The sequence below is a fragment of the Pseudidiomarina planktonica genome (genome assembly GCF_900177775.1).
In the GTDB taxonomy this organism is placed as follows: Bacteria; Pseudomonadota; Gammaproteobacteria; order Enterobacterales; family Alteromonadaceae; genus Pseudidiomarina; species Pseudidiomarina planktonica.
This window is the reverse complement of record NZ_FXWH01000004.1, coordinates 54,102-111,772: the sequence shown is the minus strand read 5'-3', so window position 1 is coordinate 111,772 and position 57,671 is coordinate 54,102. Positions and strand designations below refer to the sequence as shown.

Sequence of the window (57,671 nt, the reverse complement as noted above, 5' to 3'; positions counted from 1 at the left end):
ATCAGTGGCTTTATCAGGCAGTGACGGCCGATAGTGCTAACTATCAGGCGATTCGCACTAGATTGTCAGCTATGGCAGAACTAATGCCGGCGCGAGTAGTCGAGAGAGCCAGACGCCCTCTCGGCTAATAGACCCCGCTAATGAGAGACTCAGGATAACCGGTCGCGGAAGTCCTGATACTCAAACTTACGAATCAAATCAAAGTCGCCGCTTTCACGAAGAATGCCAATTGACGGATGTTCAACACCGTTAAAGAAGCTGGTTTTAACCATCGTATAATGCATCATATCTTCGAAAATAATGCGGCTACCGGGCTTTAGCGGCTCGGCAAAACTGTACAAACCAATCACATCGCCTGCCAGACACGAATTCCCACCTAACTTATAGGTATGCGCAAGCACTCCAGGTTCGCGGGCATCAGTAATCATCGGGCGGTATGGCATTTCCAGAACATCGGGCATGTGCGCGGTGGCAGAAATATCCAGAATCGCGATTTGCCCTTCGTTTTCAACAATATCCACAACTTCGGCTATTAATGGGCCGGTTTGCCACGCAACTGCTGAACCGGGTTCCAAAATCACCTGCAACTTGTAAGTTTCCTGCAGACGTTTTAGTAACCCAATTAAGTGATCAACATCGTATCCGGCACGGGTCATCAAATGTCCGCCACCTAAGTTTAACCACTTCATGTTATGCAGGTAGTCACCGAACTTAGCTTCAACAGCCTCTAAGGTGCGTTCTAAGGCATAAGAATCACATTCGCACAGGTTATGTACGTGCAAGCCTTCAATGCCCTCAAGCGCTTCTGCAGAGAGCTCACTAACTCGTACACCAAGGCGTGAACCTGGGGCACTAGGATCGTAGAGTTCAGTTTCCGCTTCCTGATGCTCAGGATTAATCCGCAAGCCCGGCGATACGCCGGCAGCAAGGGTTTTGTCACGGTAGGTATGCCACTGGTTCAGGCTGTTAAACGAAATATGATTCACTAAGGGTAATAGCGTATCAATTTCGTGAGACTTATAACCTGGTGCATAGGCATGCACTTCGCGACCAAACTCCTCAGCAGCAAGGCGTGCTTCCCACACTGAGCTGGCTGTACAACCCACCAGATACTGACGTATCAGCGGAAAAGTACTCCACATGGAGAAGCCTTTTAACGCCAGAATAATTTGCGCACCACTTTGCTGCTGAACGTGCTGCATCAGCTCAAGATTGCGTTTCAATAACGCCTCGTCACATAAGTAACAAGGCGAAGGAATGGTCGAATTTAGGTAAGGGTTGCTCATTGGCATTAACGCTTAAACGGCGATTCGCATTCAACTACCTGCCATGGCAGACCGTATTTATTCAGGCGCTCCATGAACTCGTCCGGGTCAAACTGTTCCATGTTCCATACGCCTGGCTTCATCCAGTGATTTTGCAGCATCATAGACGCAGCAATCATGGCTGGTACACCGGTAGTATAGGAAACAGCCTGAGCACCAACTTCATCGTTACACACCGCATGATCGCAGTTGTTGTAGATAAAGATAGTTTTCTCTTGGCCATCTTTAATACCGGTAACATAGGTACCAATACAAGTCATGCCGGTATAGCCTTCAGCTAATGATTCCGGCGCTGGCAATACGGCTTTCAAGAATTCCAGTGGCACAATTTTCTGGCCGTTAAACTCAATTGGCTGAATTGACGTCATGCCCACGTTTTCAAGTACGCGCAAATGCGTCAGGTACTGGTCGCCAAAGGTCATCCAGAAACGCGCACGCTTCAGTGTCGGGAAGTGCTTAACCAAAGATTCAAGCTCTTCATGGAACAGCAGGTATGACGGGCGTACGCCTACGTTCGGATAGTCTAAGTCTTCGCGTACACTGATAGGATCGGTTTCAATCCACTGGCCGTTTTCCCAATACTTACCGCGTTGAGTAATTTCGCGAATATTGATTTCAGGATTGAAGTTAGTTGCAAACGCCTGACCATGATCGCCACCGTTACAATCAACAATATCCAAATAGTGAATTTCATCAAAATAATGCTTGGCTGCGTAGGCAGTGAACACGTTGGTTACGCCCGGATCGAAGCCTGCGCCCAACAGCGCCATTAAGCCTTTCTCTTTAAACTTGTCCTGATACGCCCATTGCCAGGAGTACTCGAACTTAGCTTCATCTTTTGGCTCGTAGTTGGCAGTGTCCAAATAATGCACGTTGGTTTCTAAACAGGCGTCCATAATTGGCAAGTCCTGATATGGCAGTGCCACATTGATAACCAATGCTGGTTTCACTTCGCGGATCAGCTTGGCTACTTCATCAGCATTATCAGCATCAACTTTGTAAACGCCAACAACGCGGTCTTTGCCTGCTTCTTGTTGAAGCTTCTCGCACTTAGAAACGGTACGACTGGCCAGGTGAATTTCAGAGAAATATTCTGGCAACATCGCGCATTTTTTTACAACAACTCCGGCAACACCGCCGGCACCAATTATTAGTACTCGAGACATGAATGATGAACCCTTTCGTTATCAGCTATTCTGAAGAAATTGTGAAGCAAAAACGATAGCACAGTTTGCAAGTTTTCGCATGTACAAGTGTGGTTTAGAGTTGCTTTTGTAAGAGCCCGCGCAGCGTTTCAGAAAGTTCGGCCTGGCTGCGCAAGCCTGCTTGTTTGGCAACCTCAGCCAGTGCTATAGGCTGTTGCAATGACTGCTGCAAAGGTAATGGTAGTCGGCCGGTTACCTGCGCCCATAAAATTATCGAAAACTGGATGTCGGGCAAAGTCACTGAGCCGTCTATAAATGCGGCAAGCTGACGTTCAAGCAACAGTAACAGATCAGTGCTGATGGTTGCTGTCAGTGCACCCTGGTGACGCCACTGGCGTTCGGCTTGGGCCAGTTCCGCTGCGGTGTTTAACAGGGTAAGTTCGCCAGCAAAAGGTTGTACTGGTTTAAGCATGGTAACTGCTGCATAACCACTGGCCATATTTAGCTTCTGCGATTGTCGTACCAGTTGATAACCGGCTTTCTGCCAGAATTCCAGCAGCCCTGTGGTGCCGCCGAACGAGGTACCAAGTGCTAAACAACCGGCTTGTTCAGCAATCCGTTCGCATTCGTTTAGCAAGCTTGTGGCAATACCACGCTGGCGTATGTGCTCTGGCACAACTATGCGTACCACCCGGAGCCATTTGTGCGCTAACACTTCTGCGAGTTGGAAATGGTAAGCCAGGGTTTGCGGTAATAAGTTCCCGGGGGGGCGACGTTGCCCGCTAACAATAGGTTGATGCAGTTCCGCGGGCAAAGGCCCCTCAGTTGCCAACCAGACTACCCCAACACACTTCTGCTCATGCACTGCCAGCAGCAGCTGTTGGTCAGTATCATCCAGCAATAAACGCAAATCATTAGGGCTACTTTGATAATGGGCTTCCATTAACAACGCAAAGCAGTCGGTTAGTTGTTGCTCGTCAAGCTCGCTGGCATGGCAGTGCTGCAGGCTTAAATTCTCTGTGGTTACTGATGGTTTAGCTGGCGGTTGCGAGTTCATAAGCAAGGCATTAGCCAGCCATTGTTCTGCTGGATCTCCGGGTGCCCAGCGCATGGGTTCGGTTAAGCTAAGACTCTTACCAGCCATGGTTTGAGTAACTTCCCGCTGCAAGCGAATCGCGAAACCACGGCCGCTGCCCTCGTACCCATCCACCGTGGTGGTCATTATCCAAACGTTAAACTTAGCCAGTAATTGTTTGAGAATATGCTGCGGTATTGCGCCGGCTTCATCAATAACGAGTAATTCATTGGCATGATTCAGGTTGTCTCTTAGCAACCGATCCCAGGCCACAAATGTCAGTTGGTTTGACTGGGTGCCGGCGTGCTCAAGCAAAGTTGCCGCAGCACGACGACGGGGCGCAGTTACCACTACTTTTAGGTCAGTACTTACCCCGGTATTCTGTTGCAGTAATTTGCGAATAGCCAAACCTGCGGCGGTACTTTTTCCGCGTCCGCGATCGGCAATCAGTAGATTCGGTGATTCGATATTTTTGATTAAGGCATCTATAACGGTGCTTTGCTGTTCGCTTGGTTTATCCGGGTGCCGGCGAGCCGGGTATTGGGCTACGGCGGCCAGCATAGTTTCCAACTGGCGATGGATATTATCAGTTGGAGTTAAGTGCTGTACTGTGGCGAATTTTTCCACCCAGCCGGTTAAACGTTGCGAGCTGGGGCTTGCAGCAGGCAGTATTACATGCAGGCAACCGCCACCGGTAACTGTGCCATGCAAAGCGGCCAGGGCGTCGTAATTCAATCCGGCGGAAAGGTCCAGAATCACTTCCTGATAGCTCTCGCCCAGGTAATCCCGATATCTGGTTACCTCAGCACTATCAGCACTATCAGCACCGCCTAAGCGTAAGCAGGGCGAAAGGTTACCGCTAAAATCGGCAAGGGCGGTTTGCCACCATTGCGGCGGGCCGTCCCATAAAAAAACGGCGCGTAAGTGCGCCGTCTTTAGTTTCTCAATCAGCTGTAGAAACACTTCGTTAGCCATATCAGATAAGCGATATCGCAAAGAACTTATTGAGTACGGTATTAATAAATACCAATGCCAGAATCAATGGGATAAAGGTACCTATGGCAAAGCTGACGTACTTTTCAAGGAACGATGTTGCGTAATTCGGATTACCTTCGCTTAGTTCAGCAGTAAGTTTGTCGCGTTTCCAGCGAGCCCGCACAAACAAACAGATCAGCAAACCGTTCAATGGCAAAATAGTGTCGTAGAACACGTCATAAATAACATCAAAAACAGATTTATCCATTCCCGCATAAACTACAAACTTAGAGAATAACGGAATAAGTCCGAATGACGTTGCCGCAACAATAGTCAGGATGGTGACTACGATACCCATGAAGAACAACGCGCGTTTGCGGCTGATATTGCGCTTTTCAATAATGGCAGCGGTAGGTACTTCAATAATAGATACCAGCGAAGTTATTGCTGCTACGAACATTAATAAGAAGAAAATGCTGGCAGCAATACTAGCTCCGATATAACCAACCGAGGCCTGCAAGGCTAAGAAGATTTTCGGGAAGAACGAGAAAATCATGCTTACCGATGAGTCGCTAAGAGTTTCCGGGTTAGTATCTGGATAGATAGCGAAAATGGCCGGTAAGGTCATTAAGCCTGCAGTAAAAGCAACGGCTGTATCGGTTAAAGCAACCAATTTACCTGAGGTCACGATGTCGTCACTACGGCGGAAATAGGAGCCGTAGGTAATTAAAATACCCATACCTAGCGACAGTGAGAAAAATGCTTGAGAGAGCGCACCATTAACGACGGTGCTGTCTATTTGCGTGAAATCCGGCACTAAATAGAACTGAACACCAGTGCTCGCGTTATCCAGCGTTAGTACGAAAATCACTAACATAATGAGCATAATAAACAGCGCAGGCATGAGTATTTTCGAAGCGCGTTCAATGCCAGAGCGCACACCGCCAACCAATATCAGGTTTACAATGACGGTAACGGCAGCCAGATAAAATACGAAACTGTAATTATTAACGAACTTACCGAAGTAGTCGTCAGCAGCAATAGCGCTCAGATTTCCGGAAACTGACTGGAACAGATAGCCGAATATCCATACCGTAATCACCATGTAAAAAATGGCAATCATGAACGGCGTTAAAGTAGCCAGGAAGCCTGCGATTTTCCAACGTTTGGTGCCGCCACCCAGAGCATCATAGGAGCCGTACGGGCTGCGCTGGGCGCGTCGGCCCAGGCCCATTTCTGCCAGCATCACGGGCAGGCAAATGAAAAGTACGAACGCGGCGTAAATAAGTAAGAACGCACCACCACCATTTTTGGTAGCAGCAACTGGAAAACCTACTAAATTACCTATGCCAACGGCTGAACCCGCGGCTGCTAATATAAATCCGAGCTTTGAGCTGAACTGCTCACGTTGTGTGCTCATAAATTCCCTAGCCTGTTTTAATTATTATCGTGGTTTTATATGAATTGCGTTGGCTGCATAACGCATGGCGCAAAGTTGGCCAATCGTAGCGCAAGCCGCGATTGGCAGCAAGCTGACCAGCGCGATTCTGAGGGGTTAACTATCGTAGGATTAAGGAAATTCATCGCTTTTGCGCCCACGACCCTAACCGCAGGCAAAAAAAAGGCCGGTCTGAGGGAACCGGCCAAAGTCATTACTAGTTACAGCAGCTTAATAAAGCATACTGTACAAAACTCTACGATAACGTGCCGCCAGCGGATCACCTGCCGGGAGTGCATTCAACATATCCAGCGCCTGCTTGCGGGCACCGTCAAAGTTTAAATCCTGCTTCAATACAATGAAGGTATGCTCCAGTGCTTCCTCACTACGATGCGCTTGCTGCAGAGCCAATGCGTACTGTAACCGTAACTGGTGGTCCTGTTCGGCCGCTTCCAGACGGTCGGCAAGTGCCCGCAGTTCTGGTGAGTCGGCTGCCTGCTCGGCAAGTTCGAGCTTGGCTACCACATGTTGGTAATAACCGTCCTGATCAACCAGTTTAATGGTGTTCAGTAGCTCCTTACCTTGATCAATGCGCCCCAAACTAGTGGCGGCATCGGCCAGCATCAAACGCACGCGGGCGTCATCCGGGTTCAAATCGTAAGCCTGCTTAGCCAGGGTATAGGCTTGCTCGTAATTTTCGGCCTGTAGTTCTTGCTCAACTTGTTTCACCAAGTCATCGGTTGCACTTGGCAGGTGTTCTTCAAAGCGACTACGGATTTGTGATTCGGCTTCCACCCCGGCAAAGCCGTCAACTGGCTGGCCGTCTTTAAACAAGGCTACCGTAGGTAAACTTTGCACGCCAAATTGCATGGCTAATTGCTGTTGTTGTTCACAGTTAATTTTGGCCAGTATTAATTGCTCAGGATAGTCTGCGGCAATTTTTTCCAGCACTGGGTTTAGCTGTTCGCAGGGTTCATAGCCTGCAGCCCAGAAGTAAACGGCGATTAACTTTTCGCGTGACCCTTCAATAATAACTTGCTGAAAATTATCGGGCGTTATGTCGACAATATTTGTTTTATTCACACGTAGCCTCGTGATGCTGGTTAAATAACGTTATTACCAGTAATGGGGGGTAACTGCAGGGCTTTCAAGGCAACTTGGCTAGCTGGTGCTATTTGCTACCACCAGTTAGCCAGCGCATGAGCTTGTCTTTAAAGCCAGTGTAAGGTGGGTAGCGAAAGTCAGGATCCGGCCAACTGCTGCGCTTCATTACCGCTTTCATATGACTGAAGGTGGTGAAACCAAAATAGCCGTGATAACGACCCATGCCGCTATTTCCAACGCCACCGAAAGGCAGGTTGTGGTTAAGCATAAACATTAAGGTGTCGTTAAAGCATTGGCTACCGGCAGCTACTTGTTCCAGTTGTTCAATAGCTTTATCGCTGGTGGTGAAACCATACAGCGCCAAAGGTTTTGGTCTGGCCTGAATCAGGTCGATGCCTTCGGCCAGGTTGCGAATTTTAACTATGGGCAAAATGGGACCGAAAATCTCTTCCTGCATAACGGCTGATTCGTTACTGCAATCGGTGAGCAGGGTGGGGGCAAAAAAGCGTCTGGCAGCATCTCGCTGCCCGCCGTACGCAACTTTGCCATCACTTAAGTAGCCTTCCAAACGCTGCCAATGCTGTGCGTTAATGATTTTGCCAAAATCCGGGTTATCAGCTACCTGGTCACCATAAAGTTCCGCTATAGCCGACTGCAAAGCCTCAACGAACTTTTCGTACACGGCATCTTCAACCAACAAATAATCTGGTGCTATGCAGGTTTGCCCGGCATTTAACCACTTGCCCCAGGCGACACGTTTGGCGGCAACTTTAATATCGGCATCAGCTAATACCACTGCCGGACTTTTACCGCCAAGCTCAAGTGTCACTGGGGTCAGGAATTCGCTGGCCGCGCGCATCACAATTTTACCGACGCGGCTGCCACCGGTATAAAAAATATGATCGAAACGTTGCTCCAACAGCTTTGAAGCTACTTCGGCGTCGCCGGTGACGATACGCACACAGCTGCCGGATAAATAATCCGGGATTAGCTTTTCCAGCAATGCGGCGGTAGCAGGGGCTAGTTCCGAGGGTTTAATGACAGCGCAGTTACCAGCGGCAATAGCTGCTACTAGCGGGCTGAGCAATAATTGCAGTGGATAATTCCAAGCCCCCAGAATAAGCACAACACCCAGCGGCTCTGGCCTTATTTCACTGCGACCGGGCCACGCCAACAACGGCTGTTTAACGCGTTGCGGCTTACTCCAGCGCGATAAATTCTTTAACGTATGGCGAATGTCCCGGTGTAAAAAACCAAGTTCGGTAGACCAACTTTCTGCAGCAGGCTTGCCTAAATCCTGTTGCAGCGCGTTCATGAGCTCGGTTTCATGATCGCGTAACAACTGTTGCAGTAGCCCCAGTTGCTCGCGGCGCCAAGCCAGCGGTTTGGTAATACCGCTGGCGAAAGCGTTGCGTAAATTACTCAGGTCGGCCATTAAGCGAGTCCGCCAAGTACCACAGTTTTAGCTTCCATGTATTCTTCCAGACCATATTTTGAGCCTTCACGACCTACGCCTGACTGTTTCACTCCGCCAAAGGCGTTGTACGCATGTGAAATAGCACCGGCATTAATACCTACCATGCCGCACTGAAGTTGTTCGCTAACACGGAAGATACGAGCTACGTCACCAGCGCAGAAGTAAGCGGCTAAACCAAAGTCGGTATCATTCGCCATAGCTACGCCTTCTTCTTCGTCAGCGAAAGTGCTGATAGCCACTACCGGACCAAAAATTTCTTCCTGAACCACGTCCATTTTCGGGGTGACATCACGCAATATGGTGGCCGCGAAGTACAAGTCACCTAAATCGGTTAATTGTTTACCGCCGGTAACAAGTTTGGCACCGTCACTTTGCGCGGTGGTTACTAAACGTTGAACTTTGGTAATGGCATCCTGATCAATCAGGGGACCAAAATCTACGTCTTCAGCATCACCAGGACCAACTTTCAGTCGTTCTACTGCTGGTTTGAGCTTATTAATAAATTCATCAACAACACTTTCCTGAACAATTACCCGGTTGGCGCTAACGCAGGTTTGACCGGCATTGCGGAATTTGCAGGCAATAAGTTGTTCAACAGCCAAATCAAGATCGGCGTCGTCAAACACCAGGAAAGGGGCGTTACCACCAAGCTCCATGGAGACTTTTTTCACGGTGTCAGCACATTGCTTGGTTAAGATTTTGCCAACTTCAGTAGAGCCGGTGAAGGTGAATTTACGTATGAACGGATGGGTGGTCAGTACTTTACCAACATTTTTCGAGTCGGTGCTCGGCACTATATTTAACACACCGTCAGGGATACCAACTTCACTGGCTAACTGCGCAATGGCCAACGCTGATAACGGGGTAAGTTGCGGTGGCTTCACTACCATAGTGCAACCCGCTGCAAGTGCAGGTGCAACCTTGCGGGTAATCATTGCATTGGGGAAGTTCCAGGGCGTGATAGCGGCACAAACACCAATAGGTTGTTTGATAATCCAGCTGCGTTTATCCGCCGCGGTCATTGGCAGTACATCGCCATACACGCGTTCAGCTTCGCCCGCGAACCAGTCAATAAAGCTGGCGCCATATTCAACTTCACCGGCAGCTTCAGCAATAGGTTTGCCTTGCTCGGCACTCATGAGTTCGGCTAATGCTTGTTTATTACTTAAAATGGCCTGATACCATTTGCGCAGTAAATCACCACGTTCACGTGGCGTTTTCGCCCGCCAGGACGGCAGCGCCTGATGCGCGGCTTCAACCGCGCGTTCTGCAATTGTCTCGTCTGCGTCTGCAACTTCAGTAATGGTTTCACCAGTGGCCGGATTGGTTACGCTAAAGCGTGAATCCGTTGGAATCCAGTGACCGTCAATATATATGTCTGATTTCATTAGCGATGTCATGCTATGTGTAGCCATCGTTATCCTCCATTTGAAAATGTGGACACCAAAAATGCGCTTCGCTGTTCTGAAAACATTATTGATTATCTATAGTTAGTATTCCATTTTGGCTGTATCAGTTCAATTTCGTTCAAAAACTCTTAAAAATCAAAATAAAGTGGTCGATTTTTAACCGTTCGCTTGACCTTAGCATAACTTTTACGTATAGTTCGCCGCTTCAAGGTCACGACCGCCAAAGATGGGAGCGGTTCCCCCTTGATTTTCGTGGGGTAGCAGCGCCTTTTCCGGTCGTCTGAACATAGGCTAATATTGGCAGTAAAGCCAGTTCCAACCTGAGCGTTCGAAGATTTCTGTTGCTGGGCGTTTACCCCCTATTTAACGCCGTTACGTTGTCTGTAATTTGTTCGTAGTTCCGTTTGCCAGCTTATCGAAAGCGCAAACACACACGACAACAACGCGTAACAGAAATAAAGTGAGCATATTATGTCTGAAGTATCTTCAAGCATATCCTTTGCGGATATGGCTTTGCCTGCGGCTATCTTAAAGCGCCTGGAAACTCTTAATTTTACCCAACCGACTCCTATCCAGATTCAGGCTGTGCCTGCATTGCTGGAAGGCAAGAACGTGCTGGGTGAAGCACAAACTGGTACTGGTAAAACTGCAGCCTTTGGTTTGCCGGGCCTGTCTGTACTGGACGCTAAATTGCGCCAGACGCAAATGTTAGTGGTAGCACCAACGCGTGAACTTGCTATTCAGGTATCAGCAGCTATTACTGACTTCGCCAAAGATATGCGCGGCGTAGAAGTAGCTACTGTATACGGTGGCGCGGCATTCGCACCACAAATTAAAGCATTGCGTGGCGGTGCTCAGGTAGTAGTTGGTACTCCTGGCCGCTTGTTAGACTTGCTGAAAAAAGGTGTGTTGCAGTTAAGTGCATTACGCTTAGCTGTATTAGATGAAGCCGATGAAATGTTAAATATGGGCTTTATTGAAGACATCGAAACCATTATGGCTGCTGTTCCGCCAACTTCTCAACGTGCATTGTTTTCTGCCACCATGCCTGCGCCAATCCGCAAGTTAGCGAAAACTTTCTTAGTTGATCAAAACAACAACCAACCACTTAACATTCAAATTGAAGCGATTAAGCGTGAAAACGCAACTATCACTCAAAAAGCGTGGCAAGTGAGTGGTTTGAACAAACTGACTGCACTTACCCGTCTGTTGGAAACTATGGAATACCAGCGCGTGCTGATATTCGTACGTACCCGTCAGGACACTATGACACTGGCAGAGCAACTGCAGGGTCATGGCTTCAAAGCATCGCCGTTAAGTGGTGATTTGAATCAGGTACAACGTGAGCAAACGGTAAATCAATTACGCAGTGGTCACGTTGAAATTCTGGTAGCAACCGACGTTGTTGCCCGTGGTTTGGATGTTCCTGAAATCACTCACGTGGTGAACTACGATTTACCGGGTGACACTGAATCTTACGTACACCGCATTGGCCGTACTGGTCGTGCTGGCCGTGCTGGTGAAGCTATTTTGTTCTTCCGTCCGCGTGAACGTCATTTGTTACGTCACTACGAGCGGTTAACTAACGGTACTATCCAGTTCTTTGAAGTTCCAAACGCCAAAGAATTGAGTGCGCACCGTCAGCAAAAACTGCAGGAAACTCTGGCTAAGTCAGTTATTGAACAAGATTTGTCAGGCCTGGAAAAGTTAGCTGAACAAATGTGTGCAGCGAGTGATTTAACTCCACTGCAAATTGCAGCGGCATTATTGGCAGAACACAACAAGCAACGTCCACTGTATGTGAAAGACGACCCAGCACCGCGTCCAGAGCGTCAGGAACGTTCTGCACGTAACAGCCGTGACAGTCGTGATGAGCGCCCACAGCGCGCAGTGCGTAAAGACCGTGCACCACGTGGCGCCGACATTGAATTTGATACTTATAAAATTCAGGTTGGTCGTGACCATGGCGCTCGTCCACAGGACATCGTTGGCGCTATTGCGAACGAAGCCGACATGGACAGCCGTTTTATTGGCCAAATCCAGTTATTTGAAGGTCATAGCTTGGTTGAATTGCCAAAAGGCATGCCAACTGGCGTGATGAAAATACTGCAACGTGCGCGTGTACGTCAGCAGCAAATGGGACTGGAACGAGTTGATGCCAGCATTACTCGTAAGCCTCGCGGTGATCGCTCTGAACGTACTGACCGTGGCCGTCCGCCACGTTTCCAGGCTGCTAAAGGCGGCGAACGCGGCGCACCACGCGGTGATGCGAAGCGCAGCCGTCGTCCGCAGTAACTGATTAGTTAGCGGCTGGTTGCTCAACCATGAGCAACTGGCTGCTATCAATTCCCCACTCATTGGCTTGCGCAATTGCTAAATCCACAATGTCTTGTGGCACCTGCGGCGAACGAGCTAACAGCCAAAAGTAATCCGCACTATCACTGGTTACCATGGCATAACGATAGTTATCGCCCAACCAAGTCACGTAATACCCCCCATAGAACGGCCAGAAAAAAGTAACTTTATACATTCCAGCTCCAGCCTCTAAAGGCACGGCGCGTCCTATTGCTGTCTGCCATTCCTGATCTTCGACATGATAACCACGGTTGGTTACTTCCAGCGACCCGTCACCATTTAAGCGGTATTCAGCTGTGACCCGCTGTAAGCCTTCTTCGAACGAGTGGGGCATGCGCATAATCTCATACCAGGTGCCGCCGTATTTTTGCACATCAAAGTTCTCAACTGGTTGGGCAATTGGCGTGGGCTCGTGGGTGCAGCCGCTGATAAAAACAAAACTCAGGAAAGTGGTAACCAGAATAGCCCGCATAGCGATGTCCTTGTCGTTACAGTGATTCAATATGAATTAAATGTTGTTGTGCCTGCGCTAAAATAGCTTTTTTGTCGTCCGGGTCGCGCTTGCCCCATAGGCTAATAATCATGCGCATACGATGGTTATCTTGCAAGCGTTGCTGCTGTTTATCTATAAAACGCCAGTACAAACTGTTAAAAGGGCAGGCCTGCTCGCCAGTGGTTTGGTTTACATCGTAGTGGCAGGACGCGCAGTAATTGCTCATTTTATGAATGTAGCGGCCACTGGAAATATAAGGTTTAGAACCAACAATACCGCCGTCTGCATACTGACTCATGCCGCGCGTATTAGGTAGTTCCACCCATTCAATAGCATCTATGTATACACCCAGATACCAGTCGTCTACCTGATCCGGGTCAATCTCGGTAAGTAAGGCAAAGTTGCCGGTAATCATTAAGCGCTGAATATGATGGGCGTAGGCATAGTCCAGCGATTGTTGAATGCTCTGTTGCATACAGGACATTTTGGTTTCACCACTCCAGTAATAGGCTGGCAATGGGCGGTCGAATTCAAAATAATTCAGACTTTTATATTCCGGCATATGATGCCAGTAAATGGCTCGTACAAATTCACGCCAACCAATAATCTGGCGCACAAAGCCTTCTATTTGTGCCAGCGTTATTTTGTCCTGGTTGCTCTGCCAGAAAGCTAACGCTTTATTCACTACTTCCAGCGGACTGAGCATTTTGGTATTCAGTGAAAACGACAGTCTGGAGTGGTAAATAGACCATTCGTTGGTAGCCATGGCGTCCTGATAACGACCAAAGTCTTCTAAGCAATTAGTGACAAAAAAGTCCAGCAGTTGACGTGATTGCTTGCGGTTGACCGGCCACAGGAATTTTTCTGCATCGGCATTACCAAAGCTAGCTACATCAGCAGTATGCAGCATTGTTTCAATACCGCTTAAGTCGTTAGTGAATAATTTGGGAGCAGGCGTTTGATGATCTTTGGGTAACTTATTACGATTATCATGATCGTAGTTCCATTTCCCTCCGGTGGGTTTTTTGCCATCCATTAAGATATGGTATTCACGTCTTATCTGGCGGTAAAAGGTTTCCATTAAGTAGGTTTTTTTGTTGGGGAAGTAACGCTTCAATGCGTCTCGGGCAGTGAGGAAGTGCTCGCTATCAAACCATTCAAGCTCAAGGTTCTCACGACCGGCCCAGCTGCGCAGTTGGTGATCAAGCCGATATTCGTCGGGTTGTTGCAGGTCAACTTTGTTGCTGTTAATTACGCCCAACACCTGCTGCAGATTGTTGAGCAGACTTTGCTGATTGTCGCTGTGATCTAAGCTTAGGTATAAAACTTTATGACCAGCGTCAGCGAGTGCGGTTGCGAAGCCGCGCATAGCACCAAAAAAGCCAAGTAACTTTTGTTGATGATGTTTCACATAATCAGTTTCCTGCCGCATTTCCATCATTAGGTATAAATTCTGGTCGTTGCGTTCACTAAACCAGCTATGGCTGGCATTTAACTGATCACCCAGAATGAGTCTGAGCCGCTGAAAATTATGTTGCTTAACGTCAGCACAACTAACGAGACAGTTATCTAAGTTAATCGCCAGACTGGTGCTCATGTGACTTCGTCAAGCTCTTGATCTGGTTTTGCGTAGCTCAGGCGGGCCAGGCGATCAGTGGTGTGATACCCATCTAAACCGGTGATAGCAACTGTACCTAGTTGTTCTATATCAATATAACCATCGCTTTGAACGGCAGGCTCGGACACCTGAACCCACTGTACTTCGCCAATGACTAGCATAGTGCCATTTTTTTTAATCGGTAGTACTTCGCTAAGGTGCATGCCTATTTGCAGGCGACTTTCAGCCACTGCTGGAGCGGCAAAGTCGGCAACGTATTCAGGGGTGAACCCGCATGCATCGAATTCGGATTGCGTGCGGGAGTAGCGCGCTGAAGTTTGATGCGCAGCTTTATAGTGCTCGCGGGAAACATGATTAATGGTATAGCACTGCATGGCGTGAATATTTTCGAGCGTATGCCGCGAAGTCTCGTGCGGACGCATAACCATGCCAAGCAAGGCCGGATTAGAACCAAGATGAATGACCGAACTTACAATCGCCAGATTGGTTTGCCCTAAGGGATCGGCAGTGCCGATCATGTTGGCACTTTTAAAACCAGATAAACTATTTACAAAACGGGCGCGTTGTCGTTTTTCGAATGCTTCCAGCGTACTTTTTGAATAAAGCTTCATAGGATATTTTTCGCCTTTAGTAATGATGTTAACACTACGTAAAATCAATAACTTCAGATTGCTCAAACATAGCTAAAACCATGAAAATTTGGCATTATGCGCTACATTAAACATAGGTTTCTTTAGGGCAGTTAAATTATGCAACCAGTAAACGTTATATGTATTAAATGGGGCAACAAATATGGCTCCGATTATGTAAACAAATTGCACTCAATGGTGACTCGACATCTGTCGCGTCCTTTTCGCTTCGTTTGTTTCACCGATGATGCCACCGGTATTGATAGCAAGGTTGAAGTAAAAGACATTCCAATGACCGGCTTCAAGGATTTTGATGAACGTAAACCTTGGACATTCGGCCACGGCTGGCTGAAGCTAACCTGCTTTGCCCAACCTTTGTATGATTTGGAAGGGCCAACGCTATTTCTGGATTTAGACATTGTTATTGTTGATAGCCTGGACGAATTCTTCGAACCAGAAGCTGAGTTTATGGTGATTAAAGAGTGGGATAAATCCGATGCCACTGGTAACACTTCAGTGTTTCGATTTGAAGTGGGTGCCCACGTTGATGCGTTAGAGTATTTGAAAAAAGATCCTGTGGCGGCGCGCAAGCCAGTGCGCAACGAGCAAGAATTTATCACTCAGTTTGTGGATCGCCAGGGTAAGTTGAAGTATTGGCCGGCACAGTGGTGCCGCAGTTTTAAGCGTCACTGTATTCGACCTTTCCCGTTCAGCTGGTTTCAGCAGCCACGTATTCCTGAGGGTGCCAAAGTCGTAATTTTCCACGGTAAACCGCATCCGGATGATGCCGTTGAAGGGCGCAGTGGTAAGTGGTACCGCAAAGTATTACCAACTAGCTGGGTAAAAGAATATTGGCAGTAAGCGGATGACTTTTTCATATCGGCTAGTGATGCCGTTGCTGCTGCCACTGATTTTTGCGTATTTGTGGTGGCGGGGGCGGCGCGCTCCTGAATATCGCCTGCGCTGGCGCGAACGGCTGGCGCGCCAGAACATACCAGCGCAGTGGCGTGACGGCATTGTTATTCATTGCGTGTCGGTTGGCGAAACTGTTGCGGCGCGCAACTTGATCACCAAACTAGCCGAGAGTTACCCGCAACTGCCTTTGGTCATTACATCAATGACTCCAACTGGCTCTGATATTTTGCAGAATATGTTCGCCAAGTCTGACTTTGCGAACCGTATTCACCATTGTTATTTACCTTTTGATACCACTGCCGCAATGCGCCGGTTTTTTACCAAGTTGGCGCCACGCTTAGTCGTGATTCTGGAAACCGAGTTATGGCCGACGATGTTGGCACAAAGCGAGCAACGTAATATTCCGGTGTTACTCATGAATGCGCGGCTGTCGGAGCGCTCGGCGCGAAGTTATCAGCGTTTTGCCTGGTTGCTCGGCTCAGTTTGGCAGCAACTTACTTACGTATGTGCGCAAACACCGGAAACCGCTAGCCGGATGCAGCAACTTGGGGTGCCAGCTGATCGAATTGAAGTCAGTGGTAATCTGAAGTTTGATTTAGCGCTCTCAGCAGCGCTAAAGCAAAGTGCAGCCGACTGGCGTGAACAGCAACAACGACCTGTGTTAGTGGCTGGCAGTACGCATGCGGGTGAGGATGAAATAGTGCTGGCTGCTTTCGCACAAGTACTAACTCAGAACCCCACCGCGCTACTTATTTTGGTACCAAGGCATCCCGAGCGGTTCGATAAAGTACAAAGTCTTATCGATAGCGGCGGGTTCAACTCAGTTCGGCGCAGTCAGTGCACTGCAGTCACCGCAGATACCCAGGTGATACTTGGCGATACTATGGGTGAGTTGCTGTTTTGGTACGCGGTTGCAGACGTTGCTTTTGTGGGGGGCAGCCTGATTGAGCGGGGCGGTCATAACCCACTGGAAGCAGTAGCTGCCGATGCTGTGGTTTGCAGTGGTCCGCATGTATTTAACTTTGAAGCTATTTATGAACGATTAAACCAGTGTAACGCGCTGCTTTGGGCTAACGACCAGCACGAGTTGGCCCAGCACTGGCAGAGCTTGTTACAGCAACCTGACCGATGTCAGGTGCTGCAAACGGCAGCTCGTAACGCGTTCACGAATGATACCGGGGCAACCCAGCGCATGTTTGCCGTGGCACAACAGCAGTTAGCCACGCAAACTCAAACCTCGGGCAGGACCTTAGCTATGATGAAAACAGAAAAAATTGGTACTAGTGAGATTTGGTATGACCCGGAATTAGTGGCTGAGGCATCAGAAGCTATTTTTAGTGCTGACTACTGGCAGCAGCAGCAACAAGTTTCGGGCAAAGCCAGTGGCAGAAGTACGGCCTGGTTTATTGATAGTGGTGAAAATAAATGGTTGTTACGGCATTACTACCGGGGCGGCTTAGTGGGCAAATTTAACCGCGACCGCTTTGCTCGCGAACCGGTAGCAAAAACCCGGGCTATGGCAGAATTCAGTTTGTTGTTGAAATTACGCGAATTAGAACTGCCGGTACCAAAGCCGGTTGCCGCTCGCTATGAACGTGCACCTGTGTGGGGCTACCGCGCCGACATTCTGGTAGAAGTTATTCCTAATGCGCAGGACTTATTTCATATTCTTAGTGAACGCGCCATTCTGACTGAAACCTGGGCGGAAGTAGGTGCGGCAATAAAGCGGTTACATAATGCTGGCGTGTATCACTCGGATTTAAACTGCCACAACCTGATGTTAGATGCTGACAATAAAGTGTGGATAGTAGATTTTGACAAGTGTGGGTTTAAGGAAGCGGCAGACTGGCAACAAGCTAATTTGGATAGGCTACGCCGTTCACTGCGCAAGGAACGCGAAAAAGCACGTGAGCACGGCACCAGTTTCCACTGGCATGAATCTGCCTGGCAGGCGTTGCTTGATGGCTATGCCGGATAATTAATTAGGCACTAAGATATAAAAAAGCCGGGCTATTTAGCCCGGCTTTTTAGTGTATTAGCAATGCTGCTTATTCGCGGATTTGGCCAGTGCCAGTTACCACGTATTTCTCGGTAGTCAGAGATTGTAAGCCCATTGGGCCATAGGCATGCAGTTTACTGGTTGAGATACCAATTTCTGCACCTAAGCCTAACTGACCGCCATCAGAGAAGCGTGACGAAGTGTTCGCCATAGTTACAGCTGAATCGATTTCACGAATGAAACGTTCAACGGTTTCCTGATTCTCTGAAATAATCACTTCAGTATGGCCGCTGCCAAAGTCCTGAATGTGCTCTACCGCGCCGTCATAGTCAGCTACAGTACGCACCGCTATTTCGAGCGCCAGGTACTCTTCACCGAAGGCGTCATCAGCAATTGCCTCGGCACCGTCAAAGAACTGAATGCTTTGCTTACAGGCGTGCACTTTCACGTTCTTTTCTGCCAGCGCTTTGGCAGCTTTAGGTAAGAACTCTTTGGCAATGTCTGAATGCACTAACAGCGCTTCTAAGGCGTTACATACCCCAGTACGTTGAGTTTTACCGTTCAGCAGAATGTTTAGTGCTTTTTCTTGATCCGCGTCTTTGTCCACATACAGGTGGCATACACCTTTATAATGCTGAATAACAGGGATTTTGCTGTTATCGCTAACAAAGTGAATCAGGCCTTCGCCGCCACGTGGAATAACCAAATCAATGTAATCATCTTGCTTCAGCAATTCCATCATGAGTTCGCGATCCGGGCTTGGTACCACGGTAATCACGTCTTCTGGTAAGTTGCTTTCACGCAACGCCTGATGCAATGCTTTGGCAATAGCTTTACTGGTATCAATGGCTTCACGGCCACAACGTAAAATTACCGCGTTGCCTGATTTGAAGCATAATGAGCCAGCATCGGCTGTAACATTAGGACGTGCTTCGTAAATCATGCAGATAACCCCAAGCGGGATACGCATTTTTTCTACTTTAATACCGTTCGGACGTTCAGTGAACGGGTAGCGCTCGCCAACCGGGTCGTCCAGTTTAATAATTTCTTCAATAGCAGTGGCCATACCTTCAACGCGTTCGCTATCTAACTGCAAACGGTCCATCATGGCGTCGCTAAGGCCTTTTTCCTTGCCTTGCTGCAGGTCTTTCTTATTTACTGCCAGAATATCTTGTTCTGAAGCGCGAATGGCATCAGCCATTTTTTGTAAAACGGCATTTTTTTCGGCTGTTGTCAGTTTTGCAACAGCGCGGGCTGCTACGGCAGCGCGTTTAGAAATTTCAGTTGCTACGGAGTCACTCATACGTATTCTTCCTCCAATATCATTAAATCGTTACTAGGTATAACTTCGGTAATAGGGCTGTAGCCATATTGCTCGGCAATTTCAGAAGTCTCATGACCCTTAATGTGTATCAGCTCATGCGAGCTGTACTGGCAGATGCCTTTTGCTATTGCATCCGCACTATCAGCGCTTCTTACCAGAACCGCATCACCGCGGTTGAAGTCACCTTGTACATCAACAATTCCTGCAGCAGTAAGTGCTGCACCGTGTTTAGTCAGTTGCTCCACGGTTTCTTCATCCACTAATACTTCACCTTGTGAAATTAGGGTGTGGCGCAACCAGTGTTTCTTATTACTCATTGGATCTTGCTGGCGCTTAAATAAAGTGCCTGGGTTATTGCCGTTTAGCAGCTCTTCGAAAGTAGCTCCTACACGACCGTTTACTATATAGGTGTCGATGCCATGCGACGTTGCTTTCTCAGCCGCTTCAATTTTAGTGCGCATGCCACCGGTGGCAATCTTGTTAGTAGTGCCGCCCGCTAGCGAGTAAATTTTCTCATCAATAACGTCAACTACCGGAATCTTCTTCGCGTCAGGTTTAATGCGCGGGTCTGCGTCAAACAAGCCGTCAATATCTGAACAAATAAACAGCGCGTCAGCGTCAACCAGCGTCGCAACCATAGCCGATAAATTATCGTTATCGCCTACTTTCATTTCGTCTGTTGCTAACGCATCGTTCTCGTTAACAATTGGCAGTACGTCGTGCTCTAACAATGTATGCAGGGTGTTTTTAACACTGACGTAACGGGCGCGATCGCGTAAATCGCCGTGAGTCATCAATACTTGCGCACAGGGGAAATCAAAAAAGCGGGACCAATTAGCCATCATGTCGGTTTGTCCAACTGCGGCCATTGCTTTTTTTACCACCACCGGAATTTTTTCCTGGTTACAAGCTATATGCTTTCTACCAGCTGCTGCGCTGCCTGAGGAAACAAGTACAATTTCTTTGCCTTGTTCATGGCATTCAATAATGAAGCGAGCAATTGCGAGCAAATACTTGGTACTGGTACCAGTTTCATCGGGCGCTATAAGTGCGCTTCCTACTTTTAATACAGCACGATGCCAAGTCGGCATATTCATGGTTAAAGGTTTCCTTTGATTTGTGGCAAAGAGGCTTAAAAAGTAGTTCGTAGTCTAACAGAATCTACGGCTATTCTCTAGGCTGCATGTATAACTCTAGAGCATGATCGCTATTTTACTAGGGTATGTAGTTCGCAAAAGTTCCGATCATGTTTACTTTAATGTACAAGCAGAGAAAAAAAAGCCCTTTACCATAAAGGGCTTCGGATACTTTATTTGGATGGAGGAGTATAACCCTCAATTTCAACGTCTTTTCCTTCAAAAAGGAATGCTTTCATCTGTTCTTCCAGAAAAGTTCTGGCTTCAGGTTGCATCATATTCAGGCGTTTTTCATTAATTAGCATGGTTTGCTTCTGTTGCCACAGGCCCCAGGCCTCTTTGGATATGTTTTCATAAATACGAGTACCCAGCTCACCTGGATACAATTGGAAGTCCAAACCTTCCGCTTCTTTTTTCAAGTACTGGCAGTAAACCGTACGGCTCATAATGCGTGTGCCTCAATAATTAAAAGTATCAACTGTTTTCATTCTACCTGCCAGGGCGGCGAAAGCAACTTAGGTGCGGGTTATTGCAGAGCATCTATAGTAGCTTCCAGATAACTGCGGATCGGCGCGGGCAGCCCAACAGCGGCAAGTTCAGATACCGCAACGTAGCTCCCGTGCAGTTCTTCGTTAACACCTAGCATGCTCAATAGCTGTTGCTCATTAGTTGTAGCACTCGGCTGGTAAACGTGGGCATTAAGTTTGTAATGGCTGAATACATGTTTAAAGGTGCCGTGCTCTTGTAGTACCTGTTTATCCACTTGCGGGCTACTTAGCTCGGGTAAGCACCACAGTTGAGACCAAATACCCTGCTTGGGGCGCCGTACAAGATAAATCTTATCTTCTTTCATCAACCACAGGAAAAAGCCGGATTTGGTTGGTGTGCTCTTACGTACTTTTGGCGTGGGCAATTCGTGAATAAGGTCTTGCTGAAAGGCCACGCAGTCGCTTGCCAGTGGGCACTGTTTGCACAAGGGTGAACGCGGCTTACATATAGTCGCCCCAAGATCCAATAAGCCCTGGGCGTAACTACGATTATTCGTGGCCGGAGTAAGTTGTTCAGCCAATTGCCATACTTGTTTGGTTACGGGCGTGCTGGCTAACTGACCATGAATTCCGAATAACCGGCAAAATAGCCGTTTAATGTTCCCGTCAACTATGGCTGCAGGCTTATTATAGGCAAAATTAGTTATAGCGCCTGCGGTGTAGGGACCCACTCCGGGAATTTCTCGCAATTGCTCGGGCTGTTGCGGAACTTGATGTGCGAGCTCGGTACAAATATAGCTAGCTGCTTTCTTCAGGTTTCGGGCGCGGGCGTAGTAGCCCAGCCCTTGCCACAGCGCCATAACTTCATCGTCAGTAGCAGCTGCTAAACTCTCGGCATCGGGAAACTGGGCAAGCCAGCGCTGATAGTAAGGAATTACGGTACTTACTTGTGTTTGTTGCAGCATTACTTCGCTAACCAGCACTTGATAAGGCGTCGGCTGTTGTTGCCAGGGCAGGTCGTGGCGCCCGTGGCTGGCTTGCCAGGACACAACGCGACGGGCGAAATTATCAATAAAGCCAGTAGATAAGGGTGGTGGATTGTTCATTTAGCACTCAAAAGGTATCCAATTCGTAAGTATTTCGAAAAAGCGGCGATCAGGATTACAGAAATTAACGTAAAAGCCCACTAACAAGCTATACTTATATAGTTGAGAGCTTCTGTAAAGATGACGTAAAGCTTCGAAACTAAAGAACTATTTCCGAATCGAAGCGCATGAAGCAAGAACAAAATTACTAGTTTTTATCAGTTATATAAAACTGATGAAGTTTGCCGTTGAGAACAAAGGAGAATCTCATGAAAGGTTTTACAAAAATTGCTACAGCCGTTGCTGCTGCATTAAGTGCAGTCATGGTATTACCAGCTGCAGCACAGGACGCGCAGGATAGACAGGAAGCGCACGGTGATTTCTACATCGGTGCAAATTCAGGCTTTGGTTGGCTAGACACTGACCGCGTAGCCATTATGGATGGACAGGTAAGAGAATACGAAGGCGGTACCGACGTATTCTTAATGGGTCTTGAAGCTGGTTATCGTATTTTTGATAACTGGGAATTACGTGTTTCTTACACAGATTTGGCAGCTGACGTGGATGATTTCGGTTCATCAGCGAACGGCGAATCTTACGGTGGTGACCTGATTTATAATATGTCGCCTAACTTCTATACCGGTTTAGGTATTACCCGCGTTAAATTAGGTGGTTATGACACCAAGTTTTATAAGGGTACCTTTGGTTATCGTAACTTTATTGATAACAATTGGGCGTTTCGCTGGGAAGCTAATTTACAGCAAAACGAAACTAACCTGACTGAAGTGATGACTACTGTTGGTTTACAGTACTTCTTCGGTAGTACTGGTCAGGAAACTAAGCCTACGCCAGCGCCACAACGCGCTCAGCCACGGCCAGCTCCACAACCGGCAGCTGCACCAGTAGATTCAGACAATGACGGTGTACCAAATAGCCGTGATGCATGTCCGAATACACCGGCAACTTACAGCGTTGATGAAGAAGGTTGTGTGATTTACACCAACGAAACTCTGACCGAAACCTTATTGGTTGAGTTTGAAATTAACTCATCGCAAATTCGTTCGGGTGCAACGTCAGATATTCGTGACATGGCGGACTTCATGAAAGAACATCCACAATTGGATATCGTGATTGAAGGTCATACGGATTACACCGGCGATGATGATTACAACCAGTGGTTGTCAGAACGTCGTGCAGAAGCCGTTGCCAATAGTTTGGTGAACAACTTCGGTATTGCCAGAAGTCGCGTAAGCTCAAAAGGCTATGGCGAACAACGTCCGAAAGTTGAAGGTACTTCAGCTGAAGCGCGTCAAACTAACCGTCGCATCGAAGCTAAGCTATCTGTTACCAACCGGGTTCCGGTTATTGAAGACTAAAATCTGATTATCGGTAACAACTAATAAAAAGGCGCAGTTTTTACTGCGCCTTTTTTTGTTGTTTGACATAATGTGCGGGTATTTTCGAGTTCACCAACAGAGTAGCTAGTTTTAATGAGCAAACATGCAAGTATTGAAGATGCTGAAGCGTCTGGTAAGTACATTCGGCGTATTCGCAGCTTTGTAAAGCGCGAAGGGCGCTTAACCAAAGGTCAGGCTGGTGCGCTGGAACGGCAATGGCCAAAGCTTGGGCTGGAACATCAAGCTGAAGCTATAGATTTAAAAGCTGTATTTGGACGTTCCGCTCCGGTCGTTCTGGAAATAGGCTTCGGTATGGGAAAGTCGTTGGTGGAAATGGCCAAAGCGGCTCCCGATCAGGACTTTATTGGTATTGAAGTTCATCGTCCTGGTGTTGGTGCATGTTTACTTGAGGCAGAAGAGCAGCAGGTTGAAAACTTACGCGTATATGAGCATGACGCTGTTGAGGTATTGGCAGACTGTATTGCCGATGAAAGCCTGAGCACTATCCAGATATTCTTTCCTGATCCATGGCACAAAAAGCGTCACCACAAGCGTCGCATTATTCAACCTGAGTTTGTGCAGCAGTTACGGAAAAAATTAAAGCCTGGTGGTATTTTGCATTTGGCAACCGACTGGGAAAATTATGCGGAGTATATGCTTGAAGTGATGCAGGCCGCGGAAGGTTTCCGTAATCTGGCTACCGACAACGCTTATGTGCCGCGCCCTGACCATCGCCCGCTGACGAAGTTTGAAGCTCGTGGCCAGCGGCTGGGCCACGGCGTTTGGGACCTACAATTCGAACGAATCGCCTAACGGAATGCACGTAGCCTGATGTTCCACATCAGGCGCAATGTGCCCGCATCAACAATATTCACGGCCGAAGGACTAGCTAGCCGCATGAGGCTCAGCAAATGCGTTAAACCATGGTATCTAAAATACTGTTCAGGTAGCGCTTGCCTAGTTCGGTAGTTTGCCAATGGGTTGGTGTTTCGGTTAGCAGGCCTTTATCAATGGATGGCTGCAGTAACTCTGCGGCCAGTTCGTTAGACAGCCCGGTGTAATCAACGAAAGCTTGCTTAGGTGCCGGTTCTGACAACCGTAGTTGATTCATAAAGAACTCAAAAGGTAACTCTTCAGCACTAACTGACCATTCCCGGTAGCGAAGTGGTCTGGTTAAATCCAGATACCCCTGTGGATGCTTGATTTTTTCACATCGCAAAATGCTATTTTTCTCCGGCCAGGTAATTTTACTGTGCGCGCCACATCCTATTCCCAAATAATCTCCAAATAGCCAATAATTGCGATTGTGCTTACTTTGCTCGCCGGGTTTAGCATAAGCACTTACTTCGTATTGTTCATATCCCGCCTGCGCAAGCAATTGTTGCCCGGCCAGCTGTATTTCCCATAGGGTGTCATCGTCTGGCAACTGCGGCGGGCGGCTGGCAAAAGCGGTGTTAGGTTCAATGGTCAGCTGATACCAGGAAATATGGGGGGGCTCCAAAGCTATAGCCTGCGCTAAGTCGTCCATTGCGGCCGCAAGTGTTTGTTGCGGTAGCCCATGCATAATGTCCAGATTAAAGCTTTTCAGCGGCAAGGTGGCTGCGTGCCGGGCGGCTTGTTCCGCTTGTGCAGGGTTATGAATTCGTCCGAGTCGTTGTAATTGTTCGGCCTGAAAGCTTTGCACCCCAATAGACAGTCGGTTCACCCCAGCGGTGGCAAAGCCAGCAAAACGCTCAGTTTCGAAGGTCCCCGGATTGGCTTCCAGAGTGATTTCGCAATCATTAGCAAAAGGAATATAACTCTGAATGCCGTCAAGCAGGCGCTTAATGCCGGCCGCAGAGATTAAGCTTGGCGTGCCACCACCAATAAAAATGCTGGTTAAACTACGACCCTGCACGCCATCTAAGTCTGCTCGAAGGTCATCTAACAGACGATTTAGGTATGCCTGTTCGGGAATCTCACCTTTCATGGTGTGCGAGTTGAAATCGCAGTAGGGGCATTTTTGCACGCACCAGGGAATGTGTACGTATAACGATAGCGGTGGCAGTTTTAGCATATTACGACTGACTCTCAAGTTTGCTTAGTAATTCCCGTAACGCTTGGCCACGATGGCTGAGTTCATGTTTACGTGATGGCTCTAGCTCGGCCGCGGTGCAATTGTCAGACTGCACAAAAAATACCGGGTCGTAACCGAAACCACCCTTGCCTGAGGTTGCTGTGGCAATTTCGCCGTGCCACTGGCCGTGACAAATAAGCGGTGTTGGGTCATCGGCATGAGCTAGGTAAACCAACACACAATGAAAACAGGCCTGGCGTTCAGATTCAGGAACCTTGGCTAGCGCATCAAGTAGTTTAGTGACATTGTCGTTGTCGGTGGCGTCAGCGCCGGCATATCGCGCAGAGTAAACGCCAGGGGCACCGCCGAGCGCCGATACCGCTAAACCTGAGTCATCGGCAATAGCCGGCAAGCCGGTTAACCGGGCTGCGTGGCGAGCTTTAATAATGGCGTTCTCCACAAAAGTGGTGCCGGTTTCTTCTGCTTCCGGTAATTGCCAGTGCGACTGCGGTTTAACCTGCCAGTTTGCGGCGGCTAACAAGTTCTGTAATTCTTTTACTTTACCCTGGTTGCCCGTAGCAAGAACAAGTTCACGCATAGATCTCTAATCCACTTACTGTAATGAATATGGGTTATGATACCATTTATGAACTGAACGCCCTATCACAAAGCCCAACATCAAGGAGTCAGACTTGGACGAAATGACCGGCATCATGTTGCTTTTCGGAACCCTGCTTCTGGTTAGTATTCTGGCTGGCGTGCTATCGGCACGGCTGGGCGCACCTATTCTGCTTACCTTCCTTGTTATCGGTATGTTAGCTGGTGAAGAGGGCGTACTTGGCATTGAGTTCAATAGCCCCGAAATAAGCTTCTTAATAGGCTCTGCAGCACTTGTTATTATTCTATTTGATGGCGGTATGCGCACCCACTCCGACAGGTTTCGGGTGGCACTGTGGCCTGCGGTGAGTTTGGCAACCGTTGGGGTTGCGCTAACTTGTACTATTCTGGCTGCCGGTATTGTTTACCTGTTTAATTTACCCTGGGCCACAGCGCTATTAATTGGCGCAATTCTCAGTTCCACCGATGCGGCCGCGGTATTTGGTATTTTCCAGTCGCGCGGCATGAAGATTAAACAACGTGTGGCCGCCACGCTGGAAATAGAGTCTGGTACCAACGACCCCATGGCTGTAATTCTAACCATGACGCTTACTATGGCGCTGGTAACTGGCCAGGAGCTCAGTGTGCTGGGCTTGGTTGGCCAGGTGGCTGTGCAACTGGTGCTGGGTTTGCTGGGTGGTTGGATAGGCGGGCGCTTGTTTATTATCATGGCGCGGAAAATTCCGTTGAGCTTTACCTTTTTCCCACTGTTGGCTGCGGCTGCGGCAATTATTATTTATGCAGCTACCACCTCGTTAAACGGTAGTGGTTTTCTGGCCGTTTATTTAATGGGCTTTATGATCGGTAATGCGCGATTACCGCAACTAGTCCATATTCTGCAGGTGCAGGATGGTCTGGCGTGGCTCAGTCAAATCATGATGTTCCTGATTTTGGGACTACTGGTTACCCCTTCACAGCTTATTGAGCATGCTCCGTTAGCCCTCACGGTTGCTTTCATCCTGATTTTTATTGCCAGGCCGCTGGCTACCGTAGTTTGCCTGTTACCTTTTTCCTTTCCGTGGCGTGAGCAAGTATTTATTAGCTGGGTTGGGTTACGTGGGGCCGTGCCTATTATTCTGGCGTTGTTTCCATGGTTAAGCGGCTTACCCAATCAAGAACTGTATTTTGACGTGGCCTTCTTCGTGGTACTGGTTTCGTTATTGGTACAGGGGTGGTCTATTGCGCCGGTGGCGCGTTGGTTAGGGCTGGAAGTTCCGCCCGAGGCAGAGCCAAAGCAACGCATGCCGCTGGAAGCCATTCCAAGCCGGGATGCCCTGGAAGTTTGGGAATACGATATTGATCGGTTGTCGCCGGCCTGCGATCACACCTGGGATGAATTACGCTTACCGGCACCTACATCCTTTGTGGGTATTATTCGGGAGGGAGGCTGGATTCAGCCTGAGGAAAACCCGCGCCTGACCGAAGGGGATGCATTGTTGGTGGTAGCCCGTGTTAGCGACATGGTCGCTATTAGTCGGGTATTCGCTTCTGGTGGCGGCGGACCGCAATTGAGCGAGAAAGACTTCTTCGGTGACTTTACCCTGCATGCCGATTTAACTCTGGCCGATGTGGCCAGTTTCTATCCGGTGGGCGAGTTAAAAGACAGCCTGGCAGCGCGCACTCTGGCTGAATATATTTCCTACAAGTTTCACCGTCGGGTAGTAGTTGGTGACCAATTGCAATTAGGGCATGTATTGCTAACTGTGCGGCAACTGGATGAACAGGGCAATACCATTAGCGTGGGTGTAAAAACGTTAACTACTGAAACTACCCCGGGGGCTTAACTCGGCTTACTATTCGTCGGTGCTATTCGTCGGTATAGAAGCGCTGCTGAAACTTCAGTTCCTGCTTATTTTCGCCGTCAGCAATGATAATAGTAAAACGTAGTACCTCAACATTGGTGAAGCTTGTTTGCGCTAAATAATAAATAGCTTCACCTTCTTTTACTTCGCTAAAATCCAGCTGCAACCTATTGCCGATACCATTGGTAGCATAACCCGATACCTCAACACTTTGCGCGGGCTTACCAGCCTGTTCTGCGGCCAGCACCGAGATGTTGATAACTGCCAGATAACGACTGCGCTCCAGATCATATTGCCGCGCTATTTCTGGCTTTATAAAAGTAGAGCGGAAAGCACTGTAATGTACCTCCCATGGCCCTAGCCGTTGTTGCGTTTCCGCTTGTGCAGCAAAGGGCGTCAGGCTTATCAGTAACGCAAATAAGAAGGTACGCATGACATGGCTTTCCTTATGTTGAAACCCGCTGTTTAACCGCTAAACACCAATCAGAATTCGAACAAACTGAACAATAATAATCAGTACCAGCACCGATAAATCAAGCCCACCCATAGCCGGCAGAATGCGACGGATTGGTGCTAGCATTGGTTCGGTTAACTGCTGCAGCATCATTTCCATTGGGTTGTGCCCCTGGCTAAACCAACTTAGTAGTGCTCTGATAATTAAGATCCAGAATAGCAGTTGCAAGAATGCGCCTAAGGCTACTAAGGCGCCGGAAATAATTACCGGTACCCATGGAATTGGCATGCCACTGGCCGCATACAGTGCGACCAGCTTTAAAATACCAACAATGACCGCTAACACTACGGTTGCCAGGTCCAGCCGACCCATGGTGGGAATTAAACGGCGTAATGGCAACACCAACGGGTTAGTGGCTTTCACCACAAACTGGCTCACCGGATTGTAAAAATTAGCGCGAGAGGCTTGCAGCCAAACCCGTAAAATAATCACCATCAGGGCTAAATCGAACACTATAGTGATTAGAAAATTAAGTGCATTCATAGATTAGCAATCCTTGTTAAGCTCAAATAAAACCCGGCGGGTAAACTGTTCTTAAAACAGTTTAGCCATTTCCTGGTTGCGCGTCACGGCAGCTTTCACAGCTTTCGCTGAAATGCCGTCCACGTCGGCCTGTTGATAAACCTCAACACCCTTGGCGGTAGAACCACCTTTACTGGTTACCTGAGATCTTAGTTCTGATAGCTCTAAATCGCTATTCATAGCCATTTTTGCCGCACCTAAAGCGGTTTGCTGCACCATTTGACGCGCTTTGTCACTGTCGTAACCCAATTCCACCGCAGCTTTTTGTAAGCTGGCCATGAATTCAAAGAAATACGCCGGGCCACTACCGGCAACAGCGCCAAGAATATCAAGTTCGTCTTCGGTGCTAACCCACTGGGTGGCGCCCACGCCTTTAAAGGCTTTTTCAATATAAGCTTTGTCGTCATCGGTAGCTTTGCTGTCAGCTACTAAACCCGACATACCTTCACCAACCAATGACGGGGTGTTTGGCATCACGCGCACCATGCGAATGTCGTCGCCCAGATACTGGTAGTATTTTTCAATGCGAATACCAGCGGCAATAGTAACAATAAGCTTACTGGCTAAATCACTGACTTCTTTGCGCAACGCCGCGCACACATCCTGCATTAACTGAGGTTTTACCGCTAACACAATAACGTCAGCCTGAGCCGCTACTTCAGCATTATTCTGGCTGGTAGTAACACCATGTTTAGCAGACATTTTTTCAAGCTTTTCGGGGCTGGGATTACTAATGAAAATATGGTCAGCAGGGTATCCGCTTTGACACATGCCACCGACAATACTCTGGGTCATGTTGCCCGCGCCGATAAAGGCAATTTTGCGATAATCACTCATAAATTAGTCCTTGTCTTAATAACCAGTTTGCCGCGCCAGAGAATAACTACTGCGCAAAGTGCGAAACCAGTAATGAATTTGTCAGGTAGAGCGCGCACCAAAAATGGCGGTACCAATGCGAACCATGGTTGAGCCATGCTCAATAGCCGCAACCACATCGTCGCTCATACCCATTGATAAGGTATCCACTTGTTTATATTGGGCTTGTAACTTTAAAAACAACCCGTGCATGGTGGCAAAGCTGGTTGTTTGACCGCTTGCAGCACCTGGGGCCGGTATCGCCATAAGGCCCCGCAACTCTATATTGGGTAGTGCGTTAATAGCTTCGGCAAGCGGCATCAGTTCTGCTTCTGAAACCCCGGACTTGGTCGTTTCGTCGTCAATATTTACCTGAATAAGCACTTGCAGCGGTGGCAAGTCAGGGCTGCGCTGATCACTTAGGCGACGGGCAATTTTGAGTCGGTCAATGCTTTGTACCCAATCAAAATGCGCGGCAACGTCTTTGGTTTTATTGGACTGGAGCGGACCAATGAAATGCCAGCAAATGTCCGTTAAACCTGACAGCTGCTGTATTTTATCAACGCCTTCTTGCACGTAATTCTCGCCAAAGTCGCGCTGGCCAGCCTGATAAGCTTGCTCTATGAGCGCTGTCGGTTTAGTTTTACTAACAGCGATGAGACGCACCGAGTTCGGATTACGTTTAGCTGTAGCTGCCGCCTGCTGCAGTTGCTGCTGAATCCGTGCTATGTTGTCTGCAACACTTGTTGCGATGGTCGTCATAGTGCGACTTTCCTCCAAAAAATTAATATAACCATTCAGTGTAGGAATAAGTTATGGATATTACCGAACTTTTGGCTTTCAGCGTAAAGCATAACGCATCTGACCTGCATTTGTCGGCTGATTCACCACCAATGATTCGAGTAGATGGTGAGGTTCGTAAAATTAATATTCCGGCGCTGAATCACAAGCAGGTGCATGAGTTAATTTACGACATCATGAATGATCGCCAGCGCAAGGAATACGAACAAAATCTGGAATGTGATTTTTCATTTGAAGTTCCCGACATGGCGCGTTTCCGGGTTAATGCTTTTATTCAAAATCGTGGCGCTGCTGCGGTATTCAGAACGATTCCCAACGACGTATTGACCTTAGAACAACTGGGCGCTCCGGATATTTTTAAAGATATCGCCAACAATCCTCGTGGACTTGTACTGGTAACCGGGCCTACCGGCTCAGGTAAATCAACTACGCTGGCGGCCATGGTGGATTACATTAATGAAAACCGGCATGACCATATTCTGACCATTGAAGACCCGATCGAGTTTGTGCACAAAAACAAGCAAAGCCTGATTAACCAGCGGGAAGTGCATCGCGATACGCGCAGTTTTAATGCCGCTTTGCGCTCGGCCTTGCGGGAAGATCCGGATGTGATTCTGGTGGGTGAAATGCGTGATCTGGAAACCATTCGGCTGGCTATGACTGCGGCTGAAACTGGTCATTTAGTGTTTGGCACCCTGCACACGACTTCCGCACCTAAAACCATAGACCGTATTGTGGATGTATTCCCCGGCGATGAGAAATCAATGGTGCGCTCCATGCTGTCGGAATCGTTGCGGGCAGTTATTAGTCAGGCGCTGATAAAGCGTGTTGGCGGTGGCCGGGTGGCTGCGCACGAAATTATGATTGCAACCTCAGCCATTAAAAACCTGATCCGCGAGGATAAAATTGCGCAAATGTATTCGTCTATTCAAACCGGCGCAGCACATGGCATGCAAACTCTGGATCAAAGCTTGCTGCAGTTGGTTAATAAAGGCGTGATATCAACCCAGGATGCTCGCACCAGAGCTAACCATAAAGACTCGTTTTAACGGCCCGGTGTAGCACCAGGTTATTAGTAATAAACAGGAGAGCGGTGATGCAGTTAAATCAGTTGCTGGAGCAAATGGTAGCACGCGATGCTTCCGACTTATTTATTTCTGCGGGCTTGGCGCCAAGCGCAAAAGTTGATGGCGAGCTAACGCCATTAGCGGATACCAAGCTTACTGCCGAGCAAGCGCTGGAACTGGCTCATCAGGCTATGAACGACAAACAGCGGCAGCAGTTTGCTGACGAACAAGAAGCTAACTTCGCTATCTCCCGCGATGGTGTGGGCCGCTTTCGGGTGAGTGCATTTTGGCAGCGTCAGCAAGCTGGCATGGTGATTCGCCGCATAGTGACTGATATTCCCAGTGTTGAGAGTTTGGGACTACCCGACATACTTACCAAAGTGATTATGGCCAAACGTGGCTTAGTGTTGGTAGTTGGTGGCACCGGTACCGGTAAATCTACGTCGTTGGCGGCCTTGCTGGGGCATCGTAATCACCATTCCAAAGGCCACATACTTACCATTGAAGACCCAATTGAATTTGTGCATGAGCACGGTGGTTGCATGATCACTCAGCGTGAAGTGGGCACCGACACCGAATCCTTTGAGTCAGCACTAAAAAGCTCGCTGCGGCAGGCGCCGGACGTAATTCTGGTGGGTGAAATCCGGTCTCAGGAAGTAATGGAGTATGCCCTTACTTTCGCTGAAACCGGACACCTGTGTGTGGCAACCTTGCACGCCAACAATGCTAATCAGGCCATTGAGCGGATTATGCACTTGGTGCCGAAAGAGAAAGTTGGCAAGTTGATGTTTGACTTGTCACTTAACTTGCGCGCTATCGTGGCGCAGCAACTATTGCCAAGCGCCGGTGGCGGACGGGTTGCTGCTATCGAAATTTTATTAAATAGCCCGATTATTGCTGAGAAAATTGCAACCGGCGACATGGGTGATATCAAAGAAATTATGGCGAAGTCGAAAGAGCTGGGAATGCAAACTTTCGATCAAGCTCTGTATGCGCTGTATAAAAACAAACGAATCACCCTTGAAGATGCGTTGCGTCATGCCGACGCACCGAATGATTTACGTCTGCAAGTTAAGCTCAGTGGTGAAAACCCAGGCGGGGGTGACACTTTAGCCGGCGCGACGGTTGATTTGGACTAAGTTTTTCCCCGTTTTTGCCGATAAAAAAACAGTTAGCTAACGAGGGTTTTGCGTGAAGTCGGTCAGGATTGGAGTCATTACAGGCTTAATTAGTGTGCTAGCTGCCTTGCAGTTGGGCAGCCTTGCCAATGCACAGGACGCCATCAAAGAATACACGCGAGTTGCTGTTGCCTGTTGTGTGGAACCGGATCGTCGCCAGCGTGCGTGGGAACCCATTCGTCGCTTTAACCCTGACTTAGTTCTGATGATGGGCGACATGATTGACGTGAACGCCGATGATCTGGAAGATTTAACCGACGGCTATGAAATTTTGTCACGCTCCAGAGGACTGCGGCTGATTCGCCAAAACGCCTATACTATGGCGGTATGGAATGAATACGACTATGCCCTGAACGGCCGCGTAGATAATACCCATAAGCACAAGGCAGAAGTTCGTCAGCACTTTATTGAATACTGGAATGAGCCCTACAACACCGAGCGCTATTACCGCCAGGATGGTTTGTACGGCAGTATGTTTTTGGGGCAAGGTGAGCGACGAATACAGATTTTAATGCTGGATACTCGCTGGCATCGACAGCCGTTAAAGCGGGCGTCCTGGTGGCAACGGCAAATTGACTACTGGTGGCATCAACGCGGTTCCTGGCAAGCCGAAAGCGGTGCTAAGTTGCTGGGCAACAAGCAATGGCAATGGCTGGAAGCTCAGTTGCAACAGCCGGCAGCAGTGCGAATTATTGCCAGTTCGATTCCTGTTTTAGCGGGCGAGCAGGGCTTTGATACTTGGTCGTTATTTGGCAATGAACGGCAAAAACTGCGTGCGGTATTGCAACGCACCAATGCCAACGGCGTTATTCTGGTAGGCGCTGGAACCCACTGGGGTGATTTAAGTTATGACTCTACTGCTACCGACTACGGCGTGTGGCAGCTTACTCCTGGCAGCATCAATCAGAATGCCCGGTTTATTCCGGCAAACCCGTTTCGAGCTGGCCGGCCGAGTGTAGAGTCACGTTATGGCACCGTCGAAGTGTTTTGGCTTGCTGATGACCCATTGGTAACCATAGCGACCCGCGATGTGGACGGGCGGGTTATTAATCAACAAGAATTATCCTTAAGCGAGCTGGGAAGCGCACCTGCAATTGAGTTAGAATAACCCCCTTAATAACGACTCTTAACTTCCAAAAGGTGTTGGCGCAAATGCGAGTGCTAGGCATAGAAACCTCCTGTGACGAAACCGGCGTAGCCATTTACGATACCGACAAGGGATTGTTGGCTCACCAGTTGTATTCGCAAGTAGCCCTGCATGCGGACTACGGTGGCGTGGTTCCTGAGCTGGCATCGCGCGATCACGTTCGTAAAACTATTCCTATGGTAGAGGCGACTATTAAAGCCGCCGGGTTAACCAGTGACCAAATTGATGGCGTTGCCTACACGGCCGGGCCAGGGTTAGTGGGTGCATTACTGGTAGGTGCCTGCATAGGTCGCTCACTGGCTTATGGCTGGCAAATTCCGGCGCTTGCTGTGCATCACATGGAAGGCCACTTGCTGGCGCCGATGCTGGAAGAAAACCCACCTGAGTTTCCGTTTGTGGCGCTATTGGTTTCAGGCGGACACACGCAACTGGTGCAGGTTGACGGTATTGGTCGCTACAAGTTGCTGGGTGAGTCGGTAGACGACGCAGCCGGAGAAGCATTCGACAAAACGGCGAAGCTGATGGGGCTGGATTATCCTGGCGGGCCTCGCCTTGCTGCCTTAGCTGAACAAGGTGTAGCAAATCGTTATAAATTCCCACGACCAATGACGGATAAGCCCGGTTTGAATTTTTCCTTCAGTGGCCTGAAAACACACACGGCGAATACTATTGCCACTGAAGCCGATGACGCTCAAACACGGGCTGATATAGCGCGGGCGTTTCAGGATGCCGTGGTAGACACCTTATTGATTAAGTGTCGCCGCGCGTTGGAGCAAACAGGCCTAAAACGTCTGGTAGTGGCCGGTGGTGTTAGCGCCAATAAAGAACTGCGGATTAAGTTGCACGAATTACTCAGTAAACGTGGTGGCGCTGTGTATTTTCCGCGCACTGAGTTTTGTACCGATAACGGTGCCATGATTGCTTTTGCTGGCGCGCAGCGTTTGTTAGCTGGCGAAACCAACGATTTGAGCATTAAAACCCGGCCGCGCTGGCCGTTAGATGAACTGGCGGCGGTTTAACCTGTTAGTGGTCGTCGTCGGAGTTTTTGGTTGGCTTGCGAAACGCTTGTTCCTGGCCACTGCTTAACCGCAAAATATTGGCTTGATGGCGCCACAAAATCAGTAGCGAAATCATAATAACCGGCACCGTGTACTGTGGCTTTATCCAATAGGCATAAAAGGGTGCCAGGCTTACCGTTACCAGTGCGGCTAGCGATGACACCCGGCTAATACGAAACACCAGCAACCAGGTAACAATAAGCAATAATGCCATTTGCCAGGCCACCGGAAACATAGCGCCGAGCGCAGTGGCAACGGCTTTACCGCCGCGGAAGTGAAAATATAACGGGAAAATGTGACCTAAACAGGCTGCCACTGCAATCATACCTAAAAAGAATGGTTCAATACCCAGATAGTAAGCGCTCCATACCGGCAGCATGCCTTTGAGTACGTCAAAGGCCAGAGTAAGTAGAGCAGGTAGTTTGCCGCCCATGCGATACACATTGGTAGCGCCGGGGTTGTTGGAGCCATGGGTGCGCGGATCCGGCAGACCGAATAATCTGCAGATGAGTACTGCACTACTGATGGAGCCGAATAAATAGGCTGTCAGTATGGTAAGAAGTATCAGCGCGCTCATTTCAGGGGTTCGCTTCGTGCCAACTTTAAGCTAGTATGCTGGCCCATAGCATAAGCACTTTCAGCATAAATTACCACGGTGATCGGCAATGAAGGATCAGGTTCTTATTGATGGCTTGAAGGTAGACACCGTAATCGGGGTTTACGACTGGGAAAAGCAGATCAAGCAACAGTTGAGTATTGATTTAGCCATGGCCTGGGACAATCGTCCGGCGGCGGCTTCTGATGACTTAGCTGATGCACTTGATTATGCCAGCGTTGCCGAGGCGGTCACCAACCTGATTCAGCAGCGGCCCCGGCAACTGATAGAACAGGTAGCTGAAGAAGTAGCGCAACTGCTGTTAACCGAGTTCAAGGTGACCGAAGTTACGGTCACAGTTGCTAAACCCGGCGCAGTGCCTGCGGCAAACTCAGTGGCCGTTAAAATCACCCGTTCCGCGATTGCTGCCAAGGAGTAAATTTTGGCGCTGGTACATCTTGGCATTGGTTCTAATTTACAAAAGCACAAGCACATTCGTGCTGGTGTTCAGGCGTTACTGCACCACTCGGGCCTACAGGCCCAGAATGTTCGGCTGTCCCGTGTATTTCGCAGCGCTGCTGTGGGCTTTGCCGGGCGCGACTTTTTTAATCTGGTGATGAGTTTCCATACTCATGTTGCGGCCGGGCAAGTGAATGACATTTGCAAAGAGATTGAGCATGAGTTTGGGCATAGCGGGCAGGTGGCTAAGTTTAGCCCGCGCACACTCGATATTGATGTGTTGCTTTATGACCAGCAGGTGAGTGCAGCGCCAGTGCAGTTGCCGCGTGCCGAAATTCTTGAAAATGCTTTTGTATTATGGCCGTTAGCGGAGCTGTCGCCATTATTAGTCCATCCTGTGATGAATCAAACCTATGCCCGGCTGTGGCAGAATTACCGGCTGGAACAACGACTGGAACCAGTCGATTTCAACTGGTCGTTAACGCCTACGAGCGAATAAGAAGGATATTTTTGTGAGTATGTTAGAAACAGCGTTGCTGGCGATTATTCAGGGGTTAACTGAGTTTTTACCGATTTCCAGTTCGGCACATTTGATTTTACCCTCGCAATTATTAGGCTGGCAGGATCAGGGCCTGGCCTTTGATGTGGTAGTGCATTTGGGCACACTGCTAGCTGTAGTCACCTACTTCCGGGCGCAGGTGGCCGACTTATTAGTGGGTTGGCTTGGGTCTTTTCGAGGTCAGCATAATGAACATAGCCGTCTGGCCTGGCTTATTATTTGGGCTACTATTCCAGCCGCTTTGTTTGGGTTGCTGGCCGCTAGTTCGATTGAGCAATACGGGCGTTCAGCGTTAGTTATTGCGGTTACCACTATTTTATTTGGTTTGCTGCTGTGGTGGGCGGATTGCCGCGCCAGTGAACGTCAAAATATGTCGCAGCTAACCTTAAAGCAAGCCATTATTGTTGGTTTAGCGCAGGCGCTGGCGCTTATTCCTGGCACCTCGCGCTCAGGTATAACTATGACAGCGGGTTTGTTTTTGGGGCTGAAGCGTACCGATGCGGCGCGATTCTCGTTCTTACTGTCTATTCCGGTTATTTTAATGGCCGGCGGCTATCAGACGCTGAAACTGGTACAAAGTCCGGTTGCAGTAGACTGGCTGGCCCTGGGAACCGGGCTGGTACTGGCGTTTGTTAGTGCTTACCTATGTATTCACTTCTTTTTGAAAATTATTGAACGCATGGGCATGCTGCCATTCGTTATTTACCGCCTGCTGCTGGGTACTGTATTACTGCTGTTCGTATTCTGGTAGGCCAGTTGTTACGGTGTCAGTACTTCGGCAATAGCCTTAATTTGCTGCTGGCGCAGTTTGGCACCTAGCTCTGCGCCAGTGTAACCCGCCTCGATTAAAGGTTGCGGGGTTACTGCGTGTAGCGCTTGGGCTATTCGCCGCAGTTGCTGCACGGCAGTGTCATTGTGGCCTGCCACCTGCAGCACGGATTGCAACGGCAAAATTGGATCCATACTGCGTTGGCAACCGGTTTCACGCAGCAAGTCCCACAGCCATTCGGCATCTTCTGCTTGACAGCTGGCGGGTAGCTTTTGATGCCATTTCTGGCAGGTTTTTAACCAATAGCGCGCTTGTTTGGGCAACTTCAACCTATCCGCGAATTGCTGCAACGCCTGATCGTTCAAATCAATAGTCACAGTGGCCAGCCTCAGCGCTGCACTCTCTGGTAGTTGTGGATGTTGTAACCGGCTTAATGCCGCCGCCAGGTAGCTAGTGTCTGCAACCTCAGTAAACCAGGGGTGCAATGATTCGGCCTCAGCCAGTACCGCGAAAAACACATGCGGACTAGCGCTGGCTATGCTGCGTTCCAATTCGCGCCATACGCGCTCGGCACTCAAGGTAGCTAGTTCACCTGAAGCCGCAATAGTGCGCATTAAGCTGAAGGTTTCAGGGGCAACGGTGAAATCGTCCTGATAAAATCTGGCGGCAAACCGGGCTACGCGCAATACTCGCAGCGGGTCTTCAGTAAATGCCGGGGACACATGGCGTAACAGCTTTTCGTGCAAATCTTCCTGCCCACCATAAGGGTCAATAAGTTCGCCGGTGGCCTGGTCACGAGCTATGGCGTTTACGGTCAGGTCGCGTCTGATTAAGTCCTGCTCAAGAGTTATTTCAGGCGAGGCATGTACTTCAAAGCCCTGATAGCCGGTACCTGACTTTCGTTCGGTGCGAGCCAGCGCATATTCTTCACCTGTTTTGGGATGTAAGAACACCGGGAAGTCTTTCCCTACCTGACGGAAACCCTTAGCCTGCATTTCCTCGGCGGTGGCGCCAACAACCACAAAATCTCGCTCAACCACTGGCTTACCCAGTAGCTCATCACGCACGGCCCCACCGACTAAATAAATTTCCACTGTTTGCTTCCGTTGTTGGCTATTGTTAACGATTGTTTCGCAACATTTTATGCAATGATTAGGATGATGGCGAATCACTAGCCGTTACGCAAGTGAGTCGGTACACTGATGTGTATTGAGTTATTTTAATTTTGAGTAGCAAGCGCATGTATCAAAACTTTTTTGGTCTCTCGGCGGAACCCTTTTCGATTGCGCCCGACCCTCATTTTTTATTCTTAAGTGATCGCCATGAAGAAGCGCTGGCGCACTTAAGCTATGGGCTGCAGGGCAGTGGTGGATTTATTCTGCTAACCGGCGAAGTAGGTACCGGCAAAACCACGGTTTCGCGGGCTTTGCTGGAGCAGTTAACAGAACAAACTCGCACCGCCTTTATTTTGAACCCAACTCTGAATGAGCAGGAGCTGCTGGCAACCTTGTGTGATGAGTTTGGTATTCGCTATGCAAAGCGCAGCGCCACAGCCAAGCAACTAACCGATAAGCTCAGCCAGTTTTTGTTGAACGCCTACAGTAATGGTGAGCAATGTCTGGTGCTGATTGATGAAGCTCAGCATTTGCAGCCACAGGTATTAGAGCAATTGCGGCTACTAACCAATCTGGAAACCGACCAACAGAAATTGCTGCGGGTGATACTAATTGGCCAGCCGGAGTTGCAGGATTTGCTGCGGCGCCGTGAGTTACGCCAGTTGGCACAACGCATTACCGCACGTTATCACTTGTTGCCGCTAACGCCAGCGGATAGCGCGCGTTATATTGCTTACCGGCTGCAGGTAGCTGGTGCTCAGCGCGAAATATTTTCTAATGCCGCTATACGTAAGTTACACCAGGCTAGCGAAGGTATACCACGCCGACTTAACGTGCTGTGTGACCGCGCGCTGCTAGCGGCCTATAACGATCGCTCTGAACAAGTTCTACCTGGTCACGTTCGTACGGCTATTTTTGAAGTGGACGGGCAACTGGATAACCGTAGTTCAGGCACAGGTTCAGCCTGGCCAAAGCTAGTTGCCGGATTTTTATTTGCGGCGGTGGTTGGTTATGGCGCAAGCTGGGGCTGGCAGGCATGGCAACAACCTGAACCTGAGCCGCGCACAGCCAGTGCCGTGGATCAATTGCTACAACAGTGGCAACTGCCTAAATATACCGGCGAGCAACCGCTGTGCGACTGGCTAACGCGCTATCAGCTGGCGTGTTGGCAGGGGCAACTCCGTTTTGATCAATTGCTGGCGTTAAATTACCCGGCCATATTGCAGCAAACTTCGGGTGATTATGTGTGGATTGGCAGCCGCAGTGGCGCGCAGGTGCCGGCCGAGTGGAACGGCGAGGCGGTGGTTATCTGGCAGCCGCCGGCCGGTTACCAAACCGATGAAGAGCGTTATCAACAATGGCTACAGGAAGCTGTTGCCCGCCATTTACCGAACGGCGATAGCCGGCTAACGGTGACCCCCTCCAATAGCACCGAAATTTATCAGCGGATTCAGCAAACCGCAGGTTTACCGGTAAGCGGCGAACTGGATGCAGCCACCTTGGTTTGGTTAGCAGGGAAAACGGCCACCAGCGGACCACGACTGGCAGCGGGAGAATACTAATGTCATCTATATTAGCCGCCATGCGGCAACAAAAAGAACGTTATCAGTCGCCGTCACCTATTCAACAACAACCAACTGAGAGTCCGGCAGCAGCCAGATCCCTGTTAACCGGGTTAGTTGTTGCGGTGTTGGGATTAGTGGTGGGGGCAGGGGCTTTCTATACCTTAGGACCTGATACTGAGGCCAAGGTTGCCAGCAATGCCAAGGCAGACAATCTGGTTCTTGGCGCACCACAGCAGTTGAGTCTGGTCAGTTTGCCTGAACCTGCGCAACCGGCAGTAGCACCACTACCCGCTAACTCCAACACATCGCAGCAGGCGATAGCTCAGGAGACAAGAGCTCGGCAGACAGGAACATCGCAACAGGCAGCCAGAGAGCCGGATGCCGAGGCACTGGATTTAGATAGCGTGTCGCCGGATTTGCTGGCAGCTTTTGAAGAGGCGTTAGTGGCTACTGCTGATTCGTCCGGACAAACTCAGGAGCCTTCGGTGTTGCCGTTGCTGACGGAACTTCCGGATCGTTTTCAGGCACAGGTGCCGTACTTTAGTTACGACGCTCACAACTATGTGTCCGATGTTGACCGACGATTTTTGATTTTGGGTGGGCGTAGGTTATATGAAGGCGATTACTTTGAAGATATGCAGGTAATTCGCATTGAACCGCAGTACACCGTACTTGCCATAAATCGGCAGGCTTTTCGCCAAACTGCATTGGAAGACTGGACAGGGAGCCGTTAGATCTGTTATTAAAACACCTGTTTGAAATGAACGTTTAATTTTTAAGAGGTAATGACTATGGCTGACTATCGGGTTCCACGCGCAGACATGCAGTTTTTGTTGAACGACGTATTCAATGTTGGCGCGGACTGGCAGCAAATGCCGGCGCTGGCTGACATGATGGATATGGACACTGCCACAGCAATTATTGACGAAGCAGCCAAGCTTGCCGAAACGCTGGTTGCGCCTAATTCACGTGCCGCAGACGAGCAAGGCGTAACTTTTAAAGATGGTGTGGTTACCACACCTGCTGGTTATAAAGAAAACTACCAACAGCTTGCCGAAGGTGGTTGGGTAGGCGTAACTGCCAACCCCGATTTCGGTGGTATGGGTTTACCAAAATCACTGTCAGTGCATTACGAAGAAATGCTCTGTGCTGCAGACATTGCCTTCTCGTTATATCCGGGGCTAACCTCCGGCGCTATTATGACGCTGGATTTACACGGCAGTGACGAGCTTAAAAATACCTACTTACCTAAACTGGCAAGCGGTGAATGGACCGGCACCATGTGTTTGACCGAGTCTCATGCTGGTACTGATTTAGGTATTATCCGCAGCAAAGCAGAGCCTGATTCCGATGGCAGTTTTCATATTCATGGCACCAAGATATTCATTACCGGTGGTGAGCATGATCTGGTCGATAACATTGTGCATCTGGTGCTGGCGAAACTGCCTGACGCACCAGCCGGCAGCAAAGGTATCTCATTATTTCTAGTACCTAAATTCCTGGTGAATGAAGATGGCTCACTGGGCGAACGTAACGCCGTAAGCTGTGGCAGCATTGAGCACAAAATGGGTATTCACGCTTCTGCGACTTGTGTATTGAACTTCGACGGTGCCAAAGGTTGGCTTATTGGCGACCCTCACCGTGGTTTGCCAGCCATGTTTACCATGATGAACTATGAACGTTTGGGCGTAGGTATTCAGGGCTTAGGCGGCGCGGCGCGTTCGTATCAGAATGCACTTGAGTATGCTCAGGATCGTATTCAGGGACGCGGTGCGAAAGCTACCCAAAATCATAAGAAAGAAGCCGACAGCCTGATGGTACACGGTGACGTGCGGCGCATGCTGCTAACCATGAAGGCTTTCGTTGAAGGCGGTCGCGCATTTTCCACTTATGTTGGCCAGCAGCTAGACCGCGCTAAATTTGGTGACAACGTTGAACAAAGTCAGCGAGCCGATGCGCTGGTGGCTCTGCTTACGCCAGTTGCCAAAGCCTTTCTAACCGACACCGGTTTAGAAGCGACTATTCTTGGCCAGCAAGTATTCGGTGGCCATGGCTACGTACGCGAGTGGGGTCAGGAACAACTGGTGCGGGACGTGCGCATTGCGCAAATTTACGAAGGCACCAATGGTATTCAGGCGTTAGACTTGCTTGGCCGTAAAGTGGTGGGCTCGCAGGGCAGTAATTTGACTCCGCTGCTGGAAGACATTCGCGCCTTCTGTAATGATTCGGACACCACCGGCTGGAAAGTTGAAGTAGCTGCGCTGTTGAAACACACCGATAGACTGGAAGGGGCAACCCGAGAGCTCATTGAAAAAGCGCGCGGTGACGAGAACCTGGTCAACAGTGTGGCGGTTGAGTACTTGCATCTGGTTGGTTATATCTGTTTCGCTTATATGTGGTTACGCATGGCATTGGTAGCGGCGCCGCAAGTGGGCGAAAAGCCACACTTACGCAGCAAAATAAAAACTGCGAAGTTCTATTTTGAGCGCATTCTGCCGCGGGTAGAAGGTTTATTACCGGCAATTCAAAACGGCAGTAAGGCGTTGTTCGAACATGAGGAAGACGAGTTCTAATGAGTGATAAACGGCCGCCTGATGTTGCCGAAGATGCCGTTGTTCTGTGGCGCGACAGCCGTCGCGCGCAGGGCTGGGCATTATTTGTATTTGGTATCTGGATGTTGCTCTATATTGGGCAAGCTATTGCGTTATGGATAATTGTGGTTGGCATTCTGGCTACCACCGCCTTGCTGATGCTGATTATTATTAAGTTCAGACCGCGCCAACCGGCGGCCTGGGTTGAGCCTAACCACGTCACCACACCACGATTGATTATGCCACCGCGGCGCTGGAGCCTTGAAGAACCACCGACAGTGTCGGGACTAGGCGATGAAGACCAGGTGTTAATGGCCTTCAAACCGCAGGGGCGAGGCGTTCGCAAGGTGGTGTTCTGGCGTGAGCAAGACACTCTGTTAGAATTGCAAAAATTAGGTGTGCAGGTGCCTGAAGAGCTGTTGGTGTAATTGCACTATCGCTTGCGGGCCCTGCTCGTCATCAACCAGCACACACAAATTGTGTGGGCTGGCACCATGACAAATTAAGCGTACATTCATATCCCCCAATGCACTGAATATCGTAGCGGCCACCTGTGGCTGCGTATTCAGGCTGGCGCCTACTACCGCAACTAGCGCCAGATTCTGTTTGATTTCCACTTTTCCCAAGGCCGACAGGGCCTTTAGTACCTGATCCGATAACGCTTGCTCAGAGCCGCGCTGGTCGAGCGTTAGCGCCACACTGATTTCAGAGGTAGTGACTAAGTCTACCGAGATTCGGTGTTCAGCCAGAATGGCAAAGGTTTTCGCTAAGAAACCATAGCTGTAAAGCATGTCTGGACTGGTTATTTTTAACAGGGTTTGATTGGGGCGCAGCGCTAGTGCGGTAAACGCCTCTTTGCTGTCAACTTCACGCCGAATCGTGGTGCCACCGGACGGATCCAAAGTAGAGCCAATAAACACCGGAATATCGGAGCGCATAGCTGGCCACAGTGTTTTTGGATGTAACACTTTCGCGCCAAAAGTTGCCAGTTCCGCCGCTTGTGCAAACGATAACTCAGCCAGTGGCTGGGCCTGGGGAACAATGCGTGGGTCGGTGCTATAAAGCCCTTTTACATCAGTCCATATTTGCACCAGGTCAGCGTCCAGTGCCTCCGCTAACAAAGCTGCGGAATAGTCTGAACCACCGCGACCTAAAGTGGTAATTTCTCCCGCTGGCGTGGCACCAATAAATCCTTCGCAAACCATTACCAACTGGTTGTCGTTACGTAATTCAGGGGCTAACACAGTTTGGATAGCAGCGCGTGTAGCTGCTGGATCTGGTTCCGCATGACCAAAGGTATTATCTGTTACTAACATGCTGCTGGCGGCAACATAACGTGCATAGCGACCGGCGTGCTGTAAGTAAGCGCTAACAACCCGCGCGGAGAAACGTTCACCCAGGCTTATCAGCCGGTCGCGTTCAGCGCCGCGACAGGCAACCGCAGCGTCGAGTTCAGCAAATAACGGCGCTAATGACTCGGCCAGCCAGTTGGCGTAATCGGTCGATTTAGGTAGCTCAGCTAAAAACTGCTGCTGGCGCTCATATATAAATTCTTTATTTGCAGATATGGTGGCCGGAGTGGTGGCGTCAGCAATGGCCAGTAAAGCGTTAGTTACGCCAGCTGCTGCACTTACCACAACCAGTTGCGCGCCCTTATTTTGCAGGCTTTGATCATTGATAATGGCAACACTACGTGCCAATGCCTGAGGGTCGGCAACACTAGTGCCGCCAAATTTTAGGATCTGCAAAATGAGTCTCCGCGCGAAGGCTGATTAACGAAGCAAGAAGACTACTAAAATAACCGGCATTCGCCAAGCGTGAATCATGGCTGGTGGCGATAGGGTAAATGCTGCTTAGCGGCTTCCAGATAAGCCTGAGTGTGGTTACGTTCTTGCTCGCAATAGGCCGTTATGGCTGCTAGCAAGGGTGAATCGTTTAACTGGTAGCAGCCTTGCCGTAGTACCGGTTCAAAGCCACGTTGGAGCTTATGCTCGCCCTGAGCGCCGGCATCAAACACATCGAGCCCGGTTGCGATGCAAATATCAATGCCCTGGTAGTAACAAGTTTCAAAGTGCAAAAAATCAAATTCTTCAAAAGCACCCCAGTAGCGTCCATACAAGGTTGCATCCGATTTAAAAAACAGTGACGCAGCCACCCACCTGTCGTCCTGAAAGGCACATACCATAATCAGGTCGTCGGGCATGCTTTGCCCCCATAACTGAAAGGATTCCTCGGTTAAATAGCCAAGGTGGCCTGAGCGTTTTAAATACGTAGCACAATAAAACTGGTAGAACTTATGCCAGTGAGCAGCGGTTATTTCGGTGCCGGTCAGGTGTTGAAAATGGATTCCCTGGGCGGTCACGCATTCGCGCTCTTTGCGGATCATTTTACGTTTGCGCGATGTAAGCGCGGCTAGAAAATCGTCGAAGCTTTCATAATTACGGCGTTGCCAGTGAAACTGAACATCGCTACGTAACAGCCAGTTGGTGTTGGTCATTGCAGCGGCTAAGGCAGGTTCCAAATAAAGGCATTGATAGCCGCTAATTTGGTTGGCTTTGGCAAAGTCGGCCAGGTAGTTATTCAGTAATGGCCACAGGTCGGTTAGTGAATAGCCTTCGGCAATACCAATACGGGGGCCGCTGGCGGGCGTAAAGGGTACCGCGCAGACCAGCTTGGGATAGTACTTCAGTTGATAACGTTCGTAGGCTTCGGCAAAGTTCCAGTCAAACATGTACTCACCGAAAGAGTGTGACTTCAGGTACCAGGGCATGGCCGCCACCACGGTATCCTTATGCTTAACCAAAAGATGGTGTGGCTGCCAGCCTTGCCTGGCACATACTGCTTCGCTTTGTTCCAGCGCCGCTAAAAAGGCATGCTGTATAAACGGATAGCTGCCAGCAAACAACGAATCCCAGAGCTTTGCCGGGATACTGGAAATACTTGGATAGTGCTCAATGTGCATGCCGCAACAACCAGATTAGCTAGCTACAAAAAAGCCGCCATGCAGAACATAGCGGCTTTGCTCAATACGCCTGAAACTTAATCGCCCAACGACAGCAGCGTGGCGTTACCACCAACTGCAGTAATGTTGTTAGTGCGTGTTTTTTCAGTAACAAAACGCGTCAGATAGTGTGGTCCACCTGCTTTCGGACCTGTGCCTGACAAGCCGCGACCGCCGAACGGTTGCACGCCAACCACAGCACCAATTTGGTTACGGTTAATGTACACGTTACCTACTTCAATACGGCGCGCGATGTCTTCGGCAAATTTTTCGTTACGGCTATGAATACCGAAAGTAAGGCCGAAGCCAGTGTTATTAATACTCTGAATAACATCGTCCAGCTCTTTGGTTTTGTAACGAATTAAATGCAGAATCGGACCGAAGTTTTCGCGCACTAATTGATTGATGCTATCAATTTCAATGGCGGTTGGTGCTACGAAGGTGCCACCGTTGGTGTAATCCGGCATAGGCGCGCGAGCGATTAACCGGCCAGCTTGCTGAATATCAGCAATGTGCTGTTCCAGGTTACTCTTGGCAACACCATCGATTACCGGACCAACATCGGTTTCATGAAGCATAGGGTCACCTACGTTCAGTTCTGCCATGGCACCTTTTAACAAGTCGATTACGCGGTCAGCAATGTCGTCTTGTACGAACAATACACGCAGCGCTGAACAGCGTTGACCAGCACTTTTGAACGCGCTATCAACGATATCGGTAACAGCCTGTTCCGGCAGCGCGGTTGAATCAATCAACATGGCATTTTGTCCGCCGGTTTCAGCAACCAGTGGCACGATAGCACCGGTACGGGCGGCCAGAGCACGGTTAATTGCCTGTGCAGTATAAGAGGAACCGGTAAAGCACACGCCGGCTATATCTTCCTGACTAGTTAAGAAGGAACCAACCTCAGCGCCGCTACCTGGCATAAAGTGCAGTACATCACCCGGAATACCAGCTTCCAGTGCTAACTGAACGGCACGGAATGCAATCAAGCCGGTTTGTTCAGCCGGTTTGGCAATAACACAATTGCCGGTTACCAACGCAGCTGCAACCTGGCCAACGAAAATGGCCAGCGGAAAGTTCCAGGGGCTTATGCAAATGAAGGTACCGCGACCTTCCACAAAAAGGTCGTTGGTTTCGCCAGTTGGCCCCGGCAGTTCAATTGGGCCACTCATGAACTCACGGGCCTGAATGGCGTAGTAGCGACAGAAATCAACGGCTTCACGCACTTCATCAATACCATCTTGCAAGCTCTTGCCTGCCTCTAAGGTACAGAGCGCAATCAGCTCGTTCATATTGGCTTCCATTAAGTCAGCCATTTTTTCAAGTGCTTCAGCGCGTACGTTCACATCGGTTGAACGCCAGCGACGGAACGCTGCATTGGCGCTTTGCAAGGCGGTATCTGCCAGAGCTTTGTCGCCCCATGAAATAGCACCAATCTTTTTATCGGTTTGCTGTGGACTGGTAATAGCCACGCGGTGATGCGCTTCGGCAATATCACCATTCACAATCGGTCCACCTTGCCATTGTTTATCGGCATACTGCTGCACTGCAGAAATGAAATCGTCAGCTTGAGAGTGAATGTTCATATTTAGTCCTAACGAGTTTTTCCGCTCACCAAAAATTTCGGTGGGCAGAGGAATTTTGGTGTTTGCGTAACGCTCGTATTTTGACAAGGTCCGCAACGGATGTGTCACCAGTTGTTCAACCGGTGTTTCAGGGTCTACCAGCTTGTGAACAAAGGATGTGTTGGCACCGTTTTCCAGCAGCCGACGAACCAGATAGGGGAGCAAGTCTTTATGCTGCCCAACCGGCGCGTAGATGCGCACCGTTAAGTTCTCATCCTGCTCTAACAAGGTGTCGTAGAGATCATCACCCATTCCATGCAAACGCTGAAATTCTATGCGTTGCTTGTATTCTTTGTTCATGTGCTGAATGGCCACCACAGTTTGCGCGTTATGCGTAGCGAACTGCGGGTAAATAGCACCTTTCACGTCTTCGCTTAACAGGTAGCGAGCACAGGCCAAATACGAAACGTCAGTACTGGCTTTGCGGGTAAACAGCGGATAGCCGGTAAGACCGTTCATTTGGCATAGTTTAATTTCGGTATCCCAATACGCGCCTTTTACCAGCCGCACCGGAATTTCATCACCACACTCTTTCGCCAGTGCAGTGACCCAACATAAAGTTGGTAACGCGCGCTTGGAGTAAGCTTGTACCACCAGACCAAAACGTGGCCAGCCTTTACATACGCCGCTGCGGTATACTTTTTCAAACAGTTCCAGCGACAGCTCATGGCGATCGGCTTCTTCGGCATCAATAGTAACGCCCACGTCAGCTTCTTTGGCTAGTTTCACCAGCTCGGTAAGGCTAGTGGCCAACTCAGTTAGCACACGCTCATGGTGCGAGGACTCATAGCGTGGATGCAGCGCCGACAACTTAATGGAAATAGTTGGGCGTGGTGCCTTCGGGTTATTAAATTTCTCGGCTGTTACTACCTTAATAGAATTAACGTAGTCGGCGTGGTAGCGCTTGGCGTCGCTCATGGTAAGAGCGGCTTCGCCCAGCATGTCATAAGCGTGCGTGTAGCCCTTGTCGCGATTGGCGCGGCTCTCTTTCAACGCTTCCTGAATAGTACGGCCAAGTACGAATTGCTTACCCATAACCTGCATAGCTGTATAGGTAGCTTTACGGACTATTGGCATACCTAAACGCCGAATCAGTCGGCGGAAGGTTCCACGCGGGGTAGCCATAGGCTGACCGGTTGGGTTAATCACTGTGTTTGTGAGTGCTAATGCCCAGGAACCGGAGTTCACCAGCCAGGACGCACTTTTACCCATATGCTTTTGCCAGTCACCGGCTGATAGCCGATCCTGGATTAGGGCATCTGCGGTAGCCGCATCGGGGATCCGCAATAACGCTTCGGCCAGACACATCAGCATAATGCCTTCTTGCGTGTCTAAACTGTACTCTTGCAGAAACGCGTCTACGCCGCCACCGCCAGCTCGAGCTCTTACTTGCTCAACTAGTTTGGTGGAAGCGTCGGTAACTTCTTGAATACTTTGATCATCGTTTGGGATGAGTTGAGTTAGCTCCTTCAGGTAGCTGTCTTCATCCACAATGTAATTGTCAGTGATAGCTTGCTGTAATTTTTTTAAATCAGCACCATCATAACGAGCCGCAAGCACTTCACTTGCTTTGAACATAGCATCTCCTTTAGGCTCAACCGAATATCGGCGTTAACAGTCGTAGCGTTAGCCACGAGGCTGCAAATTTCGCGCAAGTATAAGACTATTTTAACCTACGTAAAGCTGTCCAATATAGTTTTTTACTGCTTATGGTTGGCGCGAGGTTACAAGTATAATAGCTTCGCTTGTAACTCTATCAGCCGCCCACGGTGCATTTTTTAACCTCAACTGTCAAGTTCAGTCCGGTTGCTTACAAGGTCACAAGCCAGTACCTTAGACACTAACCAAGTTATGCACCCCAAGGTGCCGATTAGAGCAAATTTATGACTCAGGAAACCGAATTAAAATTAGTTCTGGATGCGGCTCATAAAGAGACCGCGCTGGGCCTGTGCCGACAATTCAGCAAAGGGCAGGATGAAGACTGTCTCAGCCTGCAAAACACCTATTATGATACGGCAGATTTGCGATTACGCCAGTACGACATTGGCTTACGTGTGCGGCGCAATGGCAATGAAGCTGAGCAAACGGTAAAACTCGCCGGTGAAGTGTTTGGTGGTATGCACAGTCGGCCCGAGTATTCGCTGCCGGTGACAGAGCAGGGGCCTGATATTACCCAGTTTGATGAATCCATCTGGCCAGACGATTTTCCGGCGTTTGATATTCAACGAGAACTGACCGAATTATTCACCACTAATTTTACCCGGCACCGTTGGCGTATACCCAGCGGTGACGGTGTTATAGAGCTAGTGCTGGACGAAGGTGAAGTGCTGGTTGGTGAGAAAACTCAGCCTATTTTAGAAATTGAGCTAGAAGTTCAGGGTGGCTTAGTTGCCGACGCCTATAAGTTAGCGCGCCGATTTATAACACGCGCTAAAGCGCGTATTGGCACTTTAAGTAAAGCAGCGCGCGGCTATTTGTTGGCGGAAAAAAGCATTCTGGAGCCGTTCACGCAAACTCACTTTGTGCGGTTAAATGAGGACGACAGCGTTGGTTCTGGTTTATACCGGGCGCTGCAATACTCAGTTCAGCACTGGCAGCACAACGATGCCTGTTTGCGGGAAAAACCCAGCGTACGCGCCATTGCTGGTATTGCTGATGGCATGCGCTTGTGTCGAGTAGTGCTACAGCAGTTGAGCAAGCTGAATGTTGACGTGAATGACGACATCACCAGGCTAGAGCAGTTATTAGGTCAACTGAGCTGGTTGCATCGTTATGAAGGTTTTGCTGAGCTTACCGCGGAAGACGGCGCTTATCATCGCGCCTTAGAAGAGCATCCGAAACTTTACGAACAAGTGCAGGAGCAACAAGAGCATGCGGCTCAGTTGGAACTCATGATGCTACTGAGTAAACGCGATGATTATCAACTGACTTTGTTAGAGCTGGGTGAATTGTGTCAGCGCCAGCCGCAACCAGCCGACGACGACGGTATGAACCAGAAGTTAAAGCCATGGGCGACCGAACGGTTACGCGAAGACTGGCAAGAAGTGATGACGCCGTTTGACCGTGATGCAGGTTTACGGGCCGAGCATTATTTAAAACTATTACCGGCACTGAACGGTTCTCTGCAGCTAGGTTACTGCGTGGGCTATCTGTTCGATGCGGTGGCGCGGGAAAAATTCCGCGCGCCCTGGCTTGATTTGGCGCGTGGGATTCGAGAAATTACAGCACTGAAAATGCTGCGCGAAACCATTAAAGATAGCGATGAAAGCAGTGTGGATAAATTGCTCGGTTGGCAGGAAATGCAACTTGAGTCTTTGTTATTCGCGCTGGAGTCGTCGCGCCGGGCGGCGTTAAAACAAGAACCGTACTGGATAGCTTAAATGCAGGATTACCGTGCGCTACCTGATGAACTGGAAGCCGTTGTTGAGCAGCAATTACGCCGCCTGCCGGAAGGGCGGTTAGCTGCTTATAACGATGTTCAGCAACAGCAATTAAAGCACCTGTTTGCAGTCAGCAGCTTTATTGGTAGGGCTGTTGAGCAGCAACCGCAAGTGTTGGAGTTTGATACCAATAATGCGGTAGTAGTGCCTCAGCCTGAGCACTATGTGCAGATACTCGAGCAAGCTATTGGTGAGTGCGACAGTGAAGATCAACTAAAGAAAATACTGCGGCAACAGCGGCAACGGCTGATGGCGGCGCTTGCCGCTGCAGATATACTCGGGCAGTTGCCACTTCGAACCGTACTCGAGCACTTGAGTAAGCTTGCCGATGCCTTCATTGAAGTGACTATTAAGTGGCTGTATCCGCGTTTTTGCGAACGTCTGGGTAATCCACTCGATAGTAACGGCGAGTTACAACCGCTACTGATTATTGCTATGGGTAAACTCGGTGGTGGAGAGCTGAATTTCTCGTCCGATATCGATTTGATCTTCTGTTACCCGGAGCAAGGTGAAACCTCTGCAACCCGCAAGCCGATTGCCAACAGTGTGTTCTTCACCCGCTTGGCGCAGGCGCTGGTAGCTTGTCTGGATGTTCATACCGCGGATGGATTCGTTTATCGGGTAGATTTACGGTTGCGACCTTTTGGTCAATCGGGGCCGGTGGTTACCAGTTTTGCTGCGATTGAACATTATTATCAGGAACATGGCCGTGACTGGGAACGTTATGCCATGGTTAAAGCCCGCTTAGTTGCTGCTCCGCCGGAGAATGCGCAAGAGCTGGAGGCCATGCTACGACCCTTTGTATACCGTCGCTACATTGACTTCAGTGTGATTGATGCGCTACGCAAAATGAAAGCTCTGATTCGGCAGGAAGGACGCCGGCGTCAGTTGCAGCACAACATCAAGCTGGGGCCGGGCGGTATTCGGGAAATTGAATTTATAGCGCAAGCGTTTCAGTTGATTCGTGGCGGGCAGGAAAGACGTTTACAAACGCGTTCTATATATACCGCTTTCGAAGTCATTGAAGACCTTGGGTTACTGGAACCAGCTACCATTGTCACCTTACTTGAGAGCTATGAACTGCTGCGTAAAGTTGAACATAGCCTGCAGCAAATTGATGACGAGCAAACTCAGCAACTACCGCAAGATGAACTTAACCAATTGCGTTTACAGGTGATGCTGGGCGAATCGAGTTGGTCAGCAACACAAACCCGCATTCATGAAGCGATGCAACGGGTTCACGATATTTTTAAAGAAGTTATTGGCAATGAAGATCATGACGATGAGCCGACTTCGCCGCTACAAATGTTGTGGCAGGATCTTGCTGATGATGAAGCGTCGCTTGAACTTATTGCGGACTATACCGATGCACCGGCAGACAAGGTGTGGCAACAATTAAAGTCCTTTCGTCAGGATATTCGCAAGCGCGGTTCCGGGCCGCGTGGGCGCAAAGCCATAGCGCGTTTATTACCCGTCATGCTGGAGAGCATATTAAAGGCTCCACAACCGCTAGACTTGTTAGACCGGGTGCTGATTGTATTAAAGCGCGTAGTTAGCCGCACAGCTTACCTGGAACTGCTGATTGAAAACCCCGGCGCCCGGGAGCAACTGCTAAAACTGTGTCGGGCAAGTGCCTGGATTGCGGATCAAATAGCTTCCTATCCGCTACTGCTAGACGAGTTAATAGATCCTCAGCATTTATACGAGCTACCACAGTTAGTCGACTATCCACGATTGTTAGACGAGTACTTGTTACGTATTCCGGAACAAGATCTGGAAAGTCAGATGGATGTTTTGCGGCAAGCCCGGCAGGCATTGCAACTGAAAGTTGCAGCGGCCGATATTTCCGGGGCTTTACCGTTAATGAAAGTGAGTGATCATCTTAGCTATCTGGCTGAAGCTGTGATTGCCGATGTGGTGCAATTGGCCTGGCAACAACTCGCCAGTAAGCACGGCACGCCACCCAATCAATCAATAGAAGATACCGGTTTTGCGGTTATGGCTTACGGCAAGCTGGGCGGACTTGAACTTGGCTATGGCTCAGATTTAGATCTGGTGTTTATTTCTGATGCCGACTACAGCGGGCAAACCGATGGTTTGAAGCCCATTGAGGTACAACAGTTTTATTTGCGCCTAGCGCAACGTATTTTGCACTTTTTCACGGTCAGAACCATGGCCGGTGTGCTTTATGAAGTGGACATGCGGTTACGACCGTCGGGCAAGTCGGGCCTGCTGGTATCCCGGCTGGACAGCTATCGTCGTTATCTGGCTGATGATGCCTGGACGTGGGAGCATCAGGCGTTGGTTCGCGCCCGGCCGGTTTATGGCTGTAAGCGTGTTCGGCAAAGGCTTAGCGAACTGCGCGAAAGCCAACTATGTCAGCCACGCGAGGAACAGCAGTTACGTGAGCAAGTGGTTAAGATGCGCCAGAAAATGCGCGACCATCTCATAGCGAAACACGCGTCGGGCTTTGATCTTAAGCAAGGTCCGGGGGGCATAGCTGATATTGAGTTTTTGGTGCAGTATCTGGTATTACAACACAGTGCTGAGAATCCGAAATTATGCCATTACACAGACAACATTCGCATTCTGGAGTGTGCTGGTGAGCTGGGCTTGCTGCCCGAGAATATGGCCTCCAGTTTAATCGCGAGTTACCAGCACTTGCGTGGACTTCAACATCAGTTAGCGCTGGATAATCAACCTTCATTTACAGAAGTTGACGTAAGTGAGCATACGGACGTTGTTATTCAGGCGTGGTCACTGGTTTTTGATTTGTAGGTTGGGTAACCCTTCGCGTTTTATTGGTGCGTTTTTCTGGTGCAGGGATTCCACGCTCATACAAGCTGCAGGTAACTCAATGGTTGGTGGCTTCTCAATAATGAGAACGGCACGATGTGGAAAACAGATATACGCCATCACCTGATCCTGATAGTCGTCATTTACGGTAATGGCGACTTCGTTCACTAACTCAACAAAATGGGCGTCAATGGAGAAGGGTGATTTCACTATGTAATCACGCTGCAACCACCAAATAAAAGTCATATTTTCCGCCACTGCAATCTGTTCAAGACGTTGTTTAATGGTGTCGTCCGTCATAAACCAGTGCTCGTCGCGAGAGCCTTTCCAATTGTCAGGCAACGCTTCTAAGTTACTTGAATTTACTTCCTGCTCTAAGTGAGAAAGTACTTGTGCCAGGGGGATTGGCGTTTGCTCAAGCTCTATAACATAAGGGCTTAACTCATCTTCCAGGGGGGCTGAACCCGACCGGATGCCGGCAAAGAAACGTGAAATACTGTTTTGTAGGTTATCTGGATTCTGCTGTTTCGCCTCGCGCTCTTTAATGGCGATTTTGAATCCGTCTGAATCATTCAACTGCACGTTTAGAATCCAGTCCCGATAAAAAATAGCTGCTGCGCCAAGCGCGATCACAATACTAATAATTACCCAGTGGCGCGCTGCGAGAGCGCGCTGGGGGGCTTTATATTTTTGAGTTCGTGCTGGTTTACGCATTAGTTTTTATACAGGTCCTTATCATTTTCATTAGGGCGTGTCTTAAATCGGCGATGCACCCATAAGTACTGGTCTGGCATTTGTTCGACTGCGAACTCCACCATCGAGTTGACCCGTCGTACTGATTCCTTTTCATCGGCCGTTGGAAAATTTTCAAAAGCCGGATAGAAAGTTATATCGTATCCGCTGCCGTCTTTGCGGCGAAAACACGTAGTTGGCATAACCGCACAATCTGCATTTTCAGCAAATAACAAAGTGCCGGTGGTGGTGCTGGTTTCAGGAACAGCAAAAAATGGCACAAACACAGTACGTTTACGCCCATAATCCTGATCCGGCAGATAACCGGCAATATCTCCGCGGTTCAGTGCTCTTATCATACTGCGAACATCATTTTTGCGAATCAAATATTTATTCGAACGACCACGACCGCGCGTCTGCAAAAACTCCATTAACGGATTGTTGTGTGGGCGGTACAAACCAACCGATGGCTCAATAAATCCCATGAGTCGTGCGTGAACTTCTAAACTTAGAAAGTGAAACAAGAGCAATAATACGCCGCGACCGTCTTGTTGTGCCGCGCGCAGATGTTCAATGCCGTGAATATGGAGTTTGCGTTTAATTCGCCAGTTTGGCCACCACCACGCCATACCGGTTTCGAAAAAAGCTATACCGGTATTCATGATATTACGCTTGGTTAACTGTTCAATCTCTTCTGCACTTTTGTCGGGAAAACAAAGTTCAAGATTACGACGAGCTATATTGGTGCGCTTGGGTACCCATTTGTAAAACAATAAACCCAAGCCTTTACCTAACGCCAATTGCCAGCGATACGGCAGCCAGGAAATCAGATACAAAATGCCGATACCTAACCAGGTTGGCCAGTATTTTGGGCTTAGGAAACGAAGCTGGAACTTTGGTTTTTCTATCACAAGCACTACCTGTCTGATGTTTGCAGTGATTCTAACAGAAAACGGGCTGTTCAGCTCAACACTGAACAGCCCGTTTTAACGGAAACATTTTACTTTGTAGCTTAAGCGCTACTCGGCAGCTGTGTCCGGAGCATCATCGCTGAGGCTCTGGTTAATGGCATTCAAATCTGCTTCAGAAATTTCACCAGACGCCTGGCGCAAGGTCAGGTACTGACGAATATAACCGTAGCGAGCGGTAGATAGGTTACGGCGTGCGTTGAACAAGTTACGAGTACTGTCTAACACATCAACAATAGTCCGGGTACCCACATCAAAACCAGCTTGAGTTGCTTTTAACGCGCTTTCAGCAGAAACCACCGCTTGTTCAAGTGCGCGGATAGTAGACAATGAAGCGACCACATCGTAAAACGCTGTGCGCACTTCGCGTTCAACGGTACGGCGTACTAATTCCAACTGCTCGCTAGCTGCTACGAATTGCTCACGCGCTTGCTGTGCTTGTGCTGAGGTACGGAAGCCAGAAAAAATAGGTACGCGCAAAGTTACGCCAATAGACTGTGAATCCAACCGCGGTAAGTCGTTGGTTTGACTCATCTCGTTGGAGGTGATGGTTGACTCGCTGTCGTTCGTTGAATAGCTCGCATCGAGCGAAAGTGTCGGATAGTGGCCGGTGGTTGCCAGAGAAATTTGCTGATCGGCAATTTCAACTGAAACGCGTTCAACCATTAAATCCAGATTCTTCTCTTCACTAATAGCTACCCATTTGCGTACTTCATCTGGGTCAGGACTGCTTGGTGAAAACGTATTAGTGTCCAGTGCGGCTAATTGCTGGTGATATTGACCAGTAATTTCGCGCAAACTTTCCAGCGCAATTTCAACAGCATTCTGAGCCTGAATTTCAAGAGCTACCGCATTATCATATTGTGCCTGAGCTTCATGCACGTCGGTAATAGCGGTTAAACCAACCGAGAAACGTTGTTTGGTTTGCTCTAATTGACGCTCAATAGCGCGTTTTTCTGCCGTTGCAAAAGCTAAGTCATCTTTGCGTTCCAGCACTGAGAAATAGGCGTTTACTACGCGAATCATCAGACCTTGACGTACCGCTTGATAACCAAGTTCGGCGCGTAACGCTTGCTTTTCGGCAATGTCAGTTTCGTCCCAAACACTCATATCAAATAAGCTTTGCGATAAACTTACACCGGCGTTCCAGCCTGTGCTTTCACGGTCAACAATAAATAGGTTACCACTTTCGCTTGGTTGTGCTGATTCGCTTTCTTGACGCGCATAACCAGCCTCAAAACCAATTTGTGGCCACCAACTAGCGTTGGCGATGTCTACGCCACGTTGCGCTGCCCGGCGTTCCGCATCGGTGCGCAGTAAGGTTGGATCATTTTTCAGAGCGAGTTGATAAACGCTAGTCAGGTCGCTAGCTTGCGCGGTGAAACTGCCCGCACCTAATGTGAGGCTAACGAAGACAGATAAAAAACACTTTTTCATCGTAAGGGTGTCCCTATTTACGCGGTTTATAGTATGTTTCTGGTTATTCACGAGTTTACATACAGTCTTGAATGAATACTAGTTTACCTGTTGGTCGCTCAATAATCAGGTAAAGTTGTGCAACGGTTTATATGCAAGTGTAACAGAATGTTTTTTAAGCAGACCTATTTTACATTTTGTAGGTTGATTCACTAATTTTTGTAGTTTATGAAATTTACTGACGGATTCAACCTTGTTTCGTCAGAACTCATAGCTACTACGACAAATGAGAGGGTTTAGTGCAACAATCCGAACCAGAACCTAAGTTAAAATTTGATCGTACCGACGTGGAAGTTGAGCACAAAGAATCCTTGTACTCAGGTTTCTTATCCACTTCCCGGTTGCGCTTGCGGCATCGATTGTTTGCTGGCGGCTGGTCAGCCTGGCTTGATCGCGAATTAATGGAGCGCGGGCATGCCGTTGCGGTGCTGCCTTATGATCCAAAACGCGATGAAATTGTATTAATTGAGCAGTTCCGGGTTGGCGCTATGCCCACCAGTGAAAGCCCCTGGTTGTTCGAGTTTGTGGCCGGCATGGTTTCTGACAAAGACGACGACTGGGCTGATGTTGCACGGCGTGAACTGGAAGAGGAAGCTGGTCTTAAAGCTCAGCAATTGCATTTCGCTATGAGCTACTTATCAAGCCCTGGCGGGATGTCAGAACGCGTTTATGTTTATATTGCTGAAGTCGACAGCCGCAGTGCAAGCGCGCTGGGCGGTGTTGAGGACGAAAATGAGGATATTCGGGTTCATGTTTGCGCCCGGACCGAGGTTGAAGCCATGCTTGCCGACGGAAAAATAGACAATGCGGTGAGCGTGATTGCGCTACAATGGTTACAACTTCACCGGCATCAGCTGTTTGCAGATAAGAAGGACTGAATGAGAAGTAACTTTAAGCCACCCTACAAATTCGATTTAGCTGCCTTACAGCGTT

Annotated in this window: 50 protein-coding genes (2 of these 50 cut by a window edge); 22 read left to right on the top strand and 28 right to left on the bottom strand. The window is 49.1% G+C overall.

Going from position 1 to position 57,671, the window contains the following annotated elements; translation table 11 throughout:
- A protein-coding gene (locus tag CCE91_RS12165; RefSeq protein ID WP_086435582.1) for a tetratricopeptide repeat protein crosses the window boundary here: on the top strand, positions 1–128 show its end. 505 nt of this gene lie to the left of the window's left edge; the window shows 128 of its 633 coding nt (coding positions 506–633); its start codon lies beyond the left edge, outside the window; the stop codon is at positions 126–128.
- Positions 129–149: 21 nt separating this feature from the next.
- Here the strand turns inward: CCE91_RS12165 and nspC are convergent, their stop codons facing one another.
- The 7 genes from nspC to CCE91_RS12130 form a co-directional block, all read right to left on the bottom strand.
- Positions 150–1,286: a carboxynorspermidine decarboxylase gene (gene nspC / locus CCE91_RS12160; RefSeq protein ID WP_086435589.1), complete on the bottom strand. Its 1,137-nt coding sequence runs from the start codon at positions 1,284–1,286 to the stop codon at positions 150–152.
- A gap of 5 nt (positions 1,287–1,291) precedes the next feature.
- Positions 1,292–2,491 carry a saccharopine dehydrogenase family protein gene (locus tag CCE91_RS12155; RefSeq protein WP_086435581.1) on the bottom strand — a complete coding sequence of 400 codons (1,200 nt, stop codon included), beginning with the start codon at positions 2,489–2,491 and terminating at the stop codon, positions 1,292–1,294.
- A gap of 94 nt (positions 2,492–2,585) precedes the next feature.
- Positions 2,586–4,520 (bottom strand): GNAT family N-acetyltransferase, encoded by a 1,935-nt coding sequence (locus tag CCE91_RS12150; RefSeq protein WP_086435580.1) that lies wholly within the window; start codon positions 4,518–4,520, stop codon positions 2,586–2,588.
- 1 nt (position 4,521) lies between these two features.
- Positions 4,522–5,940 carry a sodium-dependent transporter gene (locus CCE91_RS12145; protein WP_086435579.1) on the bottom strand — a complete coding sequence of 473 codons (1,419 nt, stop codon included), beginning with the start codon at positions 5,938–5,940 and terminating at the stop codon, positions 4,522–4,524.
- Positions 5,941–6,189: 249 nt separating this feature from the next.
- Complete coding sequence (locus tag CCE91_RS12140; protein WP_086435578.1) at positions 6,190–7,041, bottom strand: tetratricopeptide repeat protein; 852 nt, start codon at positions 7,039–7,041, stop codon at positions 6,190–6,192.
- An 88-nt stretch (positions 7,042–7,129) separates the two neighbouring features.
- Entirely contained in the window at positions 7,130–8,497 is a 1,368-nt protein-coding gene (locus CCE91_RS12135) for an aldehyde dehydrogenase family protein (RefSeq protein ID WP_086435577.1), read from the bottom strand.
- Entirely contained in the window at positions 8,497–9,954 is a 1,458-nt protein-coding gene (locus CCE91_RS12130; RefSeq protein WP_275540792.1) for an NAD-dependent succinate-semialdehyde dehydrogenase, read from the bottom strand. Before CCE91_RS12130 ends, CCE91_RS12135 begins: the two co-directional genes overlap by 1 nt.
- 465 nt (positions 9,955–10,419) lie before the next feature.
- Between CCE91_RS12130 and CCE91_RS12125 the strand changes: the two genes are divergently transcribed.
- Complete coding sequence (locus CCE91_RS12125; protein WP_086435576.1) at positions 10,420–12,243, top strand: DEAD/DEAH box helicase; 1,824 nt, start codon at positions 10,420–10,422, stop codon at positions 12,241–12,243.
- Between the two features lie 4 nt (positions 12,244–12,247).
- Here the strand turns inward: CCE91_RS12125 and CCE91_RS12120 are convergent, their stop codons facing one another.
- Genes CCE91_RS12120 through CCE91_RS12110 form a run of 3 tightly spaced genes read right to left on the bottom strand, consistent with a single transcriptional unit; the run spans position 12,248 to position 15,025 of the window.
- The gene (locus tag CCE91_RS12120) at positions 12,248–12,775 is read right to left on the bottom strand and encodes a lipocalin family protein (RefSeq protein WP_086435575.1); all 528 of its coding nucleotides are present in this window, start codon (positions 12,773–12,775) and stop codon (positions 12,248–12,250) included.
- Positions 12,776–12,791: 16 nt separating this feature from the next.
- Complete coding sequence (locus tag CCE91_RS12115; RefSeq protein ID WP_086435574.1) at positions 12,792–14,393, bottom strand: cryptochrome/photolyase family protein; 1,602 nt, start codon at positions 14,391–14,393, stop codon at positions 12,792–12,794.
- Positions 14,390–15,025, bottom strand: a complete 636-nt coding sequence (locus CCE91_RS12110; protein ID WP_086435587.1) for a flavin reductase family protein — start codon at positions 15,023–15,025, stop codon at positions 14,390–14,392. Before CCE91_RS12110 ends, CCE91_RS12115 begins: the two co-directional genes overlap by 4 nt.
- Before the next feature lie 138 nt (positions 15,026–15,163).
- Between CCE91_RS12110 and CCE91_RS12105 the strand changes: the two genes are divergently transcribed.
- The gene (locus tag CCE91_RS12105) at positions 15,164–15,904 is read left to right on the top strand and encodes a glycosyltransferase (RefSeq protein WP_086435573.1); all 741 of its coding nucleotides are present in this window, start codon (positions 15,164–15,166) and stop codon (positions 15,902–15,904) included.
- 4 nt (positions 15,905–15,908) lie between these two features.
- Positions 15,909–17,936 carry a lipid IV(A) 3-deoxy-D-manno-octulosonic acid transferase gene (waaA, locus tag CCE91_RS12100; protein WP_086435572.1) on the top strand — a complete coding sequence of 676 codons (2,028 nt, stop codon included), beginning with the start codon at positions 15,909–15,911 and terminating at the stop codon, positions 17,934–17,936.
- A gap of 70 nt (positions 17,937–18,006) precedes the next feature.
- On the opposite strand, the gene CCE91_RS12095 is transcribed toward waaA, so the two are convergent.
- From CCE91_RS12095 to mutY, 4 genes are all read right to left on the bottom strand, one after another.
- Positions 18,007–19,260, bottom strand: a complete 1,254-nt coding sequence (locus CCE91_RS12095) for a glutamate-5-semialdehyde dehydrogenase (protein WP_086435571.1) — start codon at positions 19,258–19,260, stop codon at positions 18,007–18,009.
- Entirely contained in the window at positions 19,257–20,378 is a 1,122-nt protein-coding gene (gene proB, locus CCE91_RS12090; RefSeq protein WP_086435570.1) for a glutamate 5-kinase, read from the bottom strand. The genes CCE91_RS12095 and proB overlap by 4 nt, the downstream gene beginning before the upstream one ends.
- A gap of 212 nt (positions 20,379–20,590) precedes the next feature.
- The gene (locus tag CCE91_RS12085) at positions 20,591–20,863 is read right to left on the bottom strand and encodes an oxidative damage protection protein (protein ID WP_086435569.1); all 273 of its coding nucleotides are present in this window, start codon (positions 20,861–20,863) and stop codon (positions 20,591–20,593) included.
- Positions 20,864–20,943: 80 nt separating this feature from the next.
- Positions 20,944–22,011, bottom strand: a complete 1,068-nt coding sequence (gene mutY / locus CCE91_RS12080) for an A/G-specific adenine glycosylase (RefSeq protein WP_086435568.1) — start codon at positions 22,009–22,011, stop codon at positions 20,944–20,946.
- A gap of 248 nt (positions 22,012–22,259) precedes the next feature.
- On the opposite strand from mutY, the gene CCE91_RS12385 reads away from it, so the two are divergent.
- Entirely contained in the window at positions 22,260–23,366 is a 1,107-nt protein-coding gene (locus tag CCE91_RS12385) for an OmpA family protein (protein WP_086435567.1), read from the top strand.
- A gap of 114 nt (positions 23,367–23,480) precedes the next feature.
- Positions 23,481–24,200 (top strand): tRNA (guanosine(46)-N7)-methyltransferase TrmB, encoded by a 720-nt coding sequence (gene trmB, locus CCE91_RS12070; RefSeq protein ID WP_086435566.1) that lies wholly within the window; start codon positions 23,481–23,483, stop codon positions 24,198–24,200.
- Between the two features lie 103 nt (positions 24,201–24,303).
- Here trmB and hemW read toward each other — a convergent pair whose 3' ends face one another.
- Positions 24,304–25,443 (bottom strand): radical SAM family heme chaperone HemW, encoded by a 1,140-nt coding sequence (hemW, locus tag CCE91_RS12065; protein WP_086435565.1) that lies wholly within the window; start codon positions 25,441–25,443, stop codon positions 24,304–24,306.
- Between the two features lies 1 nt (position 25,444).
- Complete coding sequence (gene rdgB / locus CCE91_RS12060) at positions 25,445–26,041, bottom strand: RdgB/HAM1 family non-canonical purine NTP pyrophosphatase (RefSeq protein WP_086435564.1); 597 nt, start codon at positions 26,039–26,041, stop codon at positions 25,445–25,447.
- A gap of 103 nt (positions 26,042–26,144) precedes the next feature.
- On the opposite strand from rdgB, the gene CCE91_RS12055 reads away from it, so the two are divergent.
- Entirely contained in the window at positions 26,145–27,884 is a 1,740-nt protein-coding gene (locus CCE91_RS12055; protein ID WP_086435563.1) for a potassium/proton antiporter, read from the top strand.
- 22 nt (positions 27,885–27,906) lie between these two features.
- Here the strand turns inward: CCE91_RS12055 and CCE91_RS12050 are convergent, their stop codons facing one another.
- The 4 genes from CCE91_RS12050 to CCE91_RS12035 all read right to left on the bottom strand — a co-directional run bounded on the left by CCE91_RS12050 (position 27,907) and on the right by CCE91_RS12035 (position 30,555).
- Positions 27,907–28,335 (bottom strand): DUF4426 domain-containing protein, encoded by a 429-nt coding sequence (locus CCE91_RS12050; protein ID WP_086435562.1) that lies wholly within the window; start codon positions 28,333–28,335, stop codon positions 27,907–27,909.
- 39 nt (positions 28,336–28,374) lie between these two features.
- Positions 28,375–28,899 carry a YggT family protein gene (locus CCE91_RS12045; protein ID WP_086435561.1) on the bottom strand — a complete coding sequence of 175 codons (525 nt, stop codon included), beginning with the start codon at positions 28,897–28,899 and terminating at the stop codon, positions 28,375–28,377.
- A gap of 51 nt (positions 28,900–28,950) precedes the next feature.
- A complete protein-coding gene (proC, locus tag CCE91_RS12040; RefSeq protein ID WP_086435560.1) occupies positions 28,951–29,775 on the bottom strand; it encodes a pyrroline-5-carboxylate reductase in 825 nt (274 codons plus the stop codon).
- 81 nt (positions 29,776–29,856) lie between these two features.
- Positions 29,857–30,555, bottom strand: a complete 699-nt coding sequence (locus CCE91_RS12035) for a YggS family pyridoxal phosphate-dependent enzyme (protein ID WP_086435559.1) — start codon at positions 30,553–30,555, stop codon at positions 29,857–29,859.
- A gap of 53 nt (positions 30,556–30,608) precedes the next feature.
- On the opposite strand from CCE91_RS12035, the gene CCE91_RS12030 reads away from it, so the two are divergent.
- Genes CCE91_RS12030 through tsaD form a run of 4 tightly spaced genes read left to right on the top strand, consistent with a single transcriptional unit; the run spans position 30,609 to position 35,005 of the window.
- The gene (locus CCE91_RS12030; protein WP_086435558.1) at positions 30,609–31,643 is read left to right on the top strand and encodes a type IV pilus twitching motility protein PilT; all 1,035 of its coding nucleotides are present in this window, start codon (positions 30,609–30,611) and stop codon (positions 31,641–31,643) included.
- Between the two features lie 47 nt (positions 31,644–31,690).
- Entirely contained in the window at positions 31,691–32,800 is a 1,110-nt protein-coding gene (locus CCE91_RS12025; protein ID WP_086435557.1) for a PilT/PilU family type 4a pilus ATPase, read from the top strand.
- A 52-nt stretch (positions 32,801–32,852) separates the two neighbouring features.
- Positions 32,853–33,947: an alkaline phosphatase D family protein gene (locus CCE91_RS12020; protein WP_126797231.1), complete on the top strand. Its 1,095-nt coding sequence runs from the start codon at positions 32,853–32,855 to the stop codon at positions 33,945–33,947.
- A 44-nt stretch (positions 33,948–33,991) separates the two neighbouring features.
- On the top strand, positions 33,992–35,005 hold the full coding sequence (gene tsaD, locus CCE91_RS12015) for a tRNA (adenosine(37)-N6)-threonylcarbamoyltransferase complex transferase subunit TsaD (protein ID WP_086435555.1): 1,014 nt from the start codon (positions 33,992–33,994) through the stop codon (positions 35,003–35,005).
- Between the two features lie 4 nt (positions 35,006–35,009).
- On the opposite strand, the gene plsY is transcribed toward tsaD, so the two are convergent.
- Positions 35,010–35,621 (bottom strand): glycerol-3-phosphate 1-O-acyltransferase PlsY, encoded by a 612-nt coding sequence (gene plsY / locus CCE91_RS12010; RefSeq protein ID WP_086435554.1) that lies wholly within the window; start codon positions 35,619–35,621, stop codon positions 35,010–35,012.
- A gap of 88 nt (positions 35,622–35,709) precedes the next feature.
- On the opposite strand from plsY, the gene folB reads away from it, so the two are divergent.
- From folB to CCE91_RS11995, 3 genes are read left to right on the top strand one after another with little or no spacing between them, the layout of a single operon-like run.
- Positions 35,710–36,078 carry a dihydroneopterin aldolase gene (folB, locus tag CCE91_RS12005; RefSeq protein ID WP_086435553.1) on the top strand — a complete coding sequence of 123 codons (369 nt, stop codon included), beginning with the start codon at positions 35,710–35,712 and terminating at the stop codon, positions 36,076–36,078.
- A gap of 3 nt (positions 36,079–36,081) precedes the next feature.
- A complete protein-coding gene (folK, locus tag CCE91_RS12000) occupies positions 36,082–36,597 on the top strand; it encodes a 2-amino-4-hydroxy-6-hydroxymethyldihydropteridine diphosphokinase (protein ID WP_086435552.1) in 516 nt (171 codons plus the stop codon).
- Between the two features lie 19 nt (positions 36,598–36,616).
- Entirely contained in the window at positions 36,617–37,408 is a 792-nt protein-coding gene (locus CCE91_RS11995; protein ID WP_407681287.1) for an undecaprenyl-diphosphate phosphatase, read from the top strand.
- An 8-nt stretch (positions 37,409–37,416) separates the two neighbouring features.
- On the opposite strand, the gene CCE91_RS11990 is transcribed toward CCE91_RS11995, so the two are convergent.
- On the bottom strand, positions 37,417–38,520 hold the full coding sequence (locus CCE91_RS11990; RefSeq protein WP_086435550.1) for a hypothetical protein: 1,104 nt from the start codon (positions 38,518–38,520) through the stop codon (positions 37,417–37,419).
- Between the two features lie 146 nt (positions 38,521–38,666).
- On the opposite strand from CCE91_RS11990, the gene CCE91_RS11985 reads away from it, so the two are divergent.
- The 4 genes from CCE91_RS11985 to CCE91_RS11970 are packed head-to-tail and all read left to right on the top strand — an operon-like array spanning position 38,667 to position 43,125.
- Complete coding sequence (locus CCE91_RS11985) at positions 38,667–40,103, top strand: ExeA family protein (protein WP_086435549.1); 1,437 nt, start codon at positions 38,667–38,669, stop codon at positions 40,101–40,103.
- Positions 40,103–40,840 carry a general secretion pathway protein GspB gene (locus CCE91_RS11980; protein WP_086435548.1) on the top strand — a complete coding sequence of 246 codons (738 nt, stop codon included), beginning with the start codon at positions 40,103–40,105 and terminating at the stop codon, positions 40,838–40,840. Before CCE91_RS11985 ends, CCE91_RS11980 begins: the two co-directional genes overlap by 1 nt.
- Positions 40,841–40,897: 57 nt before the next feature.
- Complete coding sequence (locus CCE91_RS11975) at positions 40,898–42,679, top strand: acyl-CoA dehydrogenase C-terminal domain-containing protein (RefSeq protein WP_086435547.1); 1,782 nt, start codon at positions 40,898–40,900, stop codon at positions 42,677–42,679.
- Complete coding sequence (locus tag CCE91_RS11970; RefSeq protein ID WP_086435546.1) at positions 42,679–43,125, top strand: hypothetical protein; 447 nt, start codon at positions 42,679–42,681, stop codon at positions 43,123–43,125. The genes CCE91_RS11975 and CCE91_RS11970 overlap by 1 nt, the downstream gene beginning before the upstream one ends.
- Here the strand turns inward: CCE91_RS11970 and lysC are convergent.
- The 3 genes from lysC to putA form a co-directional block, all read right to left on the bottom strand.
- Positions 43,090–44,445, bottom strand: a complete 1,356-nt coding sequence (gene lysC, locus CCE91_RS11965) for a lysine-sensitive aspartokinase 3 (RefSeq protein WP_198678039.1) — start codon at positions 44,443–44,445, stop codon at positions 43,090–43,092. The two genes, CCE91_RS11970 and lysC, sit on opposite strands and share 36 nt — an antisense overlap.
- Positions 44,446–44,519: 74 nt before the next feature.
- Entirely contained in the window at positions 44,520–45,659 is a 1,140-nt protein-coding gene (locus tag CCE91_RS11960; RefSeq protein ID WP_086435544.1) for a GNAT family N-acetyltransferase, read from the bottom strand.
- Positions 45,660–45,736: 77 nt separating this feature from the next.
- Positions 45,737–48,904, bottom strand: a complete 3,168-nt coding sequence (gene putA, locus CCE91_RS11955) for a bifunctional proline dehydrogenase/L-glutamate gamma-semialdehyde dehydrogenase PutA (protein ID WP_086435543.1) — start codon at positions 48,902–48,904, stop codon at positions 45,737–45,739.
- 305 nt (positions 48,905–49,209) lie between these two features.
- Here putA and CCE91_RS11950 point away from each other — a divergent pair, with 305 nt between their 5' ends.
- Positions 49,210–50,706 carry a CYTH and CHAD domain-containing protein gene (locus CCE91_RS11950; protein ID WP_086435542.1) on the top strand — a complete coding sequence of 499 codons (1,497 nt, stop codon included), beginning with the start codon at positions 49,210–49,212 and terminating at the stop codon, positions 50,704–50,706.
- Positions 50,707–53,544 (top strand): bifunctional [glutamate--ammonia ligase]-adenylyl-L-tyrosine phosphorylase/[glutamate--ammonia-ligase] adenylyltransferase, encoded by a 2,838-nt coding sequence (gene glnE / locus CCE91_RS11945; protein ID WP_086435541.1) that lies wholly within the window; start codon positions 50,707–50,709, stop codon positions 53,542–53,544.
- Here the strand turns inward: glnE and CCE91_RS11940 are convergent.
- The 3 genes from CCE91_RS11940 to tolC all read right to left on the bottom strand — a co-directional run bounded on the left by CCE91_RS11940 (position 53,524) and on the right by tolC (position 56,699).
- Entirely contained in the window at positions 53,524–54,276 is a 753-nt protein-coding gene (locus tag CCE91_RS11940) for a TcpQ domain-containing protein (protein WP_086435540.1), read from the bottom strand. The genes glnE and CCE91_RS11940 overlap by 21 nt on opposite strands.
- Positions 54,276–55,205, bottom strand: a complete 930-nt coding sequence (gene lpxL, locus CCE91_RS11935; RefSeq protein WP_086435539.1) for an LpxL/LpxP family Kdo(2)-lipid IV(A) lauroyl/palmitoleoyl acyltransferase — start codon at positions 55,203–55,205, stop codon at positions 54,276–54,278. Before lpxL ends, CCE91_RS11940 begins: the two co-directional genes overlap by 1 nt.
- A 108-nt stretch (positions 55,206–55,313) precedes the next feature.
- Positions 55,314–56,699, bottom strand: a complete 1,386-nt coding sequence (tolC, locus tag CCE91_RS11930) for an outer membrane channel protein TolC (protein ID WP_086435538.1) — start codon at positions 56,697–56,699, stop codon at positions 55,314–55,316.
- A gap of 278 nt (positions 56,700–56,977) precedes the next feature.
- On the opposite strand from tolC, the gene nudF reads away from it, so the two are divergent.
- The gene (gene nudF / locus CCE91_RS11925; protein ID WP_086435537.1) at positions 56,978–57,616 is read left to right on the top strand and encodes an ADP-ribose diphosphatase; all 639 of its coding nucleotides are present in this window, start codon (positions 56,978–56,980) and stop codon (positions 57,614–57,616) included.
- Positions 57,617–57,671, top strand: the beginning of a protein-coding gene (locus tag CCE91_RS11920; RefSeq protein WP_086435536.1) for a DUF1249 domain-containing protein. It continues 398 nt past the right edge of the window; the window shows 55 of its 453 coding nt (coding positions 1–55); it begins with the start codon at positions 57,617–57,619; its stop codon lies beyond the right edge, outside the window.

Coding starts and splice junctions, on each gene's coding strand:
- CCE91_RS12130 (WP_275540792.1), bottom strand. CDS start 9,954: ATGGCTACACATAGCATGACATCGCTAATGAAATCAGACATATATATT.
- tolC (WP_086435538.1), bottom strand. CDS start 56,699: ATGAAAAAGTGTTTTTTATCTGTCTTCGTTAGCCTCACATTAGGTGCG.
- CCE91_RS11975 (WP_086435547.1), top strand. CDS start 40,898: ATGGCTGACTATCGGGTTCCACGCGCAGACATGCAGTTTTTGTTGAAC.
- CCE91_RS12115 (WP_086435574.1), bottom strand. CDS start 14,393: ATGAGCACCAGTCTGGCGATTAACTTAGATAACTGTCTCGTTAGTTGT.
- CCE91_RS12025 (WP_086435557.1), top strand. CDS start 31,691: ATGCAGTTAAATCAGTTGCTGGAGCAAATGGTAGCACGCGATGCTTCC.
- folB (WP_086435553.1), top strand. CDS start 35,710: ATGAAGGATCAGGTTCTTATTGATGGCTTGAAGGTAGACACCGTAATC.
- hemW (WP_086435565.1), bottom strand. CDS start 25,443: ATGCTAAAACTGCCACCGCTATCGTTATACGTACACATTCCCTGGTGC.
- glnE (WP_086435541.1), top strand. CDS start 50,707: ATGCAGGATTACCGTGCGCTACCTGATGAACTGGAAGCCGTTGTTGAG.
- CCE91_RS11960 (WP_086435544.1), bottom strand. CDS start 45,659: ATGCACATTGAGCACTATCCAAGTATTTCCAGTATCCCGGCAAAGCTC.
- CCE91_RS11940 (WP_086435540.1), bottom strand. CDS start 54,276: ATGCGTAAACCAGCACGAACTCAAAAATATAAAGCCCCCCAGCGCGCT.
- CCE91_RS12030 (WP_086435558.1), top strand. CDS start 30,609: ATGGATATTACCGAACTTTTGGCTTTCAGCGTAAAGCATAACGCATCT.
- CCE91_RS12125 (WP_086435576.1), top strand. CDS start 10,420: ATGTCTGAAGTATCTTCAAGCATATCCTTTGCGGATATGGCTTTGCCT.
- CCE91_RS11950 (WP_086435542.1), top strand. CDS start 49,210: ATGACTCAGGAAACCGAATTAAAATTAGTTCTGGATGCGGCTCATAAA.
- CCE91_RS12095 (WP_086435571.1), bottom strand. CDS start 19,260: ATGAGTGACTCCGTAGCAACTGAAATTTCTAAACGCGCTGCCGTAGCA.
- CCE91_RS12105 (WP_086435573.1), top strand. CDS start 15,164: ATGCAACCAGTAAACGTTATATGTATTAAATGGGGCAACAAATATGGC.
- CCE91_RS11995 (WP_407681287.1), top strand. CDS start 36,617: ATGTTAGAAACAGCGTTGCTGGCGATTATTCAGGGGTTAACTGAGTTT.
- CCE91_RS12055 (WP_086435563.1), top strand. CDS start 26,145: ATGACCGGCATCATGTTGCTTTTCGGAACCCTGCTTCTGGTTAGTATT.
- CCE91_RS12385 (WP_086435567.1), top strand. CDS start 22,260: ATGAAAGGTTTTACAAAAATTGCTACAGCCGTTGCTGCTGCATTAAGT.
- nspC (WP_086435589.1), bottom strand. CDS start 1,286: ATGAGCAACCCTTACCTAAATTCGACCATTCCTTCGCCTTGTTACTTA.
- plsY (WP_086435554.1), bottom strand. CDS start 35,621: ATGAGCGCGCTGATACTTCTTACCATACTGACAGCCTATTTATTCGGC.
- putA (WP_086435543.1), bottom strand. CDS start 48,904: ATGTTCAAAGCAAGTGAAGTGCTTGCGGCTCGTTATGATGGTGCTGAT.
- CCE91_RS12120 (WP_086435575.1), bottom strand. CDS start 12,775: ATGCGGGCTATTCTGGTTACCACTTTCCTGAGTTTTGTTTTTATCAGC.
- trmB (WP_086435566.1), top strand. CDS start 23,481: ATGAGCAAACATGCAAGTATTGAAGATGCTGAAGCGTCTGGTAAGTAC.
- proC (WP_086435560.1), bottom strand. CDS start 29,775: ATGAGTGATTATCGCAAAATTGCCTTTATCGGCGCGGGCAACATGACC.
- CCE91_RS12035 (WP_086435559.1), bottom strand. CDS start 30,555: ATGACGACCATCGCAACAAGTGTTGCAGACAACATAGCACGGATTCAG.
- CCE91_RS11980 (WP_086435548.1), top strand. CDS start 40,103: ATGTCATCTATATTAGCCGCCATGCGGCAACAAAAAGAACGTTATCAG.
- CCE91_RS12145 (WP_086435579.1), bottom strand. CDS start 5,940: ATGAGCACACAACGTGAGCAGTTCAGCTCAAAGCTCGGATTTATATTA.
- CCE91_RS12155 (WP_086435581.1), bottom strand. CDS start 2,491: ATGTCTCGAGTACTAATAATTGGTGCCGGCGGTGTTGCCGGAGTTGTT.
- rdgB (WP_086435564.1), bottom strand. CDS start 26,041: ATGCGTGAACTTGTTCTTGCTACGGGCAACCAGGGTAAAGTAAAAGAA.
- CCE91_RS12045 (WP_086435561.1), bottom strand. CDS start 28,899: ATGAATGCACTTAATTTTCTAATCACTATAGTGTTCGATTTAGCCCTG.
- CCE91_RS12085 (WP_086435569.1), bottom strand. CDS start 20,863: ATGAGCCGTACGGTTTACTGCCAGTACTTGAAAAAAGAAGCGGAAGGT.
- mutY (WP_086435568.1), bottom strand. CDS start 22,011: ATGAACAATCCACCACCCTTATCTACTGGCTTTATTGATAATTTCGCC.
- CCE91_RS12150 (WP_086435580.1), bottom strand. CDS start 4,520: ATGGCTAACGAAGTGTTTCTACAGCTGATTGAGAAACTAAAGACGGCG.
- CCE91_RS12135 (WP_086435577.1), bottom strand. CDS start 8,497: ATGGCCGACCTGAGTAATTTACGCAACGCTTTCGCCAGCGGTATTACC.
- CCE91_RS11985 (WP_086435549.1), top strand. CDS start 38,667: ATGTATCAAAACTTTTTTGGTCTCTCGGCGGAACCCTTTTCGATTGCG.
- CCE91_RS11970 (WP_086435546.1), top strand. CDS start 42,679: ATGAGTGATAAACGGCCGCCTGATGTTGCCGAAGATGCCGTTGTTCTG.
- waaA (WP_086435572.1), top strand. CDS start 15,909: ATGACTTTTTCATATCGGCTAGTGATGCCGTTGCTGCTGCCACTGATT.
- CCE91_RS12110 (WP_086435587.1), bottom strand. CDS start 15,025: ATGAAGCTTTATTCAAAAAGTACGCTGGAAGCATTCGAAAAACGACAA.
- CCE91_RS12050 (WP_086435562.1), bottom strand. CDS start 28,335: ATGCGTACCTTCTTATTTGCGTTACTGATAAGCCTGACGCCCTTTGCT.
- proB (WP_086435570.1), bottom strand. CDS start 20,378: ATGAATATGCCGACTTGGCATCGTGCTGTATTAAAAGTAGGAAGCGCA.
- tsaD (WP_086435555.1), top strand. CDS start 33,992: ATGCGAGTGCTAGGCATAGAAACCTCCTGTGACGAAACCGGCGTAGCC.